General features: G+C 67.5%; 51 protein-coding genes and 2 pseudogenes. 27 read left to right on the forward strand and 26 right to left on the reverse strand.

The features are described 5' to 3' along the window. Positions 1-30: 30 nt before the first annotated feature. The gene (locus tag WBG79_RS24480) at positions 31-1,674 is read right to left on the reverse strand and encodes a recombinase family protein (protein ID WP_337360102.1); all 1,644 of its coding nucleotides are present in this window, start codon (positions 1,672-1,674) and stop codon (positions 31-33) included. Between the two features lie 227 nt (positions 1,675-1,901). Between WBG79_RS24480 and WBG79_RS24485 the strand changes: the two genes are divergently transcribed. The 3 genes and pseudogenes from WBG79_RS24485 to WBG79_RS24495 form a co-directional block, all read left to right on the forward strand. Continuing rightward, entirely contained in the window at positions 1,902-2,888 is a 987-nt protein-coding gene (locus WBG79_RS24485) for an ABC transporter substrate-binding protein (protein WP_337359863.1), read from the forward strand. Positions 2,889-3,470: 582 nt separating this feature from the next. Then, complete coding sequence (locus tag WBG79_RS24490) at positions 3,471-3,716, forward strand: adenylate/guanylate cyclase domain-containing protein (protein WP_337359864.1); 246 nt, start codon at positions 3,471-3,473, stop codon at positions 3,714-3,716. Between the two features lie 74 nt (positions 3,717-3,790). Next, positions 3,791-3,961, forward strand: a pseudogene (locus WBG79_RS24495) (transposase); the annotation flags it as partial. Here WBG79_RS24495 and WBG79_RS24500 read toward each other — a convergent pair. The 3 genes from WBG79_RS24500 to WBG79_RS24510 all read right to left on the reverse strand — a co-directional run bounded on the left by WBG79_RS24500 (position 3,960) and on the right by WBG79_RS24510 (position 7,626). Continuing rightward, entirely contained in the window at positions 3,960-5,738 is a 1,779-nt protein-coding gene (locus tag WBG79_RS24500) for an adenylate/guanylate cyclase domain-containing protein (RefSeq protein WP_337359865.1), read from the reverse strand. The pseudogene WBG79_RS24495 and the gene WBG79_RS24500 sit on opposite strands and share 2 nt — an antisense overlap. Before the next feature lie 792 nt (positions 5,739-6,530). Next, a complete protein-coding gene (locus tag WBG79_RS24505; protein ID WP_337359866.1) occupies positions 6,531-7,136 on the reverse strand; it encodes a trimeric intracellular cation channel family protein in 606 nt (201 codons plus the stop codon). Positions 7,137-7,140: 4 nt separating this feature from the next. Beyond that, positions 7,141-7,626, reverse strand: a complete 486-nt coding sequence (locus WBG79_RS24510; protein ID WP_337359867.1) for a MarR family winged helix-turn-helix transcriptional regulator — start codon at positions 7,624-7,626, stop codon at positions 7,141-7,143. Between the two features lie 134 nt (positions 7,627-7,760). Here WBG79_RS24510 and WBG79_RS24515 point away from each other — a divergent pair, with 134 nt between their 5' ends. Beyond that, the gene (locus tag WBG79_RS24515) at positions 7,761-9,089 is read left to right on the forward strand and encodes an MFS transporter (protein ID WP_337359868.1); all 1,329 of its coding nucleotides are present in this window, start codon (positions 7,761-7,763) and stop codon (positions 9,087-9,089) included. A gap of 74 nt (positions 9,090-9,163) precedes the next feature. Beyond that, positions 9,164-10,318: a M20 aminoacylase family protein gene (locus tag WBG79_RS24520; RefSeq protein WP_337359869.1), complete on the forward strand. Its 1,155-nt coding sequence runs from the start codon at positions 9,164-9,166 to the stop codon at positions 10,316-10,318. A 120-nt stretch (positions 10,319-10,438) separates the two neighbouring features. On the opposite strand, the gene pcaD is transcribed toward WBG79_RS24520, so the two are convergent. The 13 genes from pcaD to WBG79_RS24585 form a co-directional block, all read right to left on the reverse strand. Beyond that, positions 10,439-11,236 (reverse strand): 3-oxoadipate enol-lactonase, encoded by a 798-nt coding sequence (gene pcaD / locus WBG79_RS24525; protein WP_337359870.1) that lies wholly within the window; start codon positions 11,234-11,236, stop codon positions 10,439-10,441. 1 nt (position 11,237) lies between these two features. Beyond that, the gene (locus WBG79_RS24530) at positions 11,238-11,948 is read right to left on the reverse strand and encodes an ABC transporter ATP-binding protein (RefSeq protein ID WP_337359871.1); all 711 of its coding nucleotides are present in this window, start codon (positions 11,946-11,948) and stop codon (positions 11,238-11,240) included. After that, positions 11,945-12,706 (reverse strand): ABC transporter ATP-binding protein, encoded by a 762-nt coding sequence (locus WBG79_RS24535; protein WP_337359872.1) that lies wholly within the window; start codon positions 12,704-12,706, stop codon positions 11,945-11,947. Before WBG79_RS24535 ends, WBG79_RS24530 begins: the two co-directional genes overlap by 4 nt. Beyond that, positions 12,699-13,724, reverse strand: a complete 1,026-nt coding sequence (locus WBG79_RS24540) for a branched-chain amino acid ABC transporter permease (RefSeq protein ID WP_337359873.1) — start codon at positions 13,722-13,724, stop codon at positions 12,699-12,701. Before WBG79_RS24540 ends, WBG79_RS24535 begins: the two co-directional genes overlap by 8 nt. Positions 13,725-13,734: 10 nt before the next feature. Next, a complete protein-coding gene (locus WBG79_RS24545) occupies positions 13,735-14,601 on the reverse strand; it encodes a branched-chain amino acid ABC transporter permease (protein ID WP_337359874.1) in 867 nt (288 codons plus the stop codon). A gap of 88 nt (positions 14,602-14,689) precedes the next feature. After that, positions 14,690-15,904 (reverse strand): ABC transporter substrate-binding protein, encoded by a 1,215-nt coding sequence (locus WBG79_RS24550; protein ID WP_337359875.1) that lies wholly within the window; start codon positions 15,902-15,904, stop codon positions 14,690-14,692. A gap of 387 nt (positions 15,905-16,291) precedes the next feature. Next, entirely contained in the window at positions 16,292-17,080 is a 789-nt protein-coding gene (gene benD / locus WBG79_RS24555) for a benzoate diol dehydrogenase BenD (protein ID WP_337359876.1), read from the reverse strand. After that, positions 17,077-18,093: a benzoate 1,2-dioxygenase electron transfer component BenC gene (benC, locus tag WBG79_RS24560; RefSeq protein WP_337359877.1), complete on the reverse strand. Its 1,017-nt coding sequence runs from the start codon at positions 18,091-18,093 to the stop codon at positions 17,077-17,079. Before benC ends, benD begins: the two co-directional genes overlap by 4 nt. 33 nt (positions 18,094-18,126) lie before the next feature. Next, the gene (benB, locus tag WBG79_RS24565; protein WP_337359878.1) at positions 18,127-18,651 is read right to left on the reverse strand and encodes a benzoate 1,2-dioxygenase small subunit; all 525 of its coding nucleotides are present in this window, start codon (positions 18,649-18,651) and stop codon (positions 18,127-18,129) included. A gap of 86 nt (positions 18,652-18,737) precedes the next feature. Continuing rightward, positions 18,738-20,114: a benzoate 1,2-dioxygenase large subunit gene (benA, locus tag WBG79_RS24570; RefSeq protein WP_337359879.1), complete on the reverse strand. Its 1,377-nt coding sequence runs from the start codon at positions 20,112-20,114 to the stop codon at positions 18,738-18,740. Positions 20,115-20,186: 72 nt separating this feature from the next. Continuing rightward, positions 20,187-21,116, reverse strand: coding sequence for a dioxygenase family protein (locus tag WBG79_RS24575; protein ID WP_337359880.1), 930 nt, complete (start codon positions 21,114-21,116; stop codon positions 20,187-20,189). Between the two features lie 33 nt (positions 21,117-21,149). Further along, positions 21,150-21,440 (reverse strand): muconolactone Delta-isomerase, encoded by a 291-nt coding sequence (gene catC, locus WBG79_RS24580; RefSeq protein WP_337359881.1) that lies wholly within the window; start codon positions 21,438-21,440, stop codon positions 21,150-21,152. Between the two features lie 3 nt (positions 21,441-21,443). Next, on the reverse strand, positions 21,444-22,619 hold the full coding sequence (locus WBG79_RS24585) for a muconate/chloromuconate family cycloisomerase (protein ID WP_337359882.1): 1,176 nt from the start codon (positions 22,617-22,619) through the stop codon (positions 21,444-21,446). Positions 22,620-22,970: 351 nt separating this feature from the next. On the opposite strand from WBG79_RS24585, the gene WBG79_RS24590 reads away from it, so the two are divergent. From WBG79_RS24590 to WBG79_RS24600, 3 genes are read left to right on the forward strand one after another with little or no spacing between them, the layout of a single operon-like run. Continuing rightward, positions 22,971-23,816: a 3-keto-5-aminohexanoate cleavage protein gene (locus WBG79_RS24590; RefSeq protein WP_337359883.1), complete on the forward strand. Its 846-nt coding sequence runs from the start codon at positions 22,971-22,973 to the stop codon at positions 23,814-23,816. Between the two features lie 17 nt (positions 23,817-23,833). After that, positions 23,834-24,535: a CoA transferase subunit A gene (locus WBG79_RS24595; protein WP_337359884.1), complete on the forward strand. Its 702-nt coding sequence runs from the start codon at positions 23,834-23,836 to the stop codon at positions 24,533-24,535. A gap of 12 nt (positions 24,536-24,547) precedes the next feature. Then, positions 24,548-25,174, forward strand: coding sequence for a CoA transferase subunit B (locus WBG79_RS24600; protein WP_337359885.1), 627 nt, complete (start codon positions 24,548-24,550; stop codon positions 25,172-25,174). Between the two features lie 81 nt (positions 25,175-25,255). On the opposite strand, the gene WBG79_RS24605 is transcribed toward WBG79_RS24600, so the two are convergent. Beyond that, positions 25,256-26,164 (reverse strand): LysR family transcriptional regulator, encoded by a 909-nt coding sequence (locus WBG79_RS24605; protein WP_337359886.1) that lies wholly within the window; start codon positions 26,162-26,164, stop codon positions 25,256-25,258. 909 nt (positions 26,165-27,073) lie between these two features. On the opposite strand from WBG79_RS24605, the pseudogene WBG79_RS27675 reads away from it, so the two are divergent. Continuing rightward, a pseudogene (locus WBG79_RS27675) lies at positions 27,074-27,793 on the forward strand (cadherin-like domain-containing protein); the annotation flags it as partial. Between the two features lie 76 nt (positions 27,794-27,869). Here the strand turns inward: WBG79_RS27675 and WBG79_RS24620 are convergent. Further along, a complete protein-coding gene (locus WBG79_RS24620; RefSeq protein ID WP_337359889.1) occupies positions 27,870-29,240 on the reverse strand; it encodes an FAD/NAD(P)-binding protein in 1,371 nt (456 codons plus the stop codon). A 221-nt stretch (positions 29,241-29,461) separates the two neighbouring features. Here WBG79_RS24620 and msuE point away from each other — a divergent pair, with 221 nt between their 5' ends. The 5 genes from msuE to WBG79_RS24645 all read left to right on the forward strand — a co-directional run bounded on the left by msuE (position 29,462) and on the right by WBG79_RS24645 (position 33,946). Next, positions 29,462-30,028: an FMN reductase gene (msuE, locus tag WBG79_RS24625; RefSeq protein WP_337359890.1), complete on the forward strand. Its 567-nt coding sequence runs from the start codon at positions 29,462-29,464 to the stop codon at positions 30,026-30,028. Between the two features lie 29 nt (positions 30,029-30,057). Continuing rightward, positions 30,058-31,026 (forward strand): sulfonate ABC transporter substrate-binding protein, encoded by a 969-nt coding sequence (locus WBG79_RS24630; RefSeq protein ID WP_337359891.1) that lies wholly within the window; start codon positions 30,058-30,060, stop codon positions 31,024-31,026. 51 nt (positions 31,027-31,077) lie between these two features. Then, on the forward strand, positions 31,078-32,238 hold the full coding sequence (gene ssuD / locus WBG79_RS24635) for an FMNH2-dependent alkanesulfonate monooxygenase (RefSeq protein WP_337359892.1): 1,161 nt from the start codon (positions 31,078-31,080) through the stop codon (positions 32,236-32,238). A 72-nt stretch (positions 32,239-32,310) separates the two neighbouring features. Continuing rightward, positions 32,311-33,081 (forward strand): ABC transporter permease subunit, encoded by a 771-nt coding sequence (locus WBG79_RS24640; RefSeq protein ID WP_337359893.1) that lies wholly within the window; start codon positions 32,311-32,313, stop codon positions 33,079-33,081. A 10-nt stretch (positions 33,082-33,091) separates the two neighbouring features. Continuing rightward, positions 33,092-33,946, forward strand: coding sequence for an ATP-binding cassette domain-containing protein (locus WBG79_RS24645; protein WP_337359894.1), 855 nt, complete (start codon positions 33,092-33,094; stop codon positions 33,944-33,946). 51 nt (positions 33,947-33,997) lie between these two features. Here the strand turns inward: WBG79_RS24645 and WBG79_RS24650 are convergent, their stop codons facing one another. Beyond that, a complete protein-coding gene (locus WBG79_RS24650) occupies positions 33,998-34,459 on the reverse strand; it encodes an RrF2 family transcriptional regulator (protein WP_337359895.1) in 462 nt (153 codons plus the stop codon). A gap of 152 nt (positions 34,460-34,611) precedes the next feature. Here WBG79_RS24650 and WBG79_RS24655 point away from each other — a divergent pair, with 152 nt between their 5' ends. The 5 genes from WBG79_RS24655 to modC all read left to right on the forward strand — a co-directional run bounded on the left by WBG79_RS24655 (position 34,612) and on the right by modC (position 41,022). Further along, positions 34,612-35,019: a (R)-mandelonitrile lyase gene (locus WBG79_RS24655; protein ID WP_337359896.1), complete on the forward strand. Its 408-nt coding sequence runs from the start codon at positions 34,612-34,614 to the stop codon at positions 35,017-35,019. 112 nt (positions 35,020-35,131) lie between these two features. After that, on the forward strand, positions 35,132-37,009 hold the full coding sequence (locus tag WBG79_RS24660) for a sigma-54-dependent Fis family transcriptional regulator (protein WP_337359897.1): 1,878 nt from the start codon (positions 35,132-35,134) through the stop codon (positions 37,007-37,009). 213 nt (positions 37,010-37,222) lie between these two features. After that, the gene (locus WBG79_RS24665; RefSeq protein WP_337359898.1) at positions 37,223-39,022 is read left to right on the forward strand and encodes an NAD(P)/FAD-dependent oxidoreductase; all 1,800 of its coding nucleotides are present in this window, start codon (positions 37,223-37,225) and stop codon (positions 39,020-39,022) included. 183 nt (positions 39,023-39,205) lie between these two features. Then, positions 39,206-39,907, forward strand: a complete 702-nt coding sequence (modB, locus tag WBG79_RS24670; protein WP_337359899.1) for a molybdate ABC transporter permease subunit — start codon at positions 39,206-39,208, stop codon at positions 39,905-39,907. Then, a complete protein-coding gene (gene modC / locus WBG79_RS24675; RefSeq protein WP_337359900.1) occupies positions 39,904-41,022 on the forward strand; it encodes a molybdenum ABC transporter ATP-binding protein in 1,119 nt (372 codons plus the stop codon). Before modB ends, modC begins: the two co-directional genes overlap by 4 nt. Here the strand turns inward: modC and WBG79_RS24680 are convergent. After that, positions 41,011-41,199 (reverse strand): hypothetical protein, encoded by a 189-nt coding sequence (locus WBG79_RS24680; protein ID WP_337359901.1) that lies wholly within the window; start codon positions 41,197-41,199, stop codon positions 41,011-41,013. The genes modC and WBG79_RS24680 overlap by 12 nt on opposite strands. Before the next feature lie 431 nt (positions 41,200-41,630). Here WBG79_RS24680 and WBG79_RS24685 point away from each other — a divergent pair, with 431 nt between their 5' ends. Continuing rightward, a complete protein-coding gene (locus WBG79_RS24685; protein WP_337359902.1) occupies positions 41,631-42,314 on the forward strand; it encodes a Crp/Fnr family transcriptional regulator in 684 nt (227 codons plus the stop codon). A 28-nt stretch (positions 42,315-42,342) separates the two neighbouring features. Here the strand turns inward: WBG79_RS24685 and WBG79_RS24690 are convergent, their stop codons facing one another. Then, a complete protein-coding gene (locus tag WBG79_RS24690) occupies positions 42,343-43,086 on the reverse strand; it encodes a metallophosphoesterase family protein (protein WP_337359903.1) in 744 nt (247 codons plus the stop codon). Continuing rightward, positions 43,079-43,858, reverse strand: coding sequence for a hypothetical protein (locus tag WBG79_RS24695; RefSeq protein WP_337359904.1), 780 nt, complete (start codon positions 43,856-43,858; stop codon positions 43,079-43,081). The genes WBG79_RS24690 and WBG79_RS24695 overlap by 8 nt, the downstream gene beginning before the upstream one ends. A gap of 150 nt (positions 43,859-44,008) precedes the next feature. Here WBG79_RS24695 and WBG79_RS24700 point away from each other — a divergent pair, with 150 nt between their 5' ends. After that, positions 44,009-45,088 (forward strand): ATP-dependent DNA ligase, encoded by a 1,080-nt coding sequence (locus WBG79_RS24700; protein WP_443147508.1) that lies wholly within the window; start codon positions 44,009-44,011, stop codon positions 45,086-45,088. After that, on the forward strand, positions 45,085-45,954 hold the full coding sequence (gene ligD / locus WBG79_RS24705) for a non-homologous end-joining DNA ligase (RefSeq protein ID WP_337359906.1): 870 nt from the start codon (positions 45,085-45,087) through the stop codon (positions 45,952-45,954). Before WBG79_RS24700 ends, ligD begins: the two co-directional genes overlap by 4 nt. A 259-nt stretch (positions 45,955-46,213) precedes the next feature. Here the strand turns inward: ligD and WBG79_RS24715 are convergent, their stop codons facing one another. Continuing rightward, complete coding sequence (locus tag WBG79_RS24715; RefSeq protein ID WP_337359908.1) at positions 46,214-46,441, reverse strand: hypothetical protein; 228 nt, start codon at positions 46,439-46,441, stop codon at positions 46,214-46,216. 549 nt (positions 46,442-46,990) lie between these two features. Between WBG79_RS24715 and WBG79_RS24720 the strand changes: the two genes are divergently transcribed. Continuing rightward, positions 46,991-48,751, forward strand: coding sequence for a cation:proton antiporter domain-containing protein (locus WBG79_RS24720; RefSeq protein ID WP_337359909.1), 1,761 nt, complete (start codon positions 46,991-46,993; stop codon positions 48,749-48,751). 85 nt (positions 48,752-48,836) lie between these two features. Next, entirely contained in the window at positions 48,837-49,808 is a 972-nt protein-coding gene (locus WBG79_RS24725; RefSeq protein WP_337359910.1) for a glycosyltransferase, read from the forward strand. A gap of 25 nt (positions 49,809-49,833) precedes the next feature. On the opposite strand, the gene WBG79_RS24730 is transcribed toward WBG79_RS24725, so the two are convergent. Beyond that, positions 49,834-51,429, reverse strand: coding sequence for a peptide chain release factor 3 (locus tag WBG79_RS24730; protein ID WP_337359911.1), 1,596 nt, complete (start codon positions 51,427-51,429; stop codon positions 49,834-49,836). Between the two features lie 265 nt (positions 51,430-51,694). On the opposite strand from WBG79_RS24730, the gene WBG79_RS24735 reads away from it, so the two are divergent. From WBG79_RS24735 to WBG79_RS24745, 3 genes are all read left to right on the forward strand, one after another. Continuing rightward, positions 51,695-53,338 (forward strand): methyl-accepting chemotaxis protein, encoded by a 1,644-nt coding sequence (locus tag WBG79_RS24735; RefSeq protein WP_337359912.1) that lies wholly within the window; start codon positions 51,695-51,697, stop codon positions 53,336-53,338. A 119-nt stretch (positions 53,339-53,457) separates the two neighbouring features. After that, complete coding sequence (locus WBG79_RS24740; RefSeq protein WP_337359913.1) at positions 53,458-53,841, forward strand: VOC family protein; 384 nt, start codon at positions 53,458-53,460, stop codon at positions 53,839-53,841. A gap of 423 nt (positions 53,842-54,264) precedes the next feature. Further along, entirely contained in the window at positions 54,265-55,062 is a 798-nt protein-coding gene (locus WBG79_RS24745; protein WP_337359914.1) for a hypothetical protein, read from the forward strand. An 87-nt stretch (positions 55,063-55,149) separates the two neighbouring features. Here WBG79_RS24745 and WBG79_RS24750 read toward each other — a convergent pair whose 3' ends face one another. Further along, complete coding sequence (locus tag WBG79_RS24750; protein ID WP_337359915.1) at positions 55,150-56,094, reverse strand: calcium-binding protein; 945 nt, start codon at positions 56,092-56,094, stop codon at positions 55,150-55,152. Positions 56,095-56,530 lie beyond the last annotated feature (436 nt).

A 56,530-nucleotide genomic window follows, 5' to 3' on the forward strand; every position in this document is an offset into this window, starting at 1 on the left:
GGGGTGGAGCAGCCCGGTAGCTCGTCAGGCTCATAACCTGAAGGTCGTCAGTTCAAATCTGGCCCCCGCAACCACCTTAGTTTGACGCCCCGAACCGCAAGGTTCGGGGCGTTCTCTGTTGTCCACAGCCGAAGCTCGAGCCCCCGCGGACAACGCCAGGATTGTTGCCAGGTCGCCGCTCAGGACAGCATCGAGGCGGCCGTCGGCGCGAGGGCTCAGCGTGACCGTCTCGATCATCGAGCGCAGCAGCTCTCGGGCTTCGAAGGCGTTGGCTCCTTCGAGCGCGGACTCCAGCGTCTCGACCTTGCGCCGATAGGCATCCGCCAGTCGGGGGTGGGTTAGAAGCGCTAAGACCTGGCCGTCGTTGGGTTCGCGTCGGGATTGGAGGTCGGTCTCTTGGGACCGCAGGGTCGCCAGCCGGTCCTTGAACGACGGTTCATAGAGACCATCCTCGATCGCGGTCACTAGGTTGGCAATCTTGCGCCGGACATCCGCTAGATCGCGTTCACAAGCGGCAGTCTGCTCACCCTTGGTCCGGCGCGCGCTCTCAATAGCCTTGCGGACTTCCTCGATGAAGATGACCAGGAGATCAGGAGCGAGCAGGCGCTCCTTCAAACCGACCATAACCCGTGCCTCGATCTCGTCACGGCGGGTCGTGATCGCGTTATCGCAGACGCCTTGGCGGTGATGGCTGGCACAGCCGAAGCGGTTCAGCCCGATGACGCTGTACACGCCGGCGCAAGCGCCGCAGCGGAGCTTGCCTGAAAGGAGGTAACGCGGCCCTTTGGCCCGGTTGAGGCTGGACCGGCCGTCGCTGTCGGGAATGGCTGCGGTCCGTGCGGTGCCCTGGCGTACCTTAACGCGACCCCAAAGCTCTCTGTCCACGATAGCGAGATCCGGGACGTCGACGACTTCCCATGCTGAGGTCGGGTTGGGTCGGGCGACGCGCTTGCCGGTCTGCGGGTCCTTGACGTAGGCGCAGCGGTTCCACTCCAGCCGTCCGACATAGAGGGCGTTGTTCAGGATCCCGGTGCCGCGGGTGGGCTGTCCGCGTAAAGTCGTGTTGGACCATGGTCTGCCACCGGGGCCGGGTACCGAGCCCTGGTTCAATTCCTTTGCGATCAGCTCAAGTGTCTTGCCGACCGCGAAATCCTGGAATATGCGGCGGACGACGTTGGCCTCGGCGGGTTCGATGATGCGTTCGCCTCCGGAGGGAATGCGGCCCTGGAGCACACGCCCGAGCTGGCCGCGCCGGGTCTTCTCGCCGAGGTCCTTCAAGGCGATCTGGGCCATCATGCCCATGACGGCCACATGGATGGTCGTGATCTCGCCGAGGCTCGGCGTGAACAGGCGAATACCGTTGAAGGTCAGGATGTCCTGAAGATCCGCGGTGTCAGCAAGGCGGCGTCCGAGCCGGTCGACGGCCTCGCAGACGACGAGGTCGAACTCGCGCCGGTTTGCCGCGGTCCGGAGCGCCTGGAATCCGGGACGTTGTCCCGAGGCTCCGCTGAGAGCTGCATCGGAGAAGGTGCGCTCGAAGCGCCAGCCCTGCGCTTCGATGTAACGCCGACAGATCTCGACCTGATCGGCAATCGAGGACTCGCGCTGCAGGTCGGACGAATGGCGGGCGGAGACGACCGCGCGGATTGGCAGGCTCCTTGTGGTAGGCGGCAGGGTAGCTCAGACCGATTCGGTCGGAAACTCCGGAGTTTAGCCGTAACCGAGATCACACTAGGATGGAGCCTGGCTCCTCATTCCCCCCCCCCCCAGAGGTAATCCGCGCGGCGCGTGAAGGGCATCGATGAAAGTGTGTAGGCGTGCTTCGGCAGAAGCGACACAGGGTGTCTATGAAGCCACCCGTGTCGAGTGGTAAGGTCGCGAGCGTTGGCCTGGGGTCACCGATGAAGCGGCGCGCCTTTCTCACGTTGTTCGGCAGCGTCGCAGTGGGATGGCCCCTTAATGCGAGCGGCGCGCAAAAGCGAACTGTTCCCATTGTCGGCGTCATATACCCGGGCTTCAATAATCAGCCCGGGACCGATGGATTTTATAAAGGGCTGCAGGATCTTGGCTATGCTGAAGGTCTGAACATTGCTGTCGAGCGGCGCTTTGGTGAATGGAAGCCCGAACGCTTCGTGCAACTTGCAACCGAAATGGTTCGGCTCGAAGTTGATGTCATTGTCGTAATGAGCACCTCGCCTGCTCACGCGGTCAAACAATCAACCCGCACCATCCCTATCGCGGTAGGAGGCATGGCTGATCCGGTCGAGGATGAGCTAGTTGCTAGCCTTTCACAGCCCGGTGGGAACATAACTGGTAATACGTTCCTCGGGCCGGAACTAATACTGAAACGCATGTCTTTACTCAACGCTATTGTGCCTCGTATATCCCGCGTTGTAGCGTTGTTCCATCCGTCAGCTTATGGCAAACGAACAATGGACGGAATGCTTAAGGAGACAGCGACCGCAGCTCAGTTGCTCCGGCTAGAATTGGATTTTGTTCCCGCGAATCAGCCAAGTGACCTTGACGGTGCTTTTGTTCGTATGCTCCAGGCAGATGCTGGGGCTGCTATTCAACTGCCGAGCCCGATGCTATTCGGTGCCCATCGTCAAATTGTCGAGGCAGCTAAGCAATTCCGGCTACCCTTTATATATGCCGCTAGGGAATTTGTCGAGAAAGGTGGACTTATGTCCTATGGCGCAAGTCAATTTGACATGTTCTATCGTCTTGCGACATACGTAGATAAAATACTTCGAGGCTATCGCCCTGCGGAACTTCCCGTCGAGCAACCGACGAAGCTGGAATTCGTCGTGAACCTACAAGCTTCGAAAGACCTTGGTCTGACCATCGGCAACGAATATCTCTCAATGGCTGACGAGGTGATCGAATAGGCTGGCGGACGGATGACTTGCGCTCGCTCTTCGCCAAGTACCTGACCGTCCTTTTCCTCTCCGTCGCGGTTCCCTTAACGGCCAGTGGGATCGTCGAGGCCTGACTTGGTCGAGGCCCGTGGAGCTGCAAATCGTATCAGAAACTTAGTGCAAGAGACCTCGGATCAACTCGCGCCGTCACGGCATTCCGAGCCGACGCGGAACCATTCTGGGCATGGTGGGGCTGTCTTGGGATTGGGCTCTCGCTCCGCGGCCGGGCAGACGCCCGGAATGCCCGTCATCGAAGTACGCCTGCTGGCCCGTTCACCGCCCTCACCGAGGCCTTTCGTGCCGGCATCGCAGTCGCTCGTCGCGCCGGTCTCCGCAACGGAATGTACAAAGGCCTGGCGTGATCCTCGTGAGGCGAAAGCGCTTTTGATCTCCTGTCGCGCCTCGATTGGGGGAGGCCCGGGCGCGACGGACTCGTCGGTTGAGCCGAGTTCGGGCCTGCATGATCGGATCCGGGCGGGGATGATCGGCGACGCTCCGGCGCCGTCGTGGTAGGATACCTGCGGGGCGGCAAGCGGCAAGCGCTCTGGCTCCATGCGGATCCTCGAGGCCGTCGGCCGGGAGGCCGAGCCGGACGGAACGAGGCTGGCTGCGCGGGTGGGGGTCGCCACGGCACTGGTCGTCGTGGGCGACGTCGTCGGGGATGGCGCGGCTCGCGAAGTGGCGGTGATCGAGGAGACACCGAACCTCGCGGCCCACCTGCAGGCGATCGCGGCGCCCGGCGAGGTGGTCATCGCCGACCAGACCCGGCGCCTGGCGGGCGACATGTTCGTGCTGTAGGAACTCGGCGAAACCCCGATCAAGGGGTTCGGTCATCCGGCGGTGTGCCACCGGGTGCTTCGGGAACGGCGGGAAGCGCCCGCGAGATCGTCGGGCATCTGCGCGAGCTTTACGGCATCGAGGTCTCTCCCGACCTCGTCGGCGCGGTCACGGACGCGGTGCTGGAGGAGATCGCCGCTTGGCAGAGCCGGCCGCTGGAGCCGGTCCATCTGCTGGTCTTCTTCGATGCCCTCTGCGTCAAGGTCAATCTGGCAGACCAGCCAACTTCAACCCCTCGCAAAGGTTGCTTATTTGAAGCTGTCCTAGAGGCGGAAAAGGGAGTGCGCTAATGCTCCGTCCAGGTATTACAGCAAACAACCCCAGCAACGCTTCATCGGCCCCTGCCTTGTCTCGCAAACGAGCTTGACTAGCGGCAAGGACCACCCAGGCGATCCACCAATTTCCTCGACGTGCAACTGCATGCCGGGCCCAGTCACGAGCAGTCTGGAAATCACCTTTGGAATAGTAAGCCAACGCCAAAGCGGTATATCGGAAGAAGATGCTTGGATCGCGCGGATTGAGGCGGATAGCAGTTTGTGCGGCGCTGATTGCTTCATCAGATTGACCCGCCCAGGCTAAGGTCGTAGCCAGGCTTCCGTAAGCGAGAGCAAAATTTGGATTGATCTCCAATGCCTGCTTATACGCAGCGACAGCCTCTTCGCGACGTCCTAGCAGGCCGATCAACACATTACCGAAAGTCCACTGTGTGTACTCGTCACGGTCATCGAGCCGCATTGCCTCGTGAGCTTCGATTATTGCTTCCTCCCGAGTTTCCGCAACATTGGTAGCGAATCCCATGTAGACCAGATGATAGCTGGCTGTCGCGATGACTTGTGGTCCCTTTGGATCACCGGGATAAAGTCGCTTAATAGATTGCCCGGTCTCCCGTGCTCTTTCTAGGTGCTCGCGTGTAAGCTGATATATTTCGCGCCAGCCGCGCGTTGAAAGTTCCCAAAGGTGTAGTTCCGGACGCTCGCGGCGCTCCGCAAGTAGTCCTTCGTTCAATATTACTTCCGTCTGAGTCGAGGCAACGACACTGCGCGTGATGTCATCCTGCACGTCAAATAATTCCGAGGTAAGTCGATCGTATCTGTCGACCCAGATATGGTTGCCAGAACATGCCTCTAGGAGGTGAGCGTTTACTCGAAGCCGCTCAGCAATGCACCGCACGCTGCCTTCCAAAATGTACTGCACCCCGAGTTCCCGTCCCACCTGCCTTACGTCAGCAGATCTTCCCTTGTATGTGAAGGTGGAATTCCGAGCGATGACCAAAAAAGCCCTGATGCGCGATAACTCGGTTATAATGTCATCTGTGATTCCTTCGGCAAAATAGTCTTGATCTGGATCACGACCGAGGTTGCTGAACGGGAGCACGGCGATAGCAGGCTTATCTACTATACGAGCAGAGTTCGGTGCATTGGATAGGCTATGCCGGGGTATAGTTGCCGAGCCCGGAAGCCGGACACGGAAAACGTGAATGGGTTCGGTGATGTTCTTCAGGGCCTTGGCTCCAAGGTCGTCAAAGCCTAGGACGAACGCTTGGCGGACACTGGCGTAGGTGGCAGAGGAGATGTACACGGCTCCGGGATCGGCGAGAGCTTCCAGTCGGGCGGCAATGTTCACTCCGTCGCCTAGCAAATCGCCATCGTGGATATATACATCGCCAACGTGAACTCCGATGCGAAGTTGAAGAGGACCTGCTTCGTTTGAGCCTTGATATACGGATCGAAGTGCCTCCTGGACGTCCACCCCGCATTGAACAGCTTTCACTGCACTCGGGAATTCTGCAAGTACACTGTCACCAGCTGTGTTGGCGATGCGACCGCCATGGTCAGCGATGAGCCCGTCAACGATCTTTCGGCAAGCCCTAAGGCTCTGAAGCGTTCCGACCTCGTCCCCTTGGACGAGCCGTGAATAGCCGGCGACATCAGCAGCAAAGATCGCCACTAGTCGTCGCTCGTTGTCATGCTCCTGCGGACACATTGTACCCTCGGAGTTAGTAGGAGTCGCGATATCGAGATGTTCTAATATAGAATTCCGGCTTGATGCAGCACGATTGCAAGCTCCTCAGTTCGAATGAGAAAGACTCGGCAACGACGGATTGGCATCGAGTCCGTGCTGATCCTGAGTTTGTCCCAAATACACATCACAGCGCCAATGACATTGAGCTGACTTTGAATTTTGTCCATCGACCCACGACGCGTGGGCGGATTGTGCGCTGACTTGCCCAGGTGTGGCAATGGTGGCGCGCCGACAAGGCAAACTTCGCCAAGACCGCTCCTTTCCCGCGGATGCACCGGATCGGCATTCGGGACTGGCTCGTTGCGCCCACAAAGGTCCGACCTTTCCACCCGTCATGGCCGTGGGACCAACCCGGGCATGACGGACAGCAAGAGTTGCGCCGGCCAGACGAGCCGGGAGGGCTAGGCCGGGCAGACGCGTAAGCTGGCGCAGCACGAAGCCGGGTCCCGGTCCTGGAGCGGCGGCAGAACACGCCTGCGGAGGCCGGCCATCCGCGCCAGTAGTGCCAATCAAGCCCCCCTGCGCAACCAGTCGCGACGACGGCGCCCAATAGGGTCCCGTCCGCGCCCAAGTACGAGGTGACGACGTCCACCCGCGGCAAGCCGTTCCAGCATCGCGACGACGACGGGCGTCGCCGTGGTGTGCGGGCGCGCCAGCCGGCGGTACAAGACGGTTCGGTCTGCATCCGCACAGCCGGGCGAGCACGCCAAGATGAGCCATTCGGCTCCAGTTCGTATGCGAGGTATGAATTGGCTATCGCGGCTCGGCCACAGGTAGATGCCAGTCGTAGCTGAGCGCGACCAACCGCAGGCCGATGGCGAGCATGGCGCCGATCGGAGCGGCGACGAAGTCCGGAACGCCGACGTGAGCGCTGAACGTGAGAAGCGCCGCGCCGGCCAGCGCCGCAAGCGCGTAGATCTCGCGGCGAAGGACCATCGGCGGACGGGCCGTCAGCACGTCGGCAGCGAGGCCGCCGCCGATCGCGGTCAGCATTCCTAGCAAGGCTGCCATCAGCGGCGAGAGACCCGCATCGAGTGCCTTCCGAGCGCCGACCACGCAGAACAGCCCGAGGCCGATCGCATCGAAGAGAGCGACCGGCCGCGACAGTCGGAGGATCCATCGATACGCGAAAAAGCAGCTCATGCCGGCGACGACCGATATGGCGACATGGTGCCAGGTCAGCAGGGCCGATACGGGCGTCACCCCGATCAGCGCGTCCCGCAGCATGCCGCCCGAGACCGCGGCCACGAACGCCAGGAAGACGACGCCGAACGGGTCCAGGCGACTTTCCACCGCGCGCGTGCCGCCGCTGAGCGCGAAGGCGAATGTCCCCATCACGTCGAGGGCCGTGAGCACCATGGGATCAGCCTCGCCCGCGCCGACGCTGCTTCGCGTCCGGGTATCGCGCCTGGAGTTCGTCGATGAACTTCGCGTCGAGCCAGTGGCTCAACTTGTCCAGAATTCGCCGGAACTCCAATCGCTCCGAAGCCGTGAGCGTCGAAAGGATCAGGGCTTCGAGTTCAAGGCTCAACGGGTCGGCCCGCTCCCGCAGTTCCTTGCCCTTCTGGGTGACATTCAGACGGAATTGGCGCGCATCCTTCTCGTCATTCTCACGCCGCACCAAGCCGGCCTTGATCAGCCTGGAGAGGATTCGGGAGGTTGCGGAGCGCTCGAAACGGGTTTGTTTCGAGAGGCTCGTGAAAGTCACGCCGGGCTGGTCGTCGATCAGGCGCAGCACCCGCAGCTCGTGAACGTCGAGCCCGAAACGACTCTCGAACAGCTTCGCGGCGGGTCCAATGGCGCCCTCCGAGATCGAAGCCAATTGGTACGTGAAGCTCTGGCGCAGCATGAACCCTCTCCCCAACCCGGTCAGACAGCCTGATTCAGGTGGACGCAAAACGCAATAATCTCTAACTGAGATAGTTGCAAATTCCAACTAATTGTGACACGGTCCCGCTCATGGCCGCCCTCCCGGAGAGGAGCGTGGCACAGAGGGAGGACAAGATGACCATGACCATGACGACCGGGGCCGTGCAGGTGACCGCAGCGCCTGCGATCGGCAGGACGCGCCTGATCGCCGCTTGCACGATCGGCAACGCGCTCGAGTTCTACGACTTCGTGATCTACAGCTTCTTCGCCGCGACCATCGGCGCGCTGTTCTTTCCGTCGCAGGATCCGACCGTTCAGCTGCTGCTGTCCTTCGCCACCTACGGGGTCGGGTTCCTGATGCGCCCGCTGGGCGGCGTCGTGCTCGGCTCCTTCGCCGACCGCAAGGGCCGCAAGGCCGCGACCGTGCTCACCCTGTTCCTCATGGCGCTCGGCACGGGCATGATCGGCCTCGCGCCGACATACGCGCAGATCGGCGTCGCCGGGCCGTTGTTCGTGGTCCTCGGCCGCCTCATCCAGGGCTTCTCCGCCGGCGGAGAGGTCGGGGCCTCCACGACGCTGCTCGCCGAATATGCGCCTCCCAAGGAGCGCGGCTTCTTCGGCAGCTGGCAGCTCGCCAGCCAGGGCGCTGCCATTCTGGTCGCGGCCAGCATCGCCTGGACCATCAACACCCTGCTGACGCCCGAAGAGGTGAAGGCCTGGGGCTGGCGCGTCCCCTTCATCATCGGCATCCTGATTGTCCCGATCGGACTCTGGCTCCGCCGTGCACTCCGGGAGACCCACGCGAACGAGTCGGATGCTCGCACCCGCGCGGTCAGCTCGCTCGGCGTGGCGCTCGGCCAGCACTGGCGGAAAATCCTGGTTGGCATCGCGCTCATCATCGGCGGCACGGCGGCGAATGCGGTGGTCGTTCTTTACATGTCGACCTACGCCATCCGGCAGCTCGGCATGGCGCCCACGACGGCGCTTTTCGCCGGCATCACGGCCGGGCTGGTGACGCTGATCGTGGCGCCCTTCGCCGGGGCGATCTCGGACCGGATCGGCCGCCGGCCCGTGATCGGCTTCTCGTACCTGGCGATCGCCCTGCTCATCTATCCGGCCTTCCTGCTGATCAACGCCTCGCCGAGCCTGCCCACCCTCCTGGCGGTCGTAGTCGTCCTCGCTTCGTTCAATGCGGGCGGCGGCGCCCCCGCGATCATCAGCCTGGCCGAGGTCTTCCCCGTCGAAGTCCGCGCCACGGGCATGTCGCTGGTCTATGCGGTCGGCGTGGCGATCTTCGGCGGCTTCGGGCAGTTCATCGTGACGTGGCTGATCGCCTCGACCGGCAGCCCGATCGCGCCGGCCTGGTACGTCATCGCCTGCTGCATGGCAACACTGCTCGCCCTCCGGGGCACGCCCGAGACGGCGCGGACGCAGCTCGGCTGACCCCGGGGCCTGCACGGTGCGTCGGCTCGCTGCAGGCCTCCTTCTCCGACGACCTGACCGCAAGGAGGCCATCCATGAATCTCGTTCCCGAGATAGCGGGCTGTTCCGCTGACCTCGCAGGCATCCGGCGCGATCTCCACGCCCACCCCGAGATCGGCTTCGAGGAGAGGCGGACGTCCGATCTCGTCGCGAGGCTCCTGACCGGCTGGGGCGTCGAGGTCCATCGCGGTCTCGGGACGACCGGGGTCGTCGGCGTGATCCGGGGAAATCGGCCGGGCCGACGTGTCGGCCTGCGCGCCGACATGGACGCGCTGCCGATGACCGAGGCCACGGGCCTGCCCCATGCCTCGCGCAATCCCGGCGTGTTCCATGGGTGTGGGCACGACGGTCACACGACGATGCTCCTCGGAGCAGGACGATACCTCGCTCAGACGCGCCGCTTCCCCGGTGAGGTCGTCCTGATCTTCCAGCCCGCCGAGGAGGGTCTGGGCGGAGCCAGGCGCATGCTGGCGGACGGGTTGTTCGATCGGTTTCCGTGCGACGAGATATACGCCATCCACAATTGGCCCGGCGCGCCGCTGGGTCGCGTCAGTCTGAAGCCCGGGGTGGCCATGGCCGCCTCCGACAGCTTCGACATCGTCGTGACGGGCAAGGGCTCCCACGGCGCGCAGCCCCATCTTGCGACCGATCCCGTCATGGCCGCCGTCTCCATCGCGCAGGCTCTCCAGACGATCGTCAGCCGCAACGTCGATCCGCTCAGGACCGCCATCGTTTCCGTAACGCAGGTCCATGCCGGGTCCGCCTACAACGTGATCCCCGACACGGCGCGGATCGGCGGAACGATCCGCACCTTCGACGAGGACGTGCGCGCGTTGGTCAGGTCGCGGATGACCGCGCTCGCGCAGGCCATCGCGTCGGGATTCGGCGCGAAGGCCGACATCGACATCCGCGATTGTTTCAGCGTGCTGCGCAACAGCGATGCGCAGGCCGAAGCCGCAATGGCGGTCGCGCGGGACCTTGTCGGCCCACTCGCAGAACTCGATGGAGAGCCCAAGTGCGGCAGCGAGGACTTCGCCGACATGCTGGCCGTGGTGCCGGGGGCCTATCTGCTCGTCGGACAGGGGGACGGTGCGAACCTGCATAGCCCCCGCTACGACTTCAACGACGACGTCACGCCCATCGGCGCGTCGCTTCTGGCGCGGATCGCAGAGCACCGCACGGCGGCCTAGAGCAAGGCCCGACCGGAGCGAACCGCTCCGGTCGGAAAAGACTTGCGCAATCAACACCTGCGAGAGCGATATCCGATCCGAACGGAACTGATATCGCTCCTAGCGGATCGGCGACGGGGTTCAGCTGCTCCCGCCGGTCCGGGCGAACGACTCTCGCAACTCCGCGCAGACACGCGGCGCCTGTTCGACGGCGAGCAGATGGGCGGCCGGGGACAGCATCACCAGCCTGGACCGCGCGATCGCCTCGTGCAGCGCCCTGGCCATCGAAGGCGGCGTGGCGGGATCCTCCGTGCCGCCGATGATGGTAACGGGCGGCGTGATTTCACCGAGCAAAGGGCGCAGGTCCATGCGGCCGATCGCTTCGCAGGCCGCGGCATAGCCGTTCCTGTCGATGCTCCGGAAGACGTCGGCAACGGCCGCGACGGCGGCAGGCGCCCGCGTCCGGAAGCCCTCGGTGAACCAGCGCTCGAGCGTGGCGCCGAGGATCTCCTGCGTCCCTTCCCGGCGCACGAGTGCGGCCCGTTGGTACCAGTTCTCGCGCGTCGGGAAGTAGGCGGTGGTCGCCATCAGCGTGAGGCTGATCGTGCGGGACGGGTAGCGCAGCGCGAACGCCTGACCGACCATGCCGCCGAGCGACAACCCAACGACATGGGCACGCTCGATGTCCAGATGGTCGAGGATGGCCGCGGCATCGTCCGCGAGGTCTTCGATCTCGTAGGCCGCGGCCGGAACGTCGGAAGCCCCGTGGCCCCGCGTGTCGTAGCGGATGCAGCGGAACTCCGCCGCAAGCTGGTCGACCACCGAATCCCACATGCGGTGGGTGGTGCCCAGCGAGTTGGAGAACAGGACCGGAGGCGCACCCGCCGGACCCTGGCTCATATGGAAGAGGCGCACCGCGCCGTTGGAAACGAACGGCATGTCAAACGCCCAGGTGCTTTTCGAGGATGGCGGGCTCCGCGGCGAGCTGGGCCGGCGTCCCGTCGAAGGCGATTTCGCCCTTGGTCATCACCACCATCCGGTCGGCGACCTTCGAGAGCGAGCGGTGATCCTTGTCGACCACGATCGTCGCGATGCCCTCCTCCCCGATGATCCGGAGCGTCCGCCAGATGTCCTGCGCGATGAGCGGGGCCAAGCCCTCGGTTGCCTCGTCGAGGAGGATCAGGTCGGGGTTCGTCATCAGGGCCCGTCCGATGGAGAGCATCTGCTGCTCGCCGCCCGACAGCTGCTGGCCGCCATTCATCCGCCGCTGATAGAGGCGGGGGAACACCTCGAACACGCGTTCGAGCGTCCAACGTCGCGTTCCGGTGACGCCGGGGCGGGCCGCCATGGTCAGGTTCTCGACGACCGAGAGAGAGCCGAAGACGCCCCGCCCCTCGGGGACATAGGCGAGGCCCTTGCGGGCGATGTCCTCCGGCTTTGCGCCGAGCGTGCTGCCGCCCGCAAAGGTGATCTCGCCCCGCTTGTCGGCCAGCAGCCCTGTGAGTGACTTCAGCAAGGTGGTCTTGCCCATCCCATTGCGCCCGATCAGCGCGATCTGTTCGCCCCGGCGGACGGTCAGGCTCACGCCGTGCAGCACCTGGCTGACGCCGTAGAAGCTTCTGAGATCGTGAATGGCGAGAAGCGTGCTCATGCGGCGATCTCCTGGTCCTGTCCGAGATAGGCGGCTCTCACGGCGGGATCCTTGCGGACATCGGACGGCGAACCCGATGCGATGACCTGCCCGTCCGCCATGACGGTCAACCGGTCGGCAAGCGAGAAGACAGCGTCCATGTCGTGTTCGACGAGGAGCACCGCGCGGCCGTCCTTGAGGCGGCGGATGATCTCGATGATCCGAAGAGCCTCGGCGTGGCCCATGCCGGCCAGCGGCTCGTCCAACAGGATGACCTTGGGCTCTGTGGCGAGGACCATGGCGATCTCGAGCTGACGCTGCTCGCCATGGCTCATGGAGCGCGCCGTCGTGTGCCGGCGGCTTTCGAGACCGACCTCCGTGATCGCCGCCTCCGCGCGTGCATTGACATTGCCGTCCCGGGAGACGGGGCCGAACAGGCGGACGGGCTGGCCGCCGTGGGCCTGCGCCGCCAGTCTGACGTTCTCGAAGACCGTCGCCCCCGCGAAGATCGTGGTCTTCTGGTAGGAGCGGCCGACGCCGGCCATGGCGCGCCGGTCCGGTGCGAGACCCGTGATGTCCCGATCCCGCAACAGTACGGCGCCGGCCGTCACGGCCGCGTCTCCGGACAGGAGGTTCACCAGGGTGGACTTGCCTGCACCGTTCGGGCCGATGACCGCGTGGACCTCGTCCCGATGGACATCGATCGAGACGCACGACACCGCCGTGAGCCCGCCATAGCGCTTCTCGAGCGCGGTCGCCTTGAGGAGAATCTCAGACATGGGTGATAGCCTCCTTCACCCTGGCGGGGGCCTGCGTCGGGACGTCGGAGTCGCGGCCGTCCCCGGTCCGGCGCGGTGCCAGCATCGCAGCGAGCTGCTGCAGGCCGCCCGGCAGCGCGAACACCAGGGCGATCACGATCAGCCCCTTGAGCAGCTTCCAGTGCTCGACGCTGGATTTGAGCACCTCCTCCAGCCCGAGGAGGGCTATGGCGCCGACGATCGGGCCGAGGATGGAGCTCATCCCGCCCAGCACCACCATGACGAGCACGCTGGCCGAGAGATGCCACCCGAGCATCTGCGGGGCGACGAAGCCGAACTGCGCGGCCGAGAAGAAGCCCGCCACCGCAGCGATCATCGCCGAGATGACGAAGGCCGTGAGGCGTATGCGGAACACGGGGAAGCCCAGGGACAAGGCGCGGCGCTCGTTCTCCCGGGCCGCCACCAGCGCATGTCCGAAGGGCGAGCGGACCAGGGCTCGCACCAGCAAGGCGGCACCGACCAGGGCGACGAGGGCGATGTAATAGAATGCCGTCGCATCCTCGAGGTCGATGAGCGTCAGCGCACCGAGGGTGAACTCCGGCTTGAAGTAGATGTAGAGCCCGTCGGACCCGCCACCGATCTTCGTGTCGTGGAAGAGGTAGAAGAGCATCTCCCCGAAGGCGAGGGTCACCATGATGAAGTAGATGCCCCGAGTGCGAAGAGACAGGGCGCCGATGACGGCGGCCACGGAGCCGACCGCCAGCAGGGCTGCCGGCAGCGCGATCCATATCGATGCGCCCGAACCTTCCGGCGTCAGGAAGCCGAGAACGTAGCCTGCGAGCCCGAAGAAGGCCGCATGGCACAGGCTCACTAGGCCGCCGAACCCGACGACGAGGTTCAGCGACAGCGCCAGCATCGCCATCAGCAGCGCCTTCGACGCGAACTGGACGTAGTAGCCCGGCGCGACGAAAGGCAGCGCGACCGAGAGCGCGAGAAGAACGGCGCAGAGCGCGCCTGAATTGGCGGGGGAGCGTGTCAATCGAGCCTCCTCAGGCCTTGCCGAGCAGGCCGTTGGGCCGCCACAGCAGCACGCCGGCCATCAGCACGTAGATCAGGATGGACGAGACCTGCGGGAAGAAGACCTTGCCGAAGGTGTCGGTGAGGCCGAGCAGCAGAGCGCCGATCGCAGCCCCGGGGACCGAGCCGATTCCGCCCAGGACCACAACCACGAAGGACAGGATCAGCATGCCGTCCCCCATTCCCGGGAAGACGGTCGAGATCGGCGCCACGAGGATGCCGGCCAGCGCCGCAAGAGCGATCCCTCCGGCGAAGACGTAGCGGTTGACGAGATCGAACGGCACGCCGAGCGCCCGCGTCATGTCGCGGTTCTCGGCACCGGCCCGGATCACCATGCCGAGGCGGGTCTTCTGGATCACGTAGAAGATCGCGGCGGCGAGGCCCAGACATGCGACGCAGAGGGCGAGCCTGTAGACCGGATAGGACAGGACATCCGTGAGCTGGATCGAGCCGGCGAGCCACGACGGGGGGGCGACCGCATGCACGTCCTTCCCGAATGCGATTTGCCGCAGTTCGTCGATCACGAGGATCAAGCCGAAAGACAGGAGAACCTGTGCGAGGTGGTCGCGACCGATCATCCGCTTCACGAAGATCTCCTCGAGCAGGATCCCCATGAGGAAGGAGATGGCGAGCGCCCCGATCAGCGCGAGGGTGAAGCTCCCCGTTTGGGACGCGATGGCCCAGGCGAGATAGGCGCCCAGCATGTAGAAGGCGCCGTGGGCGAGATTGATGACGCCGAGTATGCCGAAGACCAGGGTCAGGCCGCTCGCGACGAGGAACAGCACGAGGCCGTATTGCACGCCGTTCAGCAGCTGAACGGCGAAGGTGATCGCGTCCATGGCGGTCCATCCTTGAGGAGGAGACTGATGAGGGGCGGGCCGACCGGTTGGCGGACGCACCCGCCCGGATAGGCCCGGGCGCGCGGTCTCAGCTCGCGACGCGGCAGCCTCGGGCCGGGTCGTCGACGGCCTGGCCGGCGATCGAGACCATTTCGTTGCGGCCGTTGCGGACCTCGCGCAGATAGACGTTCTGGACCGGGTTGCCCGCGCGGTTGAAGGACAGCGGTCCCCGAGGGCTCTCGATCCTGGCTGCGCGCATGGCCGCCAGAGCCTGGGACCGGGCCGACCAGTCGCCCCCGGTCGCCTTCAAACCCTCCGCGAGGAGCGCGGCAGCGTCCCAGCCCTGCACCGCGTAGATGTCGCCATCCTGGCCAGTCTTGGCCTTGAAGGCCTCGAGGAAGGCGCGATTGGCCGGATTGTCCAGGTCGTCCGCATAATGGAGCGTCGTCCGGATGCCGTTGGCATCCGCGCCCTGGGCGGGCAGCGTGCCGTCGGTCAGAAAGCCCGCTCCGTAAAGCGGAACCGTGCGGCCGAGCCCCGCTGCCGCGTAATCCTTCACGAACTTGACGGCGCCCCCGCCGGCGAAGAACGCGAAGACGGCGTCGGGCCGCAGCGTCGCGATCCGGGTGATGAGCGCCTGGAACTCCACTTCCGGGAAGGGCAGTGCGAGGTCCTCGACGATCGTCCCGCCAGCCTTGGTGAAGCCCTCCTTGAACGCGTCGATCATCTGGGTCCCGGCGGCGTAGCGCCAGGTGATCGTGACGACCCGGCGGCGCCCCTCGTCGAACATCACCTTGCCCATCGGCTGGCAGACCTGCCAGTTGGAGAAGGACGTCCGGAAGATGTGGGGCGCGCACATCGGGCCGGTGGCCTCGTTGACGCCGGCATTGGGAATGATCAGCGGCGTGTTGGAGTCCCGGGCGACCTTCACCATCGCCATGGCGACGCCCGAATGGACCGTGCCCACGACGAGGTCGACCTTCTCCCGGCCGACGAGCCTGTTCATGTTGTCGGTCGCGCTCTCGGGCTTCGACTCGTCATCGACCTGGACGAACTCGATCCGGCGACCGCCCAAGCTTCCGCCTTGCCGTTCGACGTAGAGGCGAAAGCCGTCGTCAATGAACTTGCCCAGCTTCGCGAAGGTCCCCGAGTAGGGGAGCATGAAGCCCACCTTCAGCGGCGCCGCCTGGGCGATCGCCGGGGTTGGAAACCGGATGGCCGAGACGCCCGTCCCGAGGGCTGCGGCTCCGAGAAGAAAGCTCCGGCGGCTCGTCGGAATTGGAGATGAAATCGAAGTCGGCATGACAGTTCCTCCCACAGGTTTCTGAGCAGTGTTCGCGACCCGGAGCAGATGGTCTGCACATGATCCGTCTCCTATCGAGCGCATCTTCCCGTCGCTGACCGTATGAACGGGACGTCCCGAGGGACAGGATCGATTGCGTCTGTTTTCATATCTCCCGGGTATGAATCCGGCAGAAGAAGACGCTGCTCTCAGGTCTTCGGACGGAACGGGCATGCAGGCCCGATACGCCGGACCGGACCTCGTCCGGTGTGCGATGATTGGAAAGCCGCCCGCTCGGTCGCCGCCGACGCCGGAGCGCCGTCCGCGCGCGATGGCTCGGTCGCCGGATCCACAGGGCGGCGTGGTGCGAGTGGCCGGCGAGCGATGGCGCGTTCGGCCCGGAGGCGCTCAGCCCATTCCCTGGTCGCCGCCGCCCACCGGCAGGATCGTGCCAGTGATATAGGAGGCGTCGTCGGATGCGAGGAACAGGATGGCGGCGGCCATCTCGCGCAGCAGGCCGTAGCGCTTCATGTGGCTCGACTGGATCGTCTGGTCGACGACCTCCTGCATCCAGGCCTTGTCCCGTTCGGTCGGAACGTCGGCGCCGCGAGGGACCTTGCGGGGCGGGGCGGTCGTGCCGCCCGGCGCGACGGCATTGACGCGGATGTTCCTGGTTCCAAGCTCGAAGGCGAGCGACGTCGTCAACGCATTTACGGCGCCCTTTGCCGCGGAGTAGGGCACGCGGTTGATGCCCTTCGTGGCGATGGAGGAGACATTGACGATGACCCCCCTGCCTTGGTCGAGCATGTACGGCAGGACGGCGCGGCAGCCCCACATCGTCGGAAAGAGCGATCGCGAGATTTCGGCCTCGATCTGCCGTTCGTCGAAATGCTGGAACGGTCGCATCCAGATCGCGCCGCCGACATTCGTGATCAGCACGTCGATGGCGCCATGGGCGCGATGGGCCCGCGCCATGACGTCCTGGTTGCCGCTCCAGGTCTCCAGGTCCGCCGTCATGGCGGTGGCCTGGCCGCCCTCCTCGACGATCTCGCGGGCGACGTCCTCGACCAGCGGCGAGCGGTCCACGAGCAGCAGGCGGGCGCCTTCCCGGGCGGCCCTCAGGGCCACGTCCTTCCCGATCCCTTGCGCCGCCCCGGTGACGACGATGCTTTTCCCGGTGAAACGCTGGGCACTCACTTGGCGATCTCCGAGGGCGAGAACTTCTCGAAATGGAAGCTCGCCGGCTTGACGCCCTTTTCGGCGAGGTGGGCGCGCACGGCGTCGACCATCGGAGGCGGCCCGCACAGATAGACGTCGACATCGCCGCCGTGCAGCGCGGACTCGGGCAGGTGATGGGTGACGTAGCCCCGGCGCTCATGCGAGCTCGCCGGATCCGCGACGACCGTCGTGAACGTGAAGCCGGGGATGGTCTTGGCGAAGGCATGGAGCCGGTCCACGTCCACGAGATCGTGGTCGTTGGTGACGCCGTAGATCATGTGGACGGGCTGCGACGAGGCGGACTTCTCCAGGACCTCGAGCATGGCGAGGAAGGGGGCGAGCCCCGTCCCGCCGGCCAGGAACAGCGCCGGGCGCTTCAATTCGCGCAGGTAGAAGGACCCGACCGGGCCCGTGATCGTCAGCGCGTCACCCGGTGCGGCCCTGTCGGCCAGGTAGGAGGACATCAGCCCGCCCGGAATGTTGCGGACGAGGAACTCGACGGTGCCGTCCTTCGGCATGGACGAGAAGGAGTAGGATCGCGTCTGCGTCGTCCCGGGGACCGAGACGTTGACGTACTGACCGGGGAGGAACGACAGTCCGCCGGCGTCCGCGAGCCTGACCGAAAACCCGATGGTCGTGGGCGAGAGCTTGCGCACCTCGGCGATGGCCCCCGCCATCGCGCTCGGCTTCACCTTGCAGGAGGCGGACGAGGCCGGGATGCTGATCACGCAATCGGACTGCGCCTTCATCTGGCAGGTCAGGACGAATCCCCCGGCCGCCTCCTCTTCGGTCATTGCGTCGTCGATGTAGCTGCCGAGCGTGTAGTCGCCCTGCTCGCAGCGGCACTTGCAGGTGCCGCAGGCGCCGTCCCGGCAGTCCATCGGGATGTTCACGCCTTCGCGGTAGGCCGCGTCGGCGACGAGCTCGCCCGCGCGCGCCTGGATGAACCGTGTCACCCCGTCCTCGAAGTTGAAGGCGATCCTATGGGTCATGACGTCCTCCCTCCCGAAAGCGCGTCTCTTTGTTCAGATGTGATAGATGTCGACGACGTGATGGATGTAGTCGTTCTTGAGGACGACCTTCTTCCGGGTGACGAGCCAGCGTTCGCCGCGCGTGTCGATCGTATAGAACGACGTGCCAAAGTAGCTGTCGGTCGTCTTGTAACGGTAGCTGAGGTTGAACCAGTTGAAGCGGACCTTCAGCTCGCCGTCTGCCGCCTCCAAGATCTCTACGTTCGAGATGTTGTGGGACGTCCGGGGCTCTGGAAGCGAGGTCGCCGACGAGCGCTCGGTGCGGATGCGGAAGACGCGGTCTTCGAGGCCCTGCTTCGAGCCATAGTAGATCAGCGAGATCTCGGTCTGCGGATCTTCCGTCAGCAGATCGTCGTCGTCCCATGCCGGCATGTGGAAGGTGACGGTCGGAGCATAGCAGGCGAGCCAGGCGTCCCAGTCCCTGTCGTCGAGCGCGCGGGCCTCGGCATAGAGGAACGCCTCGACGTCCGTCACCGTGGCGGGCTGGGTCTTCGTCAATGCTTTCAAGGCCAGGGACATGGCTGTCCTCCCCCTTTCCCGTTGTGTTGGTCTCGTTGACTGTCGTGGTGCGCCCGGACGCGATCGAGCCCGGGCGCGGGCCCGTCCTACTCGGCGGCCTGCCTATGTGCGGCGGCCGCTTCCTTCCGCAGCCCTTCGATCAGGGTGTCGCGCCAGTAGGCGTGCTGGATGACGAAGAGGCCCTCGTCCTCGGTCTTGGCGCCAGAAAGCAGCGGCTTCATCTGGATGGCCTCGGCGTCGTCGTCCGCGCCCTCGATCCAGTGCACCGCGCCGCGCGACAGGTCGTTCCACACGGCATGGCGGGCGCCGTAGCCGATCTGGCACGAGCGGAACTCCTCGAGGTCGTCCGGGGTCGCCATGCCGGAGGCGTTGAAGAAATCCTCGTACTGCCGGATCCGATGGGCCCTCGCCTCGGCGCTCTCGCCCTTCGGGGCGATGCAGTAGATCGTCACCTCGGTCTTATCGACCGAGATCGGCCGGTACATGCGGATCTGTGACGAGAACTGGTCCATGAGGAACACGTTCGGGTAGAGACACAGGTTGCGGCTCTTTTCGATCATCCAATCGGCGCGCGCCTGGCCGAACTGCGCCGCCAATTCGTCGCGGCGTTCCCAGTTCGGGCGATCCTGCGGGTTGCTCCAGTTGGTCCAGAGCAGCAGGTGACCGTGCTCGAAGGAGTAGAAGCCTCCGCCCTTCTTGGCCCAGCCGCCGGCGTCCATGGCCCGGATGTCGTCTTTCCCGGCCGCGGCCACGGCGGCAGCCTTGCGGGCCTGCGTGGTGGCGGCGTAGTTCCAGTGCACCGAGGACACGTGATAGCCATCGGCCCCGTTCTCCGCCTGGAGCTTCCAGTTGCCGTCGTAGATGTACTGCGAGTTCCCGCGCAGCACCTCGAGTCCCTCCGGCGACTGGTCGACGATCAGGTCGATGATCTTTCGGGACTCGCCGAGGTGCTCCTCGATCGGCTTCACGTCGGGATTCAGTGAACCGAACAGGAAGCCTCGGTAGTTGGCGAATTTCGCGACCTTCTGCAGGTCGTGGCTGCCGTTCTTGTTGAAGCTCTCGGGATACCCGGCGCCGTCGGGATCCTTCGCCTTCAGGAGCTTCCCGGTGTTGTTGAACGTCCAGCCATGGAACGGGCATGTATAGGTCGACTTGTTGCCGCGCTTGTGCCGGCAGATCATCGCGCCACGATGGGAACATGCGTTCAGGAAGCAGTGCAGCTGGCCGTTACGGTCGCGGCTGATGACGATCGGCTGGCGGCCGATGAATCCGGTGATGTAGTCGTTGTTCTTCGGGATCTGGCTCTCATGGGCGAGATACACCCAATTGCCTTCCCAGATATGCCGCATCTCGAGCTCGAACAGCTCCGGGTCGGTGAAGATGTCGCGGCGGCAGCGGTAGTGGCCGGTCTTCTCGTCGTGCTGGACGGAGTCCTGGAGGCGCTGGATCAGAGCTTCGGACATGGCGTTCTCCCCTCGTGTTCGCTTTTTCGGCGGGGGCCGCGCTCTTCGGCGCGGCCCGTCTGTCGCGATCGGTCAGGCGGCGATGACGTGTTCGCGCGCGACCTCGGTCGCCGGGGCTCCGGCCCGCTCCTTGGTGAGGACGATGTCGAACTTCGCCCTGGCGAAGGGCCGGTTGAAGCCGGCGCTGCGGATCTCGCCCGGATCGGTCACGCGCTCGAGGGTGACGATCAGCTCGTCACGGGTCCCGAAGGCGAAGTCGGTGTAGAGGTACTTGTCGCCGGTGAAGTTGAACTGGGTGGTCAGCTTCCGGTAGCCGGGCGCCGAGATGAAGAAGTGCACGTGAGCCGGGCGCTCCGCATGGCGCCCGAGCAGGTTCATGGCCTTGCGCGTGCAGCTCTCGGGCGGGCAGCCGTAGCCGTTCGGCACGATGGAGCGGGCGAGGTACCGCCCCTTGGCATCGGTCTCGATCCGGCGGCGCAGGTTGTAGGGCGCCTGCTCCCCGTCGATGAACGAATAGCCGCCCTTCGAGTTGGCGTGCCAGATGTCGACGATCGCGCCGGAGATGATGTTGCCGTCTTCTCCGCGCACCTGGCCCTCGATGATGAAGGGTTCGCCCGGATCCGTGCCGTCGTCCATGCGGGCCTCGCCCTTGGAGAGCGGGGCACCAGCGACGTAGAGCGGCCCTTCGATGGTCCGCATCGTCCCGCCCTTGATGCCCGCCCGCTTCTCGGCCTCGTCGAGGCGGAGGTCCAGGAAGTGCTCGAGGGCGACACCGGGCACGAGCAGACCGAACTCGTTGTTCTTGGCGGTCTGGCCCAGGAAGGTCATGGCCGACCAGAACTCCTCCATCGTCACGTCACACTCGTCGATCACCTGCATCAGGCGATAGAGGAGCCGGTTGGTGACTTCCTTGACGCGGGCATCGCCTCCGGTCTGGCCGATGCCGGACGCTTCGGCCGCGAGGGCCTTCATCTGGGACTTGCTGATCAGGTTGGCAGGCATGGCATTTCCCCCGTTTTGGTGAGTTCCGACGGTTCAGCGATCGTCGTCGTGGATCGACGACGGGTGGCGGCAGAGCGGAGACACGTCGATCTCCATGAAAGGAAAGAGCGGCAGGGTCGACAGGATGTCGTGCAGTTCCTGCGGGCTCTCGACGTCGAAGACCGAAATGTTCGCGTACTGGCCGGCCACCCTCCAAAGGTGACGCCACTTGCCCGACCGTTGCAGCTCCTGTGCGCGGGCGCGTTCCGTGGCCTTGAGCTGATCGGCCGTCGCGGCCGGCAGGTCGTGGGGCAATCGCACCGTCATGCGGACGTTGAAAAGCATGGCTCAGGACCCCGTCTTTAGCCGCGGCATGACATGGACGCCGCGCTCCTGCCGATCGCGGCGGAACCGGCTCAGCTGGCTTTCGTCGATCGACACGCCGAGCCCGGGACCCGTCGGGACTCCGAGGCTGAACTCGGCGTAGTCGAGCGGATGCTCGAGAATCTCCTCCGTGAGGAGCAGCGGGCCGAACAACTCGGTGCCCCACTCGATCCGCGGGAAGGTCGCGAAGAGCTGGGCGGCGGCCGCGGTGGCGACGCCGGCTTCCAGCATGGTCCCGCCATACAGGCCGATCCCGGCCGCCTCGGCGATGGCCGCGACCTTCGCCGCGGCAAAGAGGCCCCCGGACTGCAGGATCTTGAGGGCGAACACGTCAGCCGCCTCGGCCCGGGCGACGATGAAGGCCGTCTCGGGACCCTGCAGCGACTCGTCCGCCATGATGGCGACGGACGTCTCGCGAGCCAGGCGCGCCAGGCCGCCGAGGTTCTTGTAAGCGACCGGCTGCTCGATCAGGTCGACTCCCGCGTCCTTCAGGAGCGGCAGGCAGGCCGAAGCCGTGGCCTCGCTCCACGCCTGGTTGACGTCGACGCGAATCGAAGCCTTGTCGCCGAGTGCGTGCTTGATGGCTGCGACATGGGCGATGTTGGCCTTCGGGTCGCCCTTGCCGATCTTCAGCTTGAAGATGTTGTGGCGGCGGCGGGAGAGCATCTCCTCGGCCTCGGCGATGTCGCGGCCGGTGTCGCCGCTGGCGAGCGTCCAGGCCACGGGCAGGCGCTCGTGCTGCCGTCCCCCGAAGAGATCGGAAATCGAGAGACCCTTGCGCCTCCCGAAGGAATCCAGCAGCGCCGTCTCGATCGCACATTTCGCGAAGTTGTTGCCCTGGACGGACCTGCCGATCAGCGACATCGTCTCGCCGATGCGATCCGGGTCGGCCTGCATTAGAATTGGCGACATGTAGGTGTCGATCGCCAGCTTCATGCCTTCCGGGCTCTCGGGACCGTAGGCGAGCCCGCCGATGGTGGCGCCCTCGCCGATGCCCACGGTGCCGTCCGAGGTCCGGATCCTGACGATCATCAGGGTCTGGCCGCTCATCGTGGTCATGGCCAGTTGGTGCGGTCGGATGGTCGGCAGGTCGACCAGGATGGTCTCGACCTTCTCGATTTTCACGGCAGGATTGGACACGGTTTTCTCGGCTCCACCTTGACGATCGGACCATATGTCCGCCGGGCGGCCTCCGACAGGATCGATTGCGTCTATTGTCATACCGCTCAGGTATGGGGCGGCAGCGTCGATAGCCGGCCGATCGAACGCGGCCTGGCCACGCCGGATCGGGATCGTCACCTGCTGATGTCGAAGCCTCATGCCCCGCAGGTATGCAGACATACTCCCCGCAGCATTGCCCCGCGGACGCGAATGAGGTGACGGTCCGGCCCGGCCGGCGAGCACCGACCGGGCATGCGCCGCACACGCTATCGATCGCGTGCCGCATGCGCCGCTGGGACGGTGCGTTCTGCCGGAAGAAGGAACGAAGACATGCCAAGCCCCGCGGAGAACCCCTGCATCATCTGCGTCGCGATCACCGGGTCGCTGCCGACGAAGCTGAACAACCCGGCGGTGCCGATCTCCGTCGACGAGCAGGTGGAGAGCGCGCAAGAGGCGTTCGAGGCAGGTGCCACCATCGCGCACTGCCACGTGCGTGACGACGAGGGCCGTCCGACCTCCGACCCGGAGCGCTTCGCCCTCCTGAAGGAGGGGCTCGAGAAGCACTGCCCCGGGATGGTCGTGCAGCTCTCGACGGGCGGGCGCTCGGGCGCGGGAAAGGCGCGCGGCGGCATGCTGCCGCTGCGCCCGGACATGGCGTCCCTGTCTGTCGGCTCGAACAACTTCCCGACGCGCGTCTACGAGAATCCGCCCGACCTGGTGGACTGGCTCGCCTCGGAGATGCTGACCCACGACGTGAAGCCGGAGATCGAGGCCTTCGACCTCAGCCACATCGTCCAGGCCACGCGCATGGTCGCCGACGGCCGGTTGAAGGGTCCGCTCTACGTCCAGTTCGTGATGGGCGTGAAAAACGCGATGCCGGCGGACAAACCCGTCTTCGACTTCTACATCGAGACGCTGAAGCGCTTGGCGCCGGACGCGCAGTGGTGTGCGGCGGGCATCGGCGCGGACCAACTCACGATCAACGAGTGGTCGATCGCCGCCGGCGGTCACACCCGGACCGGGCTCGAGGACAACGTCCGGCTCGACCGGGAACGCCTCGCCCCCTCCAACGCGGCGCTAGTGAAACGCGCCGCCGAGATCTGCGCGCGCCATGGGCGCCCCGTCGCCACGTGGCAGCAGACACGAACCATCCTCGGCCTGCGCATGCCGGCCTGACCCACGGACCCCGAGCCATGACGAACAAGACATATCGTAGAGCCGAGGAGGCGCTCGACGGCGTGCTGACCGACGGCATGACGGTCGCCGCCGGCGGCTTCGGCCTTTGCGGCATCCCGGAGTTGCTGATCGCGGCGATCAGGGACGCCGGCACCAAGAACCTCACGGTGGCGTCGAACAACGCCGGCGTGGATGGCTTTGGCCTGGGTGTCCTGCTCGCGACCCGGCAGGTCAAGAAGATGATCTCGTCCTATGTGGGCGAGAACGCCGAGTTCATGCGCCAGTACCTCTCCGGCGAGCTCGAGCTCGAGTTCAACCCGCAGGGCACGCTGGCCGAGCGCATGCGCGCGGGGGGCGCCGGCATCCCCGGCTTCTACACCAAGACGGGCGTGGGCACGATCGTCGCCGAGGGCAAGGAGCACAAGGTCTTCGACGGCGCGACCTACATCTTGGAGCACGGCATCGTGGCGGACCTGTCGATCGTGAAGGCCTGGAAGGCCGACCCGTCGGGCAACCTCGTGTTCCGCAAGACGGCCCGCAACTTCAACGTGCCTGCAGCGACCTGCGGAAAGATCTGCGTGGCGGAAGTCGAGGAGATCGTGCCGCTGGGCTCGCTCGATCCTGACCATATCCACCTGCCCGGCATCTACGTGCACCGTCTGATCCAGGGCGAGCACGAGAAGCGCATCGAGCAGCGCACCGTCCGCAGGCGAGCCTAAGGGGAGACGAACATGGCATGGAACCGCGATCAGATGGCCGCCCGCGCCGCGAAGGAGCTGCAGGACGGCTGGTACGTCAACCTCGGCATCGGCATCCCCACGCTGGTGTCGAACCACATCCCCGAGGGCGTGCACGTCACCCTTCAGTCCGAGAACGGGATGCTCGGCATGGGACCCTTCCCGTATGAGGGCGAGGAGGACCCCGACCTGATCAACGCCGGCAAGCAGACGATCACCGAGCTGCCCCAGACGGCCTATTTCGACAGTGCCCAGAGCTTCGGGATGATCCGGGGCGGCAAGATCGCGATGGCGATCCTCGGCGGCATGGAAGTGTCGGAGGAAGGCGATCTCGCCAACTGGATGGTGCCGGGCAAGCTCGTCAAGGGCATGGGCGGCGCCATGGATCTCGTCGCCGGCGTCGGCAGGGTGGTGGTCGTCATGGACCACACGAGCAAGACGGGTGAGAGCAAGGTGCTGCGCAAGTGCACCCTGCCGCTCACCGGCAGAGGCGTGGTGAACCGCATCATCACCAATCTAGGCGTTCTGGATGTGGTTCCTGGCGGTCTGGCGATCGTCGAACTCGCCGACGGCGTCACCGAAGGGGAGCTGCGTGCGGCCACGGAGGCGACGCTGCTATGACGGGGCCGGATCACCTCGCCGTATGCGGGTCGTCTCGGACAGGTTCGGGACCATGCCGGCCCGCCTTGTCGGAGGCCTACGCTATTTGCCGAAGGTGATGCCCTCGCGCGCGTAAATGTCCTTTATGAGCCGCAGGATGAGCTTGATCTCCGGCGACTTGTCGTCCCACCGGGAGGACATGATGATGGGCGCCGTGGCGTCCGGCTCGTCCAGCGGCCGATAGACGACCTTGTCGCGGCGGAGCGTCTGCACCGATGCCGGGACGGGGCAGCACCCGATGCCCGCGGCCACCAGCCCCAGCGCAGCCTGCAGTTCCTTGATCTCCATCACCGCCGTCGGTTTGACGCCTGCTGCGTGAAACAGGCTCAGAACCCGGTCCGCGTAGCTGGGCCGGGGATGCTTGGGATAAACGATCACCGTTTCGTCGGTCAGGTCGCCGAGGCGCACGGGCAGTTCCCGCGTGGCCAAGGCGTGGCCCGACGGGACGGCGACGACCAGCGGCTCGTTTCGCAGGAGCTGATGGCGCAAGGCGCTGTCTTCCATCGGGATCCTGCCGAAGCCGACGTCGATGCGACCTTCCTTGAGCGCTGCCGCCTGTTCGAACGTCGTGAGTTCAAGAAGATTGAGCTCCACCTCCGGGCGCGCGGCGCGATAGGAGCGGATCACCTCGGGGAGGTAGCCGTAGAGCGTGGACGCGACGAAGCCGATGCCAATACGGGCACGCTTCGCCTCCTGAAAGCGCCTGACGACGTGGGGGATCGACTCGAACTTCTCAATCGTCTGGACCGCCTGCTCATAAACGAGCTGTCCCGCATCGGTCAGAGTCCAGGGCCGGCTGCCGCGCTTAATCAGCCCGACGCCAAGTTCTGCCTCGAGCTGCTGGATCTGCCTGCTCAACGGAGGCTGCGCCACCCTGAGCCGCTCCGCTGCCCGAGTGAAGCTGCGCTCCTCCGCAACAGCCACAAAGTAGCGAAGATGGCGCAACTCCATCCCACCCTCCCATAGTACTTTTTTGTTGCGCTCCCGGTCCCAGAGCCGAGGCGAAGCCGGACCCTATAACGGTAGTCCAGAGGAAGCCATTCCCTTCGATCAGCGGGTGCCACTCCGGCGCGCAAAGCCCCGGACTGAGTTGGGCTCCTACTCGATGCCGCAGAGCCTGACCGGCGTATGGGCCAGCTGCCTGCCGGCAACTTTGTCGAGGGGCGGTCGATATGCCGTCGTGAGAAATGTAGCGTCGGAGGGCGGGGCGCGCTGCGGCCTCGGAGGGTATGCCATGCAGCTCCTTCACTGGCGCGGCTTTGAAGCAGGCGATGCGGTTGTCCGCGCCCAGGTCGTCGACCGCCTCGAGTAGACGATGCCGGAGCCAGCGGCGTGTGTCGTCGTGATCGGTGAAGAGGATCAGGCCGGCGCCCGTCCAGCGGCCTGGAGGCGTAGGGTCGATCTGGTCACGGCCAAAAGCAGATTCTGAACGCCTGGGTTTTGTTGGTATGCCTATTGGTATCGAAGCGCCATTCCTTGCGAGGCTAGGTCACCTGCGGCTCCTTCCGGACATCCTGCTGCTCAAGATGACGCCGTTTACCGCGCGACTGGCGACAGTCTGGCTGGCGCGGACGTAATAGCGTTCGGTCGTCCGGAAGTACCGATACCCGAGAAGGGGTGCAGCGAGGCGCGCGGCTTCCGGAGCTTCCTCCACAAAGGTGGTCGCAGCCGCGGCCCGGAACCGGCGCGGGTTGATCGCTTCGCCGAACAGGCGCTCGGTCGCCCCCTTAATACGGAGGTGAATGGTGTGCTGGACCAGAGGCTTTCCTTCGAATGTCTGCCATAGCGCAGTGCACTCCGGCGCCGGGTTGAAGCACGGACGGACGCGCTCCAGGTACACAGCCAAGTAGCACAGCGGTTACGCCGTACACGGTGTCGAGCTCTGCTTTGCTTGCAGGATTCACAGATGTCGACGGAGATACGTTGTCGATCGTTAATCTGACTGCCTCGAACGGCACGATCGTCAACAATGGCAATGGCACGTGGACTATCACACCGAGCGCCAACTTCAACGGCCAGGTCACGCTCACCTACGACGTGACCGATGGGCTGGCCTCGATTTCGGCAAGCAACAGCTACGTCTTGAACCCGGTCAACGACGCCCCGGTCGGCACCGCGCCGGCCTCGCTCGCCGATGGCGTCGAGGACGTCGCCTATGTGGTCTCGGCCGCCGACCTGCTGGCCGGCTACTCGGATTCGGACGGGGACACGCTGTCGATCGGCAGCCTGACCACGTCCTTGGGCACGGTCGTCGACAACGGTGACGGCACCTGGACCATCACCCAGGCGGCCAACTTCAACGGCCCGGTGACCGTCGACTTCACGGTCGTGGACGGCAACGGCGGCTCGGTCGCCGGCTCGACCGGCTATGCGGTTGCGCCGGTCAACGACGCGCCGGTCGGCAACTCGACGGCCGTGCTGGCGAATGGCGCCGCGGGCACCCCCTACACGATTTCGGCTGCGGCGCTACTCGCCGGCTTCACCGATATCGACGGCGACACGCTGTCGATCTCGAGCCTCATTGCCTCGGCCGGCACGGTGGTCGACAACCAGAACGGCACCTGGACGATCACGCCAGCGGCGAACTTCAGCGGGCAAGTGGTTCTGAGCTTCACCGTGACCGACGGTCTCGCTTCGATCGCCGGATCGAACCAGTTCAGCCGGCGGAGCGGAGCGGGGGGCGCTGGAGGAGGGCGGCGAGGTGGTCGGCCAGCTCGGCGCATTGCTGGCGGATGTCGGGGATCGCGATCATCTCCCACATCGCCCCGCGACACAGGGGGCCGACGGCGTAGAGGCGGTCGGAGGGGCGGCCGCCCGTGTCGACGATCGCGTAGTCGTCGGAGACGGCGAGGCCGAGCGCGAGGTCGTCGACACTGGCGAGGCCCTGGTCGATGAGCGACCGGATGACGGGGTTCGGCGAGGTGCGGACGTCCGAGGGAAGGCCGGTCGCATCGATCAGGCGCGCCACGCGCAGCACTTCCAACGCCTCAGTCCCGCGCCGCCGGAAGGTCACCTCGAGCCCGGCTCCGCCGCCGACCGCGACCACCTTGGCGGCGGTCACGTCGAGCCGGCGATCGCGCGATAGGTTGCCGATCGTCTCGGCCACCGCCGGGGCCATCCTGTGGCGGTGGACGTCCCACCAGGGCCTGGCGTGCCTCAGGAAGCGGGCGCGCTGGTCCCGGTCCATGCCTTGCCACAAGGCGCGGGTGTGCGGCCGCAGGCCGTCCACGACGCTGCGCCAATCCGTGCCGTCCCGGGCCGCCGCCCGGACCAGCCCGCGCAGCCAGGCCAGGATCCGGCTGAGGGGCGCGCCGATCGGCACCGCCTCGCGCGGGATCGGGCGCGGGGCGGCGACGGCGTGCACGGCGGGCATGAGGCCGCGTCGGGAGATCGCCTGGATCCGGCCGCGATGACCCTGCCGGCGCAAGGTCAGCACCACGTCCACCATGGTCAGGCCGGTCCCGAGGATGCCGACCTCGGCGTCCGGGTCCAGTCCTGCGGTCGCCTCGGGGTCCCAGGCGTCCCTGACCGCGTCGCCCCTGGGGGGCCTCGGATCGTGTCCGGTGGCGAGGATCACGGCCCCGCCCCGGATCGACGCCCCGTCGGAGAGGGAGACATCGACGCCGTCCGGCAGGAGGCGGATGCCGACCGCCGAGCCCCGGAGGTGGCGGACGTTCTCCATAAGGGCGTCCTCGAAGAGCTGGGCCAGGTAGGCGCCGTAGACGCGCCGCGGGACGAAGCAGAAGTGCGTCGCGCAGCCGATCCCCTCGGCGGCGCCCCGCCGCTGCAGCCAGCGGAAGAAGTGGTCCGGGTCGTTGGGGAAGGCGCTCATGTTGGAGACGCGCACGTTGAGGAGATGCTGCGGGTCCCGGGTCGAGTAGGCGAGGCCCCGGCCTGGCGCCTCGGCCGGCTCGACGAGCACCACCTCGGCGTCCCGGCCGAGGGTCCGCGACAGGTTCACGGCGGCCAGGACCCCGCTCGCCCCGCCCCCGATCACGATCACACGCTGTCCCAACGTCATCCGCATGTTCGGCCTCCAATGCCGACTTATCCTATCGGGATTTTATGATTCCTGTCCAGACTCGTGGACCGGTGGCACGGCATTCTCCGTTAATCCGCAATTCTGGTCATCGGTTTCGCGAGACGCGCGTTTGTGAGTGCTGAATTAGTCGACAAAATCGATCTACTAAAGCATCCTCGTGGCTCATCCAACGGCCCGCCCGCGGCCCCGGCTCACGAGGAAGCACGATGTCCCGGTCCTACCTGGTCGGCCTTGCCGGCAACACCCAGCGCCCATCGCGTACCCTGGGGCTCGTCGAGGCGCTCGTCGCCGAGATCGGCCTTCGGCATCCGGTCGACAGCGAGGTCCACGACCTCGTCGATCTCGGCGCCGACCTCGGAGCCACGCTCGATCCGCGGTTCGCGCCGCCGCGGCTCGCCGGCATCCTGGACGCGATCGAGACCGCGGACGCGCTCGTCGTGGCCTCGCCGGTCTACAAGGGGGCCTATACGGGCCTGTTCAAGCACCTGTTCGACCTGATCGATCCCAAGGGCCTCGCCGGCAAGCCGGTGGTCATCGCCGCCACCGGCGGCAGCGAGCGGCATTCGCTGGTCGTCGACCACGCGCTCAGGCCGCTCTTCGGCTTCTTCGGCGCCGCGATCGTGCCGACCGGGGTCTACGGCACCGAGAAAGAATTCCTGGACTACCGGCCGAGCCATTCGGCCCTGGTGGCGCGCATCGGGCAGGCGGCCGACGAGACGGCCAGGCTGCTGCGCGTCCATGCCGGGCCCGCCGCGCTGGCGCGCAGGGCCTGATCCCTCCTTCCACACCAATGGAGATCCTGATGCTGACGAGACGAAGCACGCTCGCCCTGCTGGGCGCGACCGCAGGAGCCGGATGGCTCGGCCGACCAGGCGCCGGCCATGCGCAGGGCGGGGAGCCCGCGCGGGAATTCCGCATCGGCTACCAGAAGTCCGGCGGGCTGGTGATCGCCCGGCGCCAGGAGGCGCTCGAGAAGCGTCTCGCGGCGCGCGGCATCAAGGTGAGCTACATCGAGTTCCAGGCCGGGCCTCCGCTCCTCGAGGCGCTGAACCTCGGCGCCATCGACTTCGGCACGACCGGCGACACGCCGCCGATCTTCGCCCAGGCGGCCCGGGCCAACCTGGTCTACGTGGCCACCATCCCGGCCCCGGGGGCGGGCTCCGCCATCCTGGTCAAGCGGGACGGGCCCATCCGCTCGCTGGCGGACCTGAAGGGGCGGACGATCGGGTTCACCAAGGGCTCGAGCGCCCACAACTTCACGGTCAACGCGGTCAAGAAGGCCGGGCTCGCCTGGAGCGACATCAAGCCCGCCTATCTCTCGCCGGCCGATGCCGGCGCGGCCTTCGCCAACGGCTCGATCGACGCCTGGACGATCTGGGATCCCTTCTACGCGATCGCGGAGAAGACCCAGGACGCGCGGGTGCTGACGACGGCCGAGGGCATCGTCGAGACGAACTCCTTCTACCTTGCCAACGGCACCTACGCCAAAGCGAACCCCGGCCTGGTCCGCGACGTCCTCGACGAACTGACCCGGGTCGCCGCCTGGGCCACGGAGCATCCCGACGAGGTCGCCCGCGCGCTCGCCGAGGTGACCGGCGTCGCCCTTGAGCACCAGCAGCGGGCCGCCGCCCGGACCCGCTACGCGGTCACCCCGGTGACGGAAGACGTCGTCCGCAGCCAGCAGGCCATCGCCGACGAGTTCGCCCGCCTCGGCCTGATCCCCCGGACCATCAACGTGCGCGAGGCGGTCTGGACGCCGCCGGTGACCTGACCCGGTCGCCGCCCGCGACCTGCCCGACCCCTCAATCCCAAGGACCCGACCATGGCCCACCCCGACAAACCGATCGACTTCTTCTGGTTCATCCCCACCAGCGGCGACGGACCCTACCTCGGCACCGACGAGGGGCACCGCGCCCCCGACCACCGGTACCTGCGCGAGATCGCCACGGCGGTCGACCGGCTGGGCTACGGCGGCGTGCTGCTCCCGACCGGGGCCAACTGCGAGGACAGCTGGATCACCGCCACGGCGCTCGCCACCGCCACCGAGAAGCTGCGCTTCCTGGTCGCGATCCGGCCCGGAACGGCCAGTCCGGCCTTCTACGCCCGGCTCGCCGCGGCCCTCGATCGGGTCTCGAACGGACGGCTTCTGCTCAACATCGTGGTCGGAGGCTCGCCCAGGGAACTGGCCGGGGACGGCATCTTCCTGCCGCACGACGAGCGCTACGACCACGCCGAGGAGTTCTTCGAGGTGTTCGAGACCCTGGCGCGGGGCGGGGCGGCGACCCTCGAGGGCAGGCACATCAAGGCGCAGGGCGCCAAATTGCAGTTCCCCTTCGTGCAGAAGCCCCGCCCGCCGCTGTTCTTCGGCGGGTCGTCGGACGCGGCGATCGCCTTCTCGGCGGGCCGGGTCGACAAGTATCTCACCTGGGGCGAGCCGCCGGCCGACGTGGCGGAGAAGATCGGCCGCGTGCGCCAGGCCGCGGCGGCGAAGGGCCGGACGGTAACCTTCGGGATCCGGCTGCACTTCATCGTGCGAGAAACCGACGAGGAGGCCTTCGCGGCGGCCGACCGGCTGATCTCCCGGCTCGACGACGCGACGATCGCGGCCCAGCAGGCGAAATTCGCGACCGAGTCGGACTCGGTCGGCCAGCGGCGCATGACGGCGCTGCACGGCGGCCGCCGCGACGCCCTCTACGTGGCCCCGAACCTCTGGGCGGGAGTCGGGCTCGTGCGCGGCGGGGCCGGGACGGCGCTGGTCGGGAGCCCCGCCACGGTGGCGGCGCGCCTGCGCGAGTACCAGGCGCTCGGCATCGACACGGTGATCGGGTCCGGCTACCCGCATCTCGAGGAGGCCTACCGGGTGGCCGAGCTGCTGTTCCCCGCCCTGGGGCTCTCGCAGACGCGCGGCGGCCAGGTGCTCGAGGGCGATTTCGGGACCGGCGCGCCGCGCCGGCGCATCACAGGCCTCGCCGCCGCGGTCTGACGCCGTGGGCGGGCCGGCACCGCCGCACGCCGGCCCGCCCGGATCTCTCCCCGTCTTTCCCGAGAGGATGCCATGGCCAAGTCGCCGCTTTCCGCCTTCGTGCCCTATGCCCTGCCGGCCGCCGTGATCGCGCTGTGGCAGGTCGGATCCAGCCTCGGCCTGATCTCCGACCGCGTGCTGCCGGCGCCGACCGACGTGGTCGCGGCGGGCTGGCGCCTCGCCCTGTCGGGCGAACTCCTGGCCAATGCCCGGTCGAGCGCGGCGCGCGCCGTGTCCGGGCTTCTGATCGGGGGGACGATCGGCTTCGGCCTCGGGCTCGCCAACGGCCTGTCCCGTGCCTCCGACCGGCTGACCGACACCACCGTGCAGATGATCCGAAACATCCCGCACCTGGCGCTGATCCCGCTGGTCATCCTGTGGTTCGGCATCGGCGAGGAGGCGAAGCTGTTCCTGGTCGCGCTCGGGGTGTTTTTCCCGGTCTACGTCAACACGGTGCACGGCGTGCGCGGGGTCGACGGGCAGCTCATCGAGATGGGACGGATCTACGGCATGAGCCGCTGGACCCTGTTCCGGAAGGTGATCCTGCCCGGGGCGCTGCCGTCCATCTTCGTCGGCCTGCGCTACGCGCTCGGCATCATGTGGCTGACGCTCATCGTCGCCGAGACCATCTCGGCCTCCTCGGGGCTCGGCTACATGGCCATGCAGGCGCGCGAGTTCATGCTCGTCGACGTGGTCGTGCTCTCGATCCTGATCTACGCGCTGCTCGGAAAGCTCGCCGACGTGCTCGCCCGCAGCCTCGAACGCCGCAGCCTCGCCTGGCATCCGGCCTTCCACAATCACTGAGGACAAGCCCATGACCAGCCTCGCCCGGATCGATCCGACCGGCCCTTCCGTCTCTCCCGTCCCGCTCGGAGCGGGGTGGGGCGAAGCGGCGGCGGCCCCGCCGGCCCCTCCGCCCGAGCCTCGCCGCGCCGGCGTCTCGCTGTCGCTCGCCGGCGTCGGCAAGGCCTTCGGCGACAAGGTGGTGCTCGAGGGCATCGACCTCGACGTGCCGGCGGGACAGTTCCTGGTGGTGGTCGGCAAGAGCGGCTGCGGGAAGAGCACGCTCCTGCGGCTCCTGGTCGGGCTCGACCAGCCGACCGGCGGCACGATCGCGCTCGGCCACGGGCGGGAGGGCCGCGCCAATGCGCGCATCGTCTTTCAGGAGCCGCGCCTGCTGCCGTGGGCGACGGTCGCCGACAACGTGGCGGTCGGCCTGCCGGCCGCCCGGGACCGGGCCTCGGCGCGGGCCGCCGCGCTCGACGTGCTCGCGGACGTGCATCTCGAGAGCCGCGCCGACGAGTGGCCGTCAGTGCTCTCCGGCGGCCAGCGCCAGCGGGTCGCGCTCGCCCGGGCGCTCGTCAGCCATCCGGATCTGCTGGTCCTCGACGAGCCGCTCGGCGCCCTCGACGCGCTGACCCGGATCACCATGCAGCAGTTCGTGGAGCGGGTCTGGCACGCCCAGGGCTTCACGGCCGTGCTGGTCACCCACGACGTGTCGGAGGCGGTCGCCCTCGGGGACCGGGTCGTGGTGGTCGACGAGGGGCGCATCGCGCTGGACCTCGCGGTCGACCTGCCGCGGCCGCGCGAGCGCGGCTCGCCGGAACTCGCCGCCCTGGAGGGTCGGCTCCTCGATGCGATCTTCGGCGTCGCGGACGTGGTCTACTGAAGGGGCCGGCGCGCCCGGGCCGTCGCCGGGCGAGGGCGTTCCGGGCCGGTCCTACGGGCCGGTCCCGCCTTGGCCGGCCGACCAGGCGCGCGCGTTGGCCGAGCGGCGGGCCATCTGGGCGAGCGTGGTGGTGTCGAGCACGCGGGAGATCGCATCGCGCACGTCGACCATGGTCAGTCGGACCGGGCAGGTCTCCAGGTCTGAACAGTCGTCGCAGGGCCGGAAGGCGGTGCGGCTGGCGCAGCCGATCGGGGCGAGCGGGCCGTCCAGCGAACGGACGACGTCGCCGAGCCGGATCTCGTCCGGGGCCCGGGCGAGCGCCACGCCGCCGCCGGGGCCCTTCTTGGAGCGCACGAAGCCGGCGTTGCGCAGATCGAGCAGGATGGCGTCGAGGAACTTCTTCGGGATGTTCTCGGCGGCGGCGATGCCGGCGATGGACGCCGTCTGGCCCGGCTCCAGGCCGGCGAGATGGGCGAGGGCCTTGAGGCCGTATTTGCCTTTGTTGGTGAGCATGCCCGGATGTCCGTCCTTCCGTTGGGCATACGGGCCGCGCTGCCCGGGGTCAATCGTCCGGCCCCGACGCGCTGGCGGGCGGCGGTCCCCCTTGGCGCGAACATCCAGACTGGTGTTTCGTTAGGGCCCTGGCAAGCGAAAGGGCTCTTCCCATGGACATCCAGCGCGCAGGCAGCAAACCCTCGGGACGGGGGCCGTCCGACTGGTTCACCGGTACGGTCCGCATCGACCCGCTGTTCTCGGCGCCCGCGCCGGCGCGCGTTGCGGGCGCCCTGGTGACCTTCGAGCCGGGCGCGCGGACGGCCTGGCATACCCATCCCCTGGGCCAGACCCTGATCGTCGTCAGCGGACGCGGGCTTGCGCAGCGGGAGGGCGGACCGGTCGAGGAGATCCGTCCCGGCGACGTTGTCTGGTTTCCGCCCGGCGAGAAGCATTGGCATGGGGCCAGTCCGGAGACCGCCATGAGCCACATCGCCGTCCAGGAGGCGCTCGACGGCAAGACCGTCGACTGGCTGGAGCATGTCGGCGACGCGGAGTACGGGGGGCAGCGAGCCGGCTAGGGCAGCCGCCCCTCGCCGGGCGCCGGGTTGATCCAGCGGAAGGGGCGTGCGACCTTCAATCGGTTCGCATCCGGCTCCGGGCATGGGGGGTCGGCAGCCCGGGAGTTCGCCGATGGTGTCCGCCAAGGCCCATGTCCAGGAGATCGAGCGCGTCGCGCGCGGAGACAGCAGTACCCGCGACGCGGCTGTGCTGCAGTCGTGGCTCCGCTGCCTCAACGACTACCGGCTCGATCCGGCCAAGGCCCAGGAGGCCTATATCGTCCCGCAGACGCAGCTCAAGGAACATCGGGAACAGGCGCAGGAACTGATCCGGATCGGACGGTCGGCTATCGAGGGCCTGTTCCGGCACGTGATGGACCAGCACTACGTCCTGCTGCTCTCGGATGCCCGGGGCGTCACGGTCGACTTCATGGGCGACCCGACCTTCGACAACCAGTTGCGCAAGGCCGGCCTCTATCTTGGGTCGGAATGGTCGGAGAGCCGGGCCGGGACCTGCGCGGTCGGCGCCTCGATCGTGTCGGGCGAACCGGTGGTCATCCATCAGGACGACCATTTCGACACCTGCCACATCGGGCTCACCTGCACGGCGGCGCCGATCTTCGACACGTTCGGCGACCTGACGGCGGTGCTCGACATCTCGCAGCTCCGCTCGCCCACCGCCAAGGCCAGCCAGCATCTCGCGCTCCACCTCGTCTCCGAGACGGCCCGGCGGATCGAACTCGCCAACCTCATGGCGCGCACGCGCCACGACTGGATCCTGCGGCTCTCGCGCTCGCCGGACTTCCTGGACGTGGATCCGGAGGCGGCGGTCTCGGTGGATGCCTCCGGCCGGATCTCGGGGATGACTCACGGCGGCTTCCGGGCCCTGTCGCGCATCCTCGGCAGCGCGGCGGGGGGCACGCGCGGGCTGATCGGCCAGCCGATCTCGCGCTTCCTGGACCTCGAGGTGGACGAACTGCCGCGCCTCATGCGCGGCCGGCCGAACGGCGAGCGGGTGGTGCGCACCCGCGGGGCGGCGGCGCTCTTCGCGAGCGCGGTGGCGCCTGTGCAGAGCTTCCGGGGCGGGCCGGCCACCGGCAGCCGGGTGCCGCGGGCCTTGCGGGACCTCGGTTTCGGGGATGCGGCGATCGAGGCCGTACAGGTCAAGGCGAGCCGGCTCGCGGGGCGCGACATCCCGATCCTGATCCAGGGCGAGACCGGCACCGGCAAGGAATTCCTGGCCCGGGCCATCCACGACAGCCAGCCCAACCCGGGGCGCTTCGTCGCCGTCAATTGCGCGGCGATCCCGGAGAGCCTGATCGAGTCCGAGCTCTTCGGCTATGCGCCGGGCGCCTTCACGGGCGCCTCGCCGCGCGGCAAGACGGGGCTGATCGAGGCGGCCGACGGGGGTACGCTGTTCCTCGACGAGATCGGGGACATGCCGCTCGGCCTGCAGGCGCGGCTCCTCAGGGTGCTCGCCGAAGGGGAGGTGACGCCGGTCGGCGCGCACCGGCCGAAACCCGTGCGCTTCCGCCTGATCTCGGCCTCCCACCACGCGCTCGACCGGCTGGTGGCGACGGGTGCGTTCCGGCAGGACCTCTTCTTCCGGCTCAACGCGGCGACCCTGAAGCTTCCCCCGCTGCGCGAGCGGAGCGACTTCGACGCGCTCGCCGACCATGTGCTGAAGCGCGCCGCCGAGGACCTCGGGGTCTCGGTCCGTCTCTCCGCCGAGGCGCGGCTGGCGCTGCGGCGGCACGACTGGCCGGGCAACCTGCGCGAACTCGCCAACGCGCTGAAGGTGGCGGCCGCGCTGGCGGAGGGCGGGGAGATCCGGCGCGAGGACCTGCCCGACCATGCCGGCGCGACGGGGCCGTCCGGCCACCCCGACCCGGGCGAGGATCTCAGAGCCCGGCTCGCCGCCTGCGGGGGCAACGTGTCGGCGCTGGCCCGGCAGCTCGGCGTCGACCGGACGACCGTGCATCGCCGCCTGCGGCGCCTTTCGGCGCGCTGACCCGGCGCCCGCGATCCGGATCGCCAGGCGCGCCCCTGTGGCGCCACACCTGTCGCGCGCGCCACGGCGACCGCCACGGCCGGACGGCGCCCTCTGAGACCCAAGTGCCTGTGCGGCAAGGCTTCCCGCCCGGTCTGCCCGCTGGCACGCGGCTTGCGGTCGTCGGGTCCGAGCGGGCGGTCGACCCGCATCCTAAGGAACCAGGAGGAACGCATGCTGGACACCACACCCACGGGCCGCGCCGAGACCTTTCTCGCCCGCTTCGACGACGCCCTGCAGGCCGGCGACATCGACGCCGCCGTGGGGATGTTCGCCGACGAGTGCTACTGGCGCGACCTCGTCGCCTTCACCTGGAACATCAAGACGGTCGAGGGCCGCGACCAGGTGCGCGACATGCTCGAGCACTGCCTCAAGTCGACCAAGCCGCGCGAGTGGCACGTGGCCGAGGGCACCGAGGCGACCGAGAACGGAGGCGTGCTGGAGGCCTGGATCTCGTTCGAGACCGAGGTGGCGCGCGGCTACGGCCTGATCCGCATCCGCGACGGGCTGATCTGGACCCTGCTCACCACCATGGTGGAGCTCAAGGGCCAAGAGGAGAAGGCGGGATTCACCCGTCCGCTCGGGGCCAAGCACGGGGTGAACCCCGGCGCCAAGACCTGGAAGGAGGAGCGCGAGGAGGAGGCCCGGACGCTCGGCTTCACCAAGCAGCCCTACGTGCTCATCATCGGCGGCGGGCAGGGCGGCATCGCGCTCGGGGCGCGGCTCCGGCAGCTCGGCGTGCCGACCATCATCGTGGAGAGGAACGAGCGGCCGGGCGACAGCTGGCGCAAGCGCTACAAGTCGCTCTGCCTGCACGACCCGGTCTGGTACGACCACCTGCCCTATATCGACTTCCCGAAGAACTGGCCGGTCTTCTCCCCGAAGGACAAGATCGGCGACTGGCTCGAGTTCTACACGAAGGTGATGGAACTCAACTACTGGACCAAGACGACGGCGAAATCCGCCAAGTGGGACGACAAGGCGAAGGAATGGACCGTCGTGGTCGACCGCGACGGGCAGGAGATCGTGCTGAAGCCGAAGCAGCTCGTCTTCGCGACCGGCATGTCGGGCAAGGCCAACATGCCCAAGTTCAAAGGCATGGAGCGGTTCAAGGGCGAGCAGCACCATTCCTCGCAGCATCCCGGGCCGGACGGCTACAAGGGCAAGAAGGTCGTGGTGATCGGGTCGAACAACTCGGCGCACGACATCTGCGCGGCGCTCTACGAGGCGGGCGTGGACGTCACCATGGTGCAGCGGTCGTCGACCCATATCGTTCGGTCGGAACCGCTGATGGAGGTCGGCCTCGGCGACCTCTATTCGGAGCGGGCGGTGCAGTCCGGCATGACGACCGCGAAGGCGGACCTGATCTTCGCCTCGCTGCCCTACCGGATCCTGCATACGTTCCAGATCCCGGTCTACGAGAAGATCAAGGAGATGGACAAGGACTTCTACGCGGCGCTGGAGAAGGCCGGATTCAAGCTCGACTGGGGCGCGGACGGGTCCGGGCTCTTCATGAAGTATCTCCGCCGCGGCTCCGGCTACTACATCGACATCGGCGCCTCGCAGCTCATCATCGACGGCAAGATCAAGCTGGTCGGCGGCCAGGTCGAGGAGATCACCGAGAATGGGGTGAAGCTCGACAACGGCAGTGAGATCCCGGCCGACGTGATCGTCTACGCGACCGGATACGGGTCCATGAACGGCTGGGTCGCCGACCTGTGCGGGCAGGAGATGGCCGACAAGGTCGGCAAGGTCTGGGGGCTCGGGTCCGACACGCCGAAGGACCCGGGACCCTGGGAAGGCGAGCAGCGCAACATGTGGAAGCCGACCCAGCAGGAAGGGCTGTGGTTCCACGGCGGCAACCTGCACCAGTCGCGCCACTACTCGCAGTTCCTGTCCCTGCAGCTCAAGGCGCGCATGGAGGGCATCCCGACGCCCGTCTATGCGCTGCAGCCCTCCTACCACAAGGGCTGAGCCTGCGGGCCTGAGAACGGGGCGGCGCGGGGGAGGGGCCCGTGACCGCCCCAGGGGAGCCCTCGCGCCGTTGGCGCGGGGGCTTCGCGTGTTCCCGAAGCGACAGCCGGGCCGGGCTTCGGCTATGGTGGCCCCGGCCCGCCGGCAAGGGCCGGTTGCGGACACCGAGGGCGGAGTGACGGAGTGGACTGGCTGCGGCTTTCTCCCCAGGAATGGGTGGCTGTCGGACTGTCGCTGCGCGTCGCCACCGTCGCCACCCTGGCGAGCCTGCCGTTCGGCCTCGCGGTCGCCCACCTGCTGGCGCGCGGGCGCTTCCGCGGGAAGACGCTCGTCGACGGGCTCGTGCACCTGCCGCTGGTTCTGCCGCCGGTAGTGACCGGCTACGCGCTCCTGCTCCTCTTCGGCCGGCGCGGGCCGGTCGGGTCCTTCCTGGCGGAGCAGTTCGGCATCGTCCTGTCGTTTCGGTGGACCGGCGCGGCGCTCGCCTGCGCGGTGATGGGCTTTCCGCTGATGGTGCGCAGCATGCGGCTGGCGCTGGAGGCGATCGACGGGCGGGTGGAGGAGGCGGCGCGCACGCTCGGCGCCTCGCCGGCCTTCGTCTTTGCGACCGTGACGGTTCCGCTTGCCCTGCCGGGGATCCTGGCCGGCGCCGTGCTGGCCTTCGCCAAGGCGCTCGGCGAGTTCGGGGCGACGATCACCTTCGTCTCCAACATCCCCGGAGAGACGCAGACCATCCCGGCGGCCATCTACACCTACACGCAGGCCCCGGACGGCGAACTCGGGGCGCTGCGGCTCTCCGCCATCGCGGTGGTGATCTCGCTCGGCGCCCTGGTCGCGTCGGAGGCGATCGCCCGGCGGGCGGGCCGGTCCGGGAGGGGTACATGATCGGCTTCGCCTGCCGGCTCGCCCGGCCCGACTTCCTGTTCGACGTCGCCTTCGAGGGCGGGGAGGGGGTGACGGCGCTGTTCGGGCCCTCGGGTTGCGGCAAGACGACCGCGATCCGGCTGATCGCGGGGCTGGAGAGACCCGACCGCGGGCGGATCGCCGTCGACGACAGGGTGCTCGTCGACACGCAGGCCGGGACCGAGGTGCCGGCGCACCGGCGGCGCATCGGGCTCGTCTTCCAGGACGCCCAGCTCTTCCCCCATCTGTCGGTGCGCCGGAACCTGACCTACGGGCGCTGGTTCACGCCGGCCGCCGAGCGCCGGATCGGCCTGGACCCGGTGGTGGAGGTGCTCGGCATCGGCCACCTGCTCGACCGGCGGCCCGCGACCCTGTCGGGCGGCGAAAGGCAGAGGGTGGCGATCGGGCGCGCGCTCGTCGCCTCGCCGAGGCTCCTCCTCATGGACGAGCCGCTGGCGTCGCTGGACGCGGCGCGCAAGACGGAGATCATGCCCTTCATCGAGCGGCTTCGGGACGAGTTCCGGATCCCGATCGTGTATGTCAGCCACGCCGTCGAGGAGGTGGCGCGGCTCGCCGATCGGGTCGTGCGGCTCGAGCACGGGCGCGTGGCGGCGACAGGGACGCCCACCGAGGTGCTGGCGCCGAACGGGCTCGCCAGCGCGACGGAGCGATTCGAGGCCGTGTCGGTGCTGAAGGCCCGCGTGCGGGCCGTGATGGCCGGCTACGGGGTGACGGTCCTCTCCCATCCGGCCGGCGACATCGTCGTGCCCGGGATCCTCAGCGTGAGCCAAGGGGAGGTCCGCGTCGCCGTCAGGGCGACGAACGTCACCCTGGCGGTCGGCACACCCGGCAACCTCAGCATCCGGACGTCGCTCGCCGGCAGGGTCTCGGCGGTCGAGCGGGGCGCGGGGCCGCTGGCGCTCACCACGATCGCGCTGACCGGCGGCGACAGCCTCAAGTGCTACTCCACGCGGCTCGCCGTCGACAGCCTGGGGCTCGACGTCGGCGACGCGGTGCTCGCGCTCATCAAGTCGGTGTCGATCGACGAGCGCGGCGTGCCGGGGCTCGGCGGCGCGGCCGGTCCGTCAGTGGGGTAGGGGCGCCAGGCGCTCCTCCGGCACGACCCGCTCGAACTGCTCGGCCTCCGAGCGGACGCGATAGAACGCGACCGTCCCGTCGACCGGCAAGGGGCGGATGATCTCGGCGCTGCTGCCGCGCTCCCAGGGCGAGGCCGGCCTGTAGAGCACGCGCTCTCCGGCCTTGAACTTGTGCATGGCTAGTCCTCTGGATCAGGCGTTACCGGGTCACCGGCGCCTCCCAACGGCTTCGCCCGAGCCTTGTTCCCGATGCCCCCAGGGCCGCGCCCGCATGACGGTTGCAGATCCGGACGATGCCAGCGGACTGGGCATTTTTTTCGAAGGGTTCGTACGAGAGGGTACAGATACTGGACCGGCATGTCATATTCGGCTGCAATCTATTTTGGGATGTTGAATATACATCTACCGCATCGGCGTGGGACGTCACGGTCGTTCGCTCAAGGGTGAGCCAATTCTTGGACCTCTGCCCGGGTGTTGGTTCGAGCAGGTATCGGCAGAGTTCGCCGCGGTCTCCGGAATCGAAAGAACCACGAATGGACAAAGTCCTCAGTCCATCCTTGCGCAACCGGCTCGTGGCGACCTTGCCACCGGAAGATCGTGCCGCTCTCTTGCAGCTGCTCACGCCGTTCGAGCTTTCGCTACGAGAGCCTATCGAGGATTCGGGCGTTCCGTTCCCTTTCGTCGTCTTCCCGGAGAGCGGGCTCATCTCGGTGGTGGCGGTCAACAGCGCCGGGGAGGTCATCGAGGCGGGTCTGGTCGGTGCCGAAGGGATGACCGGGGTGTCGCTCCTGCACGGGGTCAATTCCTCGCCGAACCGCACCTACGTGCAGATCGCCGGGCACGGATACCGGATCCGCGCCGACGTGCTGTCCCGGATGCTTCAGGAGCGACCGGCCATGCGGGCGCACTTCCTGCGCTACGCCCAGGCCTTCATGATCCAGGTCGCCCATACGGCGCTCGCCAACGGGCGGCACACGCTGGACGAACGGCTCGCGCGCTGGCTGCTGATGTGCCACGACCGGATGGTGGACGACGACATCCCGCTGACCCACGAGTTCCTGTCCGTGATGCTCGGGGTCCGGCGCCCGGGGGTGACCACGGCCCTGCACCTGCTCGAGGGGTCGAAGATCGTCCGCGCCCGGCGGAGCCACATCATCGTGCTGGACCGCACGAAGCTCGAGGACTCGGCCGGCCACAGCTACGGCGTGCCCGAGATGGAGTACCAGCGCCTCATGGGGACCCCGCCGCAGCTGCGGGCGGTTCTCGAGACCGGTCGCGTGGCGATCGTCTGAACGGTCGCGCGGCGAGCGGCTGAACGGCTCAGATCTCCAGGAGTGCATAAGGCCTGCCGGTCGGCTTGGGGATCGCCCAGGCCACGTTGTAGACCGGGCAGCCTCGCGGCGTGCGGCCCTCGTAGCTGCCCCGGTGGGCATGGCCGTGCACGATCGCGTCGACCTCGAAGCGGTCGATCGTCTCGGCGAGGCGGGAGGAGCCCAGGAAGGGGTAGATCTCGCGCGGCTCGCCCTCGACCGTCTCGGGGACGGGCGCATAGTGGAGCACGACCAGGGACCGCCCGGTCTTCACCGTCCGCATAGCGTTCTCGAGCTGCATCGCCTCGGCGATCGATTCCGACACGAACGTCTTGATGGCGGGCTCCCCGAAGGCGCCCAGCATGCGCGCGCCGAAGCCGCCCGGAAACCCCTTCACCCCGACGAAGCCGACGCCGTTCACCTCGCAGCTCGACCCGTCGAGGAGCTTCAGGCCGGCGTTGCACAGGATGTGCTTCACCTCATCGACCTTGCCGCACTCGTAGTCGTGGTTGCCCAGCACCCCGATCAGCGGCAGGGACGCGGCCCTGAGCTGCTCGGCCAGCAGTTCGGCCTCCTTCGGGGAGCCGGTGTCGGTGAGGTCGCCGGCCAGGACGAGCACGTCCGCCGACTGGGCGATCTCGGCAAACAGCGCCCGCAGGGGGCCGGGATCCTGTCCCTCCCTGACATGGATGTCGCCGAGCGCGGCCACCCTCAGGGGCGCGCCGTCCAGGCCGTTGCCGTTCGCCTCAGCCATTGCGCCATTCTCCCTCGCCCCCGACGTCGGCAAAGCCCCATTCCTCGACCGCGACGGCATAGTCGATGCGGCTCAGCATGCGGCCCCGGCAGACCTTCATCTCCGGCGGGGGCAGGTTGCGCTGGTGGCTCAGCCGGTCGATCAGCTCCGACATCAGCCAGGCCGGGACCTTGTTGCGCTCCGTGGGGTAGATCCAGCGGAAGTTGAGGAGGTGGATCAGGAGCACCTCCCAGTGCAGTTCCATGTAGTTGAGCAGCCGGTGCCAGTCGATCGCGTCGGACTGCTTCAGGATCACGTGAACCACGTCTGCGCCGTCGTAGCGGTGGCGGAGCTGGATGAAGGCCTTCGACCAGATCAGCTCGGTCGGGCCGACGATGCGCACGACGGAGCCGAACAGCTCGATCTGGCGGGCGTCCTCGAACCATTGCTCGTTGACCGGCATGGTGCCGTTGGAGGAGGCGAAGATCACGTCGAAGAAGTGCTCGCCCTTGTAGACCTTGCCGAGCCAGCGCTCGTCCTCGATCTCCACGGGATAGCCGAGGCTCTGGAAGTGGCTGAGGATGCGCGGATAGTCGCCGGCCTTGCAGAAGACGTCGAGGTCCTTGGTCGGCCGGCTGATCCCCGTGTAGGCGCTGACCGCGTAGGTGCCTGCGAGCAGGAAGGGGTGGCCGAGACGGGTGAGCTCGGCGAGCGCCTCCGCATAGAAGCTCTCCGCCTCCGGGCTGACGGGGTGGGGGGCGGCGGCGGCCTCGATGAGGGTCACGTCGGTCACGTCGGAGGGTCCTGGCTCGGCTCGGCGCACGGGCGCGCGCCGGAGAAGGGGTTTCCCAACAAGCGGCGCGGCTTGTGAAAGTTCCCCGTCGGGCTCCCGGCGGAACCGGCCGGGAGGGCCGCGGTTGTCGGTGCGAAGAGAGGTGCGCGGATGGCCCGCGTACCGTCCGGCGACAGCCAGAGGCGCCCCTTGCAGACTTTGCTCACCGCCGAATTCGCACCGATGGAGGCCAGGCTGGTCGACGGCCTGCCGGAGGGCGACGGCTGGCGCTTCGAGCCGAAGTGGGACGGGTTCCGCTGCCTGGCCTTCAAGGACGGCGACACGGTGGAACTCCTCGGCAAGTCCGGCAAGCCGCTCGGCCGCTACTTCCCCGAAATCGTCGAGGCCTGCCGGCGGGTGCGGCCTGACCGCTTCGTGCTCGACGGGGAGCTGATCGTGCCGGCGGGGGAGACGCTCTCCTTCGAGGCGCTCGAGGCGCGGCTGCACCCGGCGGCGAGCCGGGTGGCCCGGCTTTCCCGCGAGACGCCGGCGCGGATGATGCTGTTCGACTGCCTGATGATGGACGGGACGCCGACGGTGGCCGACGCCTACACGAGCCGGAGGGCCGCGCTCGACCGGCTGGTCGCCGCTTTCGCGGGCGAGCCGGCATTCGCGGTCTCGCCCTATACCGAGGACCGGCCCACCGCCGCGCGCTGGCTCGCCGGGGTGGGCGGGGCGCTGGACGGCGTGGTGGCCAAGCGGCTCGACGAACCCTACCGGCCCGGCGAGCGGGCGATGGTCAAGGTCAAGCGGCACCGGAGCGCCGACTGCGTGGTGGGCGGCTTCCGCTACGAGGCGGGAACCCGGCAGGTCGGCTCGCTGCTCCTCGGCCTCTATGACGCCGAGGGCCGGCTCGACCACGTCGGCTTCACCTCCGGCATCCTCGACAAGGACAAGCCGGCGCTGACGGCGCGGCTGGAGGCGCTGGTCGGGCCGCCCGGCTTCGACGGGCGCGCGCCCGGAGGACCGAGCCGCTGGAACGTCGGCAAGGACACGCGCTGGGAGCCGCTGAGGCCGGAGATCGTGGTGGAGGTCCGCTACGACCACGTGACCGCCGGCCGGTTCCGGCACGGGACGCGGCTCCTCCGGTTCCGGCCCGACAAGGCGCCACGCGATTGCGGCTTCGACCAGATCGGCCGCGAGCCGATGCCGGCCGAGGTGCTGGCAGGGGTCACGGGAGGGGCGGGATGAGCGGGACGGCGATCGACTTCGAGGGCGTCCGTCTGACGAGCCCTGACAAGGTGCTCTATCCCGAACAGGGCGTCACCAAACTCGCGCTCGCGGAATACTACCGCGCCGTCGCGCCCGCGATGCTGCCCCATGTAGCCGACCGGCCGATCACGCTGGTGCGCTGCCCCGCCGGACAGGAAAAGACCTGCTTCTACCAGCGCCACGCCGGTTCGGGCGTTTCCGACAGCCTCGGCCAGGTGGTGGTCCCGGGGTTCGAGGAGCCCTACCTCTATCTCCGCGACGCGGCGGGTCTCTTCGCGCTCGTGCAGATGGGCGTCCTGGAGATCCATCCTTGGGGGGCCCGGCGCGACCGGCCGGACCGGCCCGACCGGGTCGTCTTCGACTTCGATCCGGGTGAGGGGGTGACGTTCGCCGACGTGGTGGCGGCGGCGCTCGACATGCGGGCGCGGCTCGGGAGGCTGGGGCTCGTCGGGGTGTGCAAGACATCGGGGGGCAAGGGACTGCACCTCGTGGTGCCGATCGAGCGGCGGCACGACTATCCGGAGGTGAAGGCCTTCGCCAAGGCGGTTTCCGAGCAGGCCGCCCGCGAGATGCCCGAGCGCTACCTGACGCGGATCTCCAAGGCCGAGCGCGTCGGGCGCATCCTCATCGACTACCTCCGGAACGATCCGACCTCGACCGCGATCGCACCCTATTCGACACGGGCTCGCCCCAAGGCGACCGTGTCGACGCCGCTCGACTGGAGCGAGGTGACGCCGGGGCTCGACCCGGCGTGCTTCACGATCGAAACCGTGCCGATACGGCTCCAAGGCCTGGGCGACCCCTGGGCGTCGGTCGGCGACATCCGGCAGAGGCTGCCGCGCTAGCGGCAGGGCGACGGGCCGAGGGGCGGGTGCTCCGACGGCAACGGGAGGCGGCGCATGACGGGCGAGACGCGTGACCAGACCCCGGGACCGGCGACGAACCCCGGCGACGAGGCGCCTCCGGGGACGCCGGGCACCGGCGAGACCCTCTGCCCGGATTGCCGGGGCACGGGGATGCGGGCCGACGGGCCCTGCCGGACCTGCGGGGGAACGGGGCGGGTCACGAAAGGGATCGGCGGCGCCTGAGCCCCGGGCCTGGCCTTCAGCGCCGCGGCGCAACGGTCCCGACGGCCTCGGGGCGCTGCGCCTCCGGGCCGCGGTCGGGCACGAGCAGGTGGCCGAACAGGATCGCCAGGAACAGAGAGCCGAGCACGGGGGCGAGCAGCAGTGCCGCGATCCGCAGCCGGGCGGCGAGGCGCGAGCCCTCGGGCCCGAAGTAGGGGCCCGGGCCGGCCGGCGGTCTGAATGCGTTGTTGTCGGCAGGTGTCATCACGAATCCCGGGGGTGGCCGCCGCATCTGGGCACCGCTCGCGCGCATCATTCCCGACTTGCCGGGGCCCGGGAATCCTACGTTCGGCTATGTATCGCGGCGGACGGTCCGGCCGGGGAACGGCCCTGCGCCCGACCGCCACGGCAATCCTCGCGTTGGGCGTCGAGCCGCAACCGTCGCGAAGGCGACACAGCCGAGATGGACGTGGCACCCACCTCCGGGACCCGGGCGCACCCTCTCCCGCCCGTTCCCGGCCGGAGCGCAGCGCAGGGCCGGCGGCCCCGGCATGCAGCGCGCCGATCCCGTCCGAGGCATCAAAAATTCTTGTATTCAAGCGAAAGCTTGTGTAGTCTTTGATCGGACGGTCAAGACCTGACCGGACGGTTTCCTCCGCCTGCATGCCGCTTCGGGCCCCCATCGGGGGCCCGCTTTCTTCGCCGGCCTGCCGCAGCGGCAGATCTCCTTTCCTAACACCATGAACCCGCGGGCCTTTCCAGACCGTGGAGACCTGCCGCACACTGGGCAGGACGATGGTCTGGAGAGAATCGGATGGCGGGTGGCGTTGATCCCGGGGCGTTCAAGGACGCGCTGCTCGTCCTCGGCACCGCCGGGATCGTCGTACCGCTGATGCACCGGCTGAAGGTCACCCCCATCCTGGGCTTCCTGGCGGCCGGCGCCATCCTGGGACCGCGCGGCCTCGGCCAGTTCGCCGACAGGGTGCCGGGCCTCTCCTGGGTCACGATCGAGCAGACCGAGGAGATCGTCGGGATCGCCGAGCTCGGCATCGTGTTCCTGCTCTTCATGATCGGTCTGGAGCTGTCGCTCGGCCGCCTGTCGACCATGCGGCGGCTCGTCTTCGGGCTCGGCGGGCTGCAGGTGGTCATCACCGCGATCGTGCTCGGCGGGCTCCTGTCGCGCCTCGGGCTGTCGGCGGAGGCCTCGCTGCTGATCGGGGCCTGCCTGTCGCTCTCCTCCACGGCGATCGTGGTCGAACTCCTGGCGCGCCGGAAGCGGCTGACTTCGACCACCGGCCGGGTGACCTTTTCGGTCCTGCTCTTCCAGGACCTCGCGGTCGTGCCGCTGCTGTTCCTCGTCAACACCTTCGGGACGCGGACGGACGGTTCGTTCCTGGGCGGGCTGTCGATGGCGCTCGTCCAGGCCGTGGTGGCGATCGCGGTCATCGTGGCGGTCGGCAAGCTGGCGCTGGCGCCGCTCTTCCGCATCGTGGCGGAGACCGACAACCCGGAACTCTTCGTCGCCGCGACCCTGCTGGTCGTGGTCGGCACCGGGGTGGCGAGCGCGGCCGCCGGTCTCTCGATGGCGCTCGGCGCCTTCGTGGCCGGGCTGCTGATCGCCGAGACCGAGTATCGGCGCGCCGTAGAGGCGACCATCGAGCCCTTCAAGGGTCTCCTGCTCGGCGTCTTCTTCTTTTCCGTGGGGATGTCGATCGACATCGGCCGGCTGATCGCCAACCCGCTCCTGCTTGTCGGCCTCGCGCTCGCGCTAGTCGCCGTCAAGGGGCTAATCGTGCTCCTGCTCGGCCGGCTGTTCGGCCTCTCCTGGCCGGTCTCGATCGAGGCGGCGGCGCTCATCGGCCCGGGTGGCGAGTTCGCCTTCATCGTGGTCGGGCTGGCGACCGCCTACGGGATCGTGGACGCGGAGACGAACGGGGTGGCGCTGGCGGTGGTCTCGCTCACCATGGCGGTGCTGCCCTTCGTGGGCGATCTCGGGCGCAGCCTGGCGAGGCATTTCGAGACGGCCGGGCCGGTGGACCCGGAGACGCTGGTGGCGCCGCCGGAGAGCCAGGGCCACCGGACCATCGTGGTGGGCTTCGGCCGGGTCGGCGAAGTCGTCTCCACCATGCTGAAGCATCACAGGCAGCCCTTCATCGCCATCGACCGCGACCCGACCACGGTCACGCTCGGCCGCCGCAAGGGCTGGCCAGTCTATTTCGGCGACGTCACCAACGCGATGTTCCTGAAGAGCTGCGGGATCGACACGGCTGACGCGGTGGTCATCACCATCAACAACCCGACGCTGGTCGACCGCGTGGTGGAGGCGGTCCGCGCCATCCGGGGGGACGTGGTGATCGTGGCCCGCGCGCGCGACGCGGCGCATGCGACCAGGCTCTACGGCATGGGGGTGGCGGACGCGGTGCCGGAGACGATTGAGGCGAGCCTGCAGCTCTCCGAGGCGACGCTGGTCGGCCTCGGCGTGCCGATGGGGCCGGTGATCGCCTCGATCCACGACAAGCGCGACGAGTTCCGCCGGATCCTGAAGCAGCGGCGGAGAGGGGCGGCCGGGGACTGAAAGTCCGTCGCATTTTACGGATCCGCGTAGCCGATCCTTAAGATCCCGGACCGTAGGCTCGATCCCTCATCGGAGGGTCGAGACCGTGACGAGCGCCGGCACTGCCTACCTGTACAGCCTGATCGTGCCCGTCCGGGACGACGAGGCCGCGCTGCCGCAGATTCTCGGCCGTCTCGAGCGCATCATGGACCGGCTCGACGGCCCGGCGGAGGTCGTCTTCGTCGACGACGGCAGCCGGGATTCCACGCCGATCGTGCTCGCGGCGCGCGTGAGCGCGGACCCGCGCCTGCGCTACGTCCGGCTCGACCGCCCCTACGGCCGCAAGGCGTCCGTCACGGCAGGGCTCGAGGCGGCGTCGGGTGCGGCAATGATCATCCTCGAGAAGGGTCTCGACGAGGAGCCGGACGTGATCCTCGCGTTGGCGGAGCGCTGGCGGGAGGGCCACGGCATCGTGGCGGTCACCCGCCCGGCGACCGGCTGGCGCCGGCTGCTCGGGCGGCTGCCGCTGGCCCCGCGGTCCGAGGTCCGCCTCGTCGACCGCCGCATTTTCGACGTCTGGCGCGCTCTGCCGGCAGCCCATCGGGACGCCGCCTGGGTGGAGGGCGTGCCGCAGGCCGTCGTCCCGATCGCCGCGCCGTCGGAGCGCCTGCGTCGTGGCCGGCCGCGCTCCAACCCGCTGGCGGGCGGCGACGCGGGGCCCTTCCCGGAGTCCGCGGAGCCGCTGCGCTTCGCGCTCGGCGTCGGCCTCGCCGTGATGGCGCTGTCGCTCGCCTCCGGGCTCGGCCTGGTGGCCGCGGGTTTCGGCAACGGGCCGAGCGGCGGGCTGCAGGCGGCGATGCTGGCGCAGACTGGGGTGCTCGGGATCGCGATGACGGTCCTGGGCTTCGCCGGCTTCCACGTGGCGCGCCTGTCCTCGCCGGGCGGCGACCTGCGGACCTACGTGATCGGCCACCGGATCGGCTTCGACCGTCCGGCCGCCACGCCGCTGGCCGCGCCGGCGGAAACGCCCGCCGAGGCGCCCGCCGTGGTCGCCGACACCACCCGCGCCGCCTCCTGAGCGGCCGGGTCGGGGGCCGTCCGCCTCAGGCGGCCTTGACCTTCTGGTAGTCCTTGACGTCCGTGAACTTCAGCATGGGCCAGCGGTCCTCCTCGTAGCGCAGCGAGTAGGGCGAGGTCGCCATGTAGACCGGGTCGCCGTCGAGATCGCGGGCCATCGCGGAGGTGTCGCGGCGGGCGAATTCCTCGAGCTTGGTCGTCTCGCCGGTCGAGACCCAGCGGCAGATTGTGAAGCGCGTCGTCTCGAAGCTGATCTCCAGGCCGTATTCGTTCTTCAGCCGCTCGGCCAGCACGTCGAGCTGAAGGGATCCGACCACGCCGACGATCGCCTGGGATCCGTCGTAGGGCAGGAACACCTGCACGACGCCCTCCTCGGCCATCTGCTGCAGGGCCTCCTTCAGCTTCTTGGCCTTCATGGCGTCGGCCGCTCGGACGCGGCGCAGGATCTCCGGGGCGAAGCTGGGCACGCCGCGGAAGACGAGATCCTCGCCCTCGGTCAGCGTGTCGCCGATGCGCAGCGTGCCGTGGTTGGGGATGCCGACGATGTCGCCCGCGTAGGCTTCGTCGGCGATCGAGCGGTCCTGGGCGAAGAAGAATTGCGGGGTGTGCAGGCTCATGGGCTTGCCGGTCCGGACCAGCTTGGCCTTCATGCCGCGCGTGAGCTTGCCGGAGCAGACCCGCATGAAGGCGATGCGGTCGCGGTGGTTCGGGTCCATGTTCGCCTGGATCTTGAAGACGAAGCCGGTCATCCGCTCCTCGGTGGCCTGGACGGTGCGGCCGTCGGCCTTCTGCTCGCGCGGGGGCGGCGCGAACTGGCCGAGCGCATCGATCAGGTCCTTGACGCCCATGTCGCGCAGAGCCGACCCCCAGTAGACCGGCGTGTGGTGACCCTCGAGGAAGCTCTGTCGAACAAAGGGCTTGGACGCGCCGGCAGCCAGTTCCACCTCACCGACGAACTGCTCGAAGTCGGCGGCCGGCAGCAGCGCCTCGATCCGGCTGTCCTGCGGCCCGTTGACCGGGATCGCCTCCTCGGCGTCCTTGAGCCGGATCGCAGAGCGGGTCAGGTCGTAGGTGCCCGCGAAGGCGCGGCCGCGGCCGATCGGCCAGGTCATGGCGGTCGTGTCCATGGCCAGCGTCTTCTCGATGTCGTCGAGAAGGTCGAAGGGGTCCATGGTCTCGCGGTCCATCTTGTTGATGAAGGTGACGATCGGGATGTCGCGCAGGCGGCAGACCTCGACCAGCTTCAGGGTGCGCGCCTCGATGCCCTTGGCGGCGTCGAGCACCATGACGGCGGCGTCGACGGCGGTCAGCGTGCGGTAGGTGTCCTCGGAGAAGTCCTCGTGGCCGGGCGTGTCGAGGAGATTGAAGACATGGCCGCCGTACTCGAAGGTCATCACCGAGGTGACGACCGAGATGCCGCGTTCGCGCTCGATGCCCATCCAGTCGGAGCGCGTCTGCCGCTGGTTGCGCTTCGCCTTGACCTCGCCGGCGAGCTGGATCGCGCCGCCGAAGAGGAGCAGCTTCTCGGTCAGCGTGGTCTTGCCGGCGTCCGGGTGCGAGATGATCGCGAAGGTGCGGCGGCGGGACACGGGATCGGCGAGGCCGGAGACGGGCGCGTTCATGGCTCGGGCTCTTGGGGGGAGGGACGAGCGGTAGATCGGGGGTTTGCGGGCGGATGTCAATGCGGACGTGAGTCCGCGCCGCGCCGGCCGGGCAGGACCGGACTGCGGCAAGTGTCGACCTGCAGCAACTATCATCAGTGCAACACCGTATTCGCTTTCTCCATGAATGTATAAATGATCTTTACGGATTATCCCCCATGTCATGACAATCGAATTCCGTGACGTGGGATGCAGCATGCGGGTCCAAGCTAGAATATTACTTATCGTGACCGTTCTCGGCGGCTCGGTGATCTTCTCAACGGGGCTCGGCGTTTGGTCGCTCCGGGTCGCCGATGCGTATCTCGACCGGCTGGACTCCTTTGCACAGCAGGCGCTCGTCGCCGAGAAGATGAACGGGGCGGTCGCGTCGATCACGGCCGGCAACCGCGGGATCACCTCGGCCCGGAACAAGGCCGAGATGGACGACTATCTCAAGGAGATCCGGGCGTCGGTGGACGGCCTCGACGCGATCGTGGCGGAATGGCGGGCCATCGTGCCGGAGGAGGGCCGTGCGGATTTCGAGGACCTCGCCCGAAAGGCCGGGGACCTCGGGCGGCTGCGGCTCAAACTGGCGGATCTCGGCGCCCGCGAGGGGCGGGAAGCGGCCATGGACAAGCTCAAGGAACCGGTCGTGCGGGCCAATCGGTTGGCCCTGCAGAAGAGCCTGACCGATCACGTCGCGGCGATCCGGTCCCGGCTCGATCCGCTGCGGGCGGACAAGGAGTCGTTTCACCAGCAATCCGTCGCGCTGTTGGCGATCGCCGCGCTGGCGGCTCTCGGTATCGGTCTCGTGGTGGCGATCTACGTCGGCACCTTCATGGTGGTGCGTCCGCTGAGGGGCGTGACCCGGACTTTGCAAAAAATGGAGAGTGGCGACCTGTCGGTGGCGGTGCCCACCGCGCAAGGCCATGACGAAATCGGCGACCTGTGGCGGACGACCGCTCATTTCCTGGCCTCGCTGCGGGACGCGGAGGCGCTGAAGGCCGAGCAGGCCCAATCGGACCGTCGCCGCGCGACGGAACGGGCGCGCGTCATGGCCGAGATGGCCGACCGGTTCGAGGGAGCGGTCGGCGGCATCGTCCAGTCGATCTCGGCCGCCGCCGACGCCCTGGCCGCCCAGTCCCGCGAGATGCTGAACGGCGCCGATGCCACGGCGGCCCAGTTGGTGACCGTCGCGGGGGCGTCCGAGGAGGCGTCGAGCAACGTCCAGACGGTCGCCTCGGCGACGGAGGAGATGAGCGCCTCCGTGGCCGACATCGGCCATCGGGTCGCCCATTCGGCCCGCAGCGCCCGGGAGGCGGAACAGAGCGCGACCGCGACCTCGGAGAAGGTCGAGCGCCTGTCTTCGGCGGCCGACAGGATCGGGGCGGTGGTCGACCTCATTGCCAGCATCGCCTCCCAGACGAACCTGCTCGCGCTCAACGCGACCATCGAGGCCGCCCGGGCGGGCGACGCCGGCCGCGGCTTCGCGGTCGTGGCGAACGAGGTCAAGAACCTGGCCGAGCAGACCGCCCGGGCGACCGGTGAGATCGCGGCACAGGTCTCGGGAATCCAGGCCTCGACGGCCGAATCGACCGCCTCCATCGCCCAGATCACGGCCGTCATCCGTGATCTCAGCCGGAATGCCGCCCTCATCTCGGAGGCCCTGGACCAACAATCCTCGGTGACAACCGAGATCGCGCGGAACGTCCAGGAGGCGGCCCGCGGGTCGGAACTGGTGGCGGCCAGCATCGAGACGGTCCAGGGGTCTGCGACGCGTTCGCGCAATGCGAGTGCCACGGTCCAGGCCGCCGCTCAGGACCTCGCCCTGCAGGGCGACCGCCTGAAGGCCCAGGTAGCCGCCGTGCTGGAGACGTTGCGGGCGGCCTGAGGCTGGCCCCGGAATTCGGGGTACCCTGGCTCCCGCGGGGGGCGGCGTCGCTGCTCGGCCGCGGGACGGCACATCGGAGCGCCCTCCGGCGTTCGGGTGGCGGAGACGGGGAGGACAGCATGGGTGAGGGATTCGTCAGCATCCGCTACATCGTCGAGGACGTCGGCGCCGCGGTCGCCTTCTATACCGAGCACCTCGGCTTTTCGCTCCATGAGGACGCGCGGCCGGCCTTCGCGTCGGTCACGCGTGGCGCCTTGCGGCTCCTGCTCAGCGGGCCGGCCAGTTCGGGAGCCCGGCCCATGCCGGACGGGCGCAAGCCGGTCGCGGGCGGGTGGAACCGCATCCTGATCGAGGTGGACGACATCGCCGAGACGGTGCAGCAGCTCAGGGCCGCGGGCCTGCCGTTCCGCAACGAGATCCTGAGCGGGGTCGGGGGCTCGCAGATCCTGCTCGACGACCCGTTCGGCAATCCGATCGAACTCTTTCAGCCCGGCCGAAGATGATGGCTTATCCGGGCCGGCCGTAGCCGCGGTGCAGGAGACGGTGCGAAGCCGGCCCGCCAGTCTCCGACGGCGTCTTTCTTCCAGACCGCTCGGCCGATCTCGGCAGGTCGCCGGCGGATACTGGCAAGATCTGCGTCCCCGGCCCGGGAGCAGGATCAAATACGTTGTATGCAAGGCGGAATCCCGGTCGATTTTTTACGTTTAAATCGAGCGTACTACTCCGAATCTTGACAGGTTTTCTTCAGGATCCCCATCCTCGTCAATCATATTGGAGTGAATTGACCGACCTGATCCCTATTCGGGTCCGTCAAACCTTCCCTGCCTTCGCAAAATGGTTTACCAATCGTTACGTTGCGCGGCCGATTGAGCGTTCATGGCGGGCTTTCGCCATGGACCAGTTTTGTATCGAGTTCGGAGAGTAACATGAGTACGATCATTGGCACGGATGCGAGTACCCAGCTGCGCGGAACGAACGACAGCGACACCATCATCGGCAATGGCGGCAACGATACGCTGGTGGGGCTTGCGGGCGTCGACACCTACGTCTTCAATTTCACGGTCCAGCAGACGGAGGCCGAGGACTTCACAACCTGGGCGTCCCATTGGCCGGGCTTTACAAGTTCGCGGGTGACGTTCGATTCCACCGGCGACGTGGCCGACGGCACGGCGCCCGGGCAGTTCGACCTCGCCTACAAGGCCTGGCTCTCGTACCTGGTCGAGACCTACCATCTCGGCAAGGACCTGGACGGCGACGGCAAGGTCGGGGTCCGGCTCGACATCGACGGATCGGTGGCGCCCGGCACGGGCGAGCGCATGCCGCTGATCGAGGGGCTGAGCGAGGCCGACATGGCCAAGCTCTTCACGGACATCGACGATTTCAGGAACGGCAACAAGACCTGGCAGTATCTCGGGACCTTCGGGGCCGACAGCACCAAGATCGCCGCCTCCGACGGCAACGACATCATCTACGACAGCTGGGGCCAGACCGCCGAGGGAACGGCCGCCAACAAGCTGGTGTTTCACGGCATGACGGCCGCCCAGTGGGACACGATGGTGGCGAGCGGCGACATCACCGGATCGGTGGGTGCCTACGATCCGCGCGACGCGATCGCGGATTTCAAGATCTCGTGGGCCGGCGGATCGATCGTCATCGCCGGGACGGAGAAGTTCCACTTCACCAGCCTGACGGAAGTCAAGGATCTGATCACCTTCGATCTGTGAAGCGGCCAAGAAAATGGGGAAGGCCCCCTGCGGGACCTTCCCCAGTTGGGCATCCCGGAGCCCTTCCGGGCTCGGGACGTCCTGCCTTCAGACGATCGCGTCGTCGAAGACGATGTAGCCCTTGAGCTGGGTCAGGCTGTCGAAGTGGAAGTTGTCGGTGCCGGCGATCATGATCGAGGTGCCGCTGATGGTCACCTTGAAGTCAGCCCGGCCGTCCGCGTTGAAATCGCCGGCGGTGCCGGTGATCAGGCCATTCGCCAGCAAACCGTCCCATTGGGTGGAGGTCATCCCGACGAAGCGGAACTTGTCCCCCGCGCCGATGCCGCCCTCGGGCGAGCGGATCCACTGGTCGAAGATCTGATCGCTCCCTTCGCTAGCCGTCACGGCGAAGCTGTCGGAGCCGAAATCGTCGGCGTAGTTCCAGGTCTTGGCGTTCGCGCTCACGCCCGTCTTGAAGGTGTCGAAGTCGCTGAAGAGAGCAGCGATCTGGTCGTCCGTCATGCCCTCGATCTTGGGTAGCCGGTACGGGTTATCCACGTCGATGGAGACATTGACGCTGCCGCTGTTGTCGAGGTCCTGGCCGAGGCCGTACTTGGCCACGATATAGGTGAGCCAATCCTCGTAGGCGTGATCGAATTGCCCAACAGCAGTGCCGTCGGCGACCTCGCCCGTGCTGTCGATCAAGGGGTCCGTGCCGTTCGGCAGCTGCGTGTAGCCATGGGCGAGAGCCCAGGCGTGGAACTCCTCGGTGTGCGATTCCGTCACCGCGAAGTTGTACTGGAACGTGTCGTAACCCGAGCCGCCAAGCATCGTGTCGTTGCCGGCGCCGCCGACGAGGGTGTCGTTCCCGGCATCGCCCCAGAGCTTGTCGTTGCCGTTGTCACCGTAGAGCAGATCTGCGCCGTCACCGCCGGCGACCTTGTCGTTGCCGTCTCCCGCGTAGACGGTGTCGCTGCCCGCGCCTGCGTTGATGGAGTCGAAGCCGGCCGTTCCGGTGATTGTGTCGTCGCCTGAAGTCGGTGTTGTCGCCATGACGCTTCCCCTATGTGCAATGTCCAGCAATTCGTCCCCTCCCGGGGTGCCGGCCGCCCAACAGGGGTAATATTTACGCCACACGCTTGCAATTTGGAATGTAAAAATCGCCACATTGCATAACATACGTATGGCCTGTCCGCGCCATCACTGCGGTTCGCTTGCTCCGTACCTTCGCTCTATTTGTCTTTTACCGATCAAGTTGCATCGCGACGTTTGTTCTTGGGCAAATGAAATCTTTATGCATGCAAGACATTCGGAAATTTTGATGTGATTTGGACGGTGGCGTGAGCGTAGGCGAGGGCGGTTCCTGCAGGTTTGTACAAGTGAGGTCCGGACAATCGCGCCGGCCCGCGCGGATTCACAGAGCGATCTGGCTCAGGCTGGACCGGATCAATCCTTTAGAAATTATGAATACTTCAGCCGCGGTCTTCGC

This window comes from Prosthecomicrobium sp. N25 (genome assembly GCF_037203705.1).
Lineage (GTDB): Bacteria > Pseudomonadota > Alphaproteobacteria > Rhizobiales > Ancalomicrobiaceae > Prosthecodimorpha.

Coding starts and splice junctions, on each gene's coding strand:
- WBG79_RS24745 (WP_337359914.1), top strand. CDS start 54,265: ATGAGTACGATCATTGGCACGGATGCGAGTACCCAGCTGCGCGGAACG.
- WBG79_RS24485 (WP_337359863.1), top strand. CDS start 1,902: ATGAAGCGGCGCGCCTTTCTCACGTTGTTCGGCAGCGTCGCAGTGGGA.
- catC (WP_337359881.1), bottom strand. CDS start 21,440: ATGCTTTTCAACGTCCGCATGACGGTGCGATTGCCCCACGACCTGCCG.
- benB (WP_337359878.1), bottom strand. CDS start 18,651: ATGTCCCTGGCCTTGAAAGCATTGACGAAGACCCAGCCCGCCACGGTG.
- WBG79_RS24530 (WP_337359871.1), bottom strand. CDS start 11,948: ATGAGCACGCTTCTCGCCATTCACGATCTCAGAAGCTTCTACGGCGTC.
- WBG79_RS24660 (WP_337359897.1), top strand. CDS start 35,132: ATGGTGTCCGCCAAGGCCCATGTCCAGGAGATCGAGCGCGTCGCGCGC.
- WBG79_RS24605 (WP_337359886.1), bottom strand. CDS start 26,164: ATGGAGTTGCGCCATCTTCGCTACTTTGTGGCTGTTGCGGAGGAGCGC.
- WBG79_RS24740 (WP_337359913.1), top strand. CDS start 53,458: ATGGGTGAGGGATTCGTCAGCATCCGCTACATCGTCGAGGACGTCGGC.
- WBG79_RS24545 (WP_337359874.1), bottom strand. CDS start 14,601: ATGGACGCGATCACCTTCGCCGTTCAGCTGCTGAACGGCGTGCAATAC.
- WBG79_RS24720 (WP_337359909.1), top strand. CDS start 46,991: ATGGCGGGTGGCGTTGATCCCGGGGCGTTCAAGGACGCGCTGCTCGTC.
- WBG79_RS24645 (WP_337359894.1), top strand. CDS start 33,092: ATGACCAGCCTCGCCCGGATCGATCCGACCGGCCCTTCCGTCTCTCCC.
- WBG79_RS24590 (WP_337359883.1), top strand. CDS start 22,971: ATGCCAAGCCCCGCGGAGAACCCCTGCATCATCTGCGTCGCGATCACC.
- WBG79_RS24690 (WP_337359903.1), bottom strand. CDS start 43,086: ATGGCTGAGGCGAACGGCAACGGCCTGGACGGCGCGCCCCTGAGGGTG.
- WBG79_RS24680 (WP_337359901.1), bottom strand. CDS start 41,199: ATGCACAAGTTCAAGGCCGGAGAGCGCGTGCTCTACAGGCCGGCCTCG.
- WBG79_RS24665 (WP_337359898.1), top strand. CDS start 37,223: ATGCTGGACACCACACCCACGGGCCGCGCCGAGACCTTTCTCGCCCGC.
- WBG79_RS24630 (WP_337359891.1), top strand. CDS start 30,058: ATGCTGACGAGACGAAGCACGCTCGCCCTGCTGGGCGCGACCGCAGGA.
- WBG79_RS24640 (WP_337359893.1), top strand. CDS start 32,311: ATGGCCAAGTCGCCGCTTTCCGCCTTCGTGCCCTATGCCCTGCCGGCC.
- WBG79_RS24550 (WP_337359875.1), bottom strand. CDS start 15,904: ATGCCGACTTCGATTTCATCTCCAATTCCGACGAGCCGCCGGAGCTTT.
- WBG79_RS24535 (WP_337359872.1), bottom strand. CDS start 12,706: ATGTCTGAGATTCTCCTCAAGGCGACCGCGCTCGAGAAGCGCTATGGC.
- WBG79_RS24620 (WP_337359889.1), bottom strand. CDS start 29,240: ATGCGGATGACGTTGGGACAGCGTGTGATCGTGATCGGGGGCGGGGCG.
- WBG79_RS24500 (WP_337359865.1), bottom strand. CDS start 5,738: ATGTGTCCGCAGGAGCATGACAACGAGCGACGACTAGTGGCGATCTTT.
- WBG79_RS24650 (WP_337359895.1), bottom strand. CDS start 34,459: ATGCTCACCAACAAAGGCAAATACGGCCTCAAGGCCCTCGCCCATCTC.
- WBG79_RS24505 (WP_337359866.1), bottom strand. CDS start 7,136: ATGGTGCTCACGGCCCTCGACGTGATGGGGACATTCGCCTTCGCGCTC.
- WBG79_RS24730 (WP_337359911.1), bottom strand. CDS start 51,429: ATGAACGCGCCCGTCTCCGGCCTCGCCGATCCCGTGTCCCGCCGCCGC.
- msuE (WP_337359890.1), top strand. CDS start 29,462: ATGTCCCGGTCCTACCTGGTCGGCCTTGCCGGCAACACCCAGCGCCCA.
- ssuD (WP_337359892.1), top strand. CDS start 31,078: ATGGCCCACCCCGACAAACCGATCGACTTCTTCTGGTTCATCCCCACC.
- pcaD (WP_337359870.1), bottom strand. CDS start 11,236: ATGCCGTTCGTTTCCAACGGCGCGGTGCGCCTCTTCCATATGAGCCAG.
- WBG79_RS24595 (WP_337359884.1), top strand. CDS start 23,834: ATGACGAACAAGACATATCGTAGAGCCGAGGAGGCGCTCGACGGCGTG.
- WBG79_RS24655 (WP_337359896.1), top strand. CDS start 34,612: ATGGACATCCAGCGCGCAGGCAGCAAACCCTCGGGACGGGGGCCGTCC.
- WBG79_RS24520 (WP_337359869.1), top strand. CDS start 9,164: ATGAATCTCGTTCCCGAGATAGCGGGCTGTTCCGCTGACCTCGCAGGC.
- WBG79_RS24490 (WP_337359864.1), top strand. CDS start 3,471: ATGCGGATCCTCGAGGCCGTCGGCCGGGAGGCCGAGCCGGACGGAACG.
- WBG79_RS24600 (WP_337359885.1), top strand. CDS start 24,548: ATGGCATGGAACCGCGATCAGATGGCCGCCCGCGCCGCGAAGGAGCTG.
- modC (WP_337359900.1), top strand. CDS start 39,904: ATGATCGGCTTCGCCTGCCGGCTCGCCCGGCCCGACTTCCTGTTCGAC.
- benA (WP_337359879.1), bottom strand. CDS start 20,114: ATGTCCGAAGCTCTGATCCAGCGCCTCCAGGACTCCGTCCAGCACGAC.
- WBG79_RS24575 (WP_337359880.1), bottom strand. CDS start 21,116: ATGCCTGCCAACCTGATCAGCAAGTCCCAGATGAAGGCCCTCGCGGCC.
- WBG79_RS24715 (WP_337359908.1), bottom strand. CDS start 46,441: ATGACACCTGCCGACAACAACGCATTCAGACCGCCGGCCGGCCCGGGC.
- WBG79_RS24700 (WP_443147508.1), top strand. CDS start 44,009: ATGGCCCGCGTACCGTCCGGCGACAGCCAGAGGCGCCCCTTGCAGACT.
- WBG79_RS24750 (WP_337359915.1), bottom strand. CDS start 56,094: ATGGCGACAACACCGACTTCAGGCGACGACACAATCACCGGAACGGCC.
- benC (WP_337359877.1), bottom strand. CDS start 18,093: ATGACCCATAGGATCGCCTTCAACTTCGAGGACGGGGTGACACGGTTC.
- WBG79_RS24510 (WP_337359867.1), bottom strand. CDS start 7,626: ATGCTGCGCCAGAGCTTCACGTACCAATTGGCTTCGATCTCGGAGGGC.
- ligD (WP_337359906.1), top strand. CDS start 45,085: ATGAGCGGGACGGCGATCGACTTCGAGGGCGTCCGTCTGACGAGCCCT.